The 57,671-nt window shown below is 70.2% G+C and carries 46 protein-coding genes and 1 pseudogene (1 of these 47 running past the window's edge); 20 read left to right on the top strand and 27 right to left on the bottom strand.

Features of this window, described 5'->3' with window-relative positions; all coding sequences use genetic code 11:
• Positions 1-41: 41 nt before the first annotated feature.
• Positions 42-1,817: a carbohydrate-binding module family 20 domain-containing protein gene (locus AB0D32_RS18960; RefSeq protein WP_357091392.1), complete on the bottom strand. Its 1,776-nt coding sequence runs from the start codon at positions 1,815-1,817 to the stop codon at positions 42-44.
• Between the two features lie 523 nt (positions 1,818-2,340).
• On the opposite strand from AB0D32_RS18960, the gene AB0D32_RS18965 reads away from it, so the two are divergent.
• The 7 genes and pseudogenes from AB0D32_RS18965 (at position 2,341) to AB0D32_RS18995 (ending at position 13,875) form a co-directional block, all read left to right on the top strand.
• On the top strand, positions 2,341-4,761 hold the full coding sequence (locus AB0D32_RS18965) for a carbohydrate-binding module family 20 domain-containing protein (protein ID WP_357091394.1): 2,421 nt from the start codon (positions 2,341-2,343) through the stop codon (positions 4,759-4,761).
• Between the two features lie 121 nt (positions 4,762-4,882).
• Positions 4,883-5,168 (top strand): annotated as a pseudogene (locus tag AB0D32_RS18970) (FAD-linked oxidase C-terminal domain-containing protein); the annotation flags it as partial.
• A gap of 1,076 nt (positions 5,169-6,244) precedes the next feature.
• Positions 6,245-9,859 (top strand): amino acid adenylation domain-containing protein, encoded by a 3,615-nt coding sequence (locus tag AB0D32_RS18975; RefSeq protein ID WP_357091396.1) that lies wholly within the window; start codon positions 6,245-6,247, stop codon positions 9,857-9,859.
• A gap of 223 nt (positions 9,860-10,082) precedes the next feature.
• The gene (locus tag AB0D32_RS18980) at positions 10,083-10,568 is read left to right on the top strand and encodes a cobalamin-dependent protein (RefSeq protein ID WP_357091398.1); all 486 of its coding nucleotides are present in this window, start codon (positions 10,083-10,085) and stop codon (positions 10,566-10,568) included.
• Positions 10,555-11,967, top strand: coding sequence for a methylaspartate mutase (locus AB0D32_RS18985; RefSeq protein ID WP_357091400.1), 1,413 nt, complete (start codon positions 10,555-10,557; stop codon positions 11,965-11,967). The genes AB0D32_RS18980 and AB0D32_RS18985 overlap by 14 nt, the downstream gene beginning before the upstream one ends.
• Positions 11,957-13,480 (top strand): AMP-binding protein, encoded by a 1,524-nt coding sequence (locus AB0D32_RS18990; RefSeq protein WP_357091402.1) that lies wholly within the window; start codon positions 11,957-11,959, stop codon positions 13,478-13,480. The genes AB0D32_RS18985 and AB0D32_RS18990 overlap by 11 nt, the downstream gene beginning before the upstream one ends.
• A gap of 125 nt (positions 13,481-13,605) precedes the next feature.
• A complete protein-coding gene (locus AB0D32_RS18995; RefSeq protein WP_357091404.1) occupies positions 13,606-13,875 on the top strand; it encodes a phosphopantetheine-binding protein in 270 nt (89 codons plus the stop codon).
• A gap of 219 nt (positions 13,876-14,094) precedes the next feature.
• Here AB0D32_RS18995 and AB0D32_RS19000 read toward each other — a convergent pair whose 3' ends face one another.
• The 3 genes from AB0D32_RS19000 to AB0D32_RS19010 form a co-directional block, all read right to left on the bottom strand.
• Positions 14,095-15,492, bottom strand: a complete 1,398-nt coding sequence (locus tag AB0D32_RS19000) for a hypothetical protein (protein WP_357091406.1) — start codon at positions 15,490-15,492, stop codon at positions 14,095-14,097.
• A 675-nt stretch (positions 15,493-16,167) separates the two neighbouring features.
• Entirely contained in the window at positions 16,168-17,454 is a 1,287-nt protein-coding gene (locus AB0D32_RS19005; protein ID WP_357091408.1) for a hypothetical protein, read from the bottom strand.
• A gap of 256 nt (positions 17,455-17,710) precedes the next feature.
• On the bottom strand, positions 17,711-18,412 hold the full coding sequence (locus AB0D32_RS19010) for a Crp/Fnr family transcriptional regulator (protein ID WP_357091410.1): 702 nt from the start codon (positions 18,410-18,412) through the stop codon (positions 17,711-17,713).
• A gap of 229 nt (positions 18,413-18,641) precedes the next feature.
• Here AB0D32_RS19010 and AB0D32_RS19015 point away from each other — a divergent pair, with 229 nt between their 5' ends.
• The gene (locus tag AB0D32_RS19015; RefSeq protein ID WP_357091413.1) at positions 18,642-19,682 is read left to right on the top strand and encodes an LLM class F420-dependent oxidoreductase; all 1,041 of its coding nucleotides are present in this window, start codon (positions 18,642-18,644) and stop codon (positions 19,680-19,682) included.
• A gap of 59 nt (positions 19,683-19,741) precedes the next feature.
• Here AB0D32_RS19015 and AB0D32_RS19020 read toward each other — a convergent pair whose 3' ends face one another.
• The 20 genes from AB0D32_RS19020 to AB0D32_RS19115 form a co-directional block, all read right to left on the bottom strand.
• Positions 19,742-20,338 (bottom strand): DUF4188 domain-containing protein, encoded by a 597-nt coding sequence (locus AB0D32_RS19020; RefSeq protein ID WP_357091415.1) that lies wholly within the window; start codon positions 20,336-20,338, stop codon positions 19,742-19,744.
• 119 nt (positions 20,339-20,457) lie between these two features.
• Positions 20,458-21,786: an NtaA/DmoA family FMN-dependent monooxygenase gene (locus tag AB0D32_RS19025; protein ID WP_357091417.1), complete on the bottom strand. Its 1,329-nt coding sequence runs from the start codon at positions 21,784-21,786 to the stop codon at positions 20,458-20,460.
• Between the two features lie 67 nt (positions 21,787-21,853).
• Entirely contained in the window at positions 21,854-22,534 is a 681-nt protein-coding gene (locus AB0D32_RS19030; RefSeq protein ID WP_357091419.1) for a peroxiredoxin-like family protein, read from the bottom strand.
• Positions 22,535-22,567: 33 nt separating this feature from the next.
• The gene (locus AB0D32_RS19035; RefSeq protein WP_357091421.1) at positions 22,568-23,797 is read right to left on the bottom strand and encodes a cytochrome P450; all 1,230 of its coding nucleotides are present in this window, start codon (positions 23,795-23,797) and stop codon (positions 22,568-22,570) included.
• A gap of 32 nt (positions 23,798-23,829) precedes the next feature.
• On the bottom strand, positions 23,830-25,392 hold the full coding sequence (locus AB0D32_RS19040) for an AMP-binding protein (protein WP_357091423.1): 1,563 nt from the start codon (positions 25,390-25,392) through the stop codon (positions 23,830-23,832).
• The gene (locus AB0D32_RS19045) at positions 25,392-26,126 is read right to left on the bottom strand and encodes a class II aldolase/adducin family protein (RefSeq protein ID WP_357091659.1); all 735 of its coding nucleotides are present in this window, start codon (positions 26,124-26,126) and stop codon (positions 25,392-25,394) included. Before AB0D32_RS19045 ends, AB0D32_RS19040 begins: the two co-directional genes overlap by 1 nt.
• Positions 26,126-26,863, bottom strand: coding sequence for a DsbA family protein (locus AB0D32_RS19050; RefSeq protein WP_357091425.1), 738 nt, complete (start codon positions 26,861-26,863; stop codon positions 26,126-26,128). Before AB0D32_RS19050 ends, AB0D32_RS19045 begins: the two co-directional genes overlap by 1 nt.
• On the bottom strand, positions 26,860-27,798 hold the full coding sequence (locus AB0D32_RS19055; RefSeq protein ID WP_357091428.1) for a thioesterase family protein: 939 nt from the start codon (positions 27,796-27,798) through the stop codon (positions 26,860-26,862). Before AB0D32_RS19055 ends, AB0D32_RS19050 begins: the two co-directional genes overlap by 4 nt.
• Positions 27,795-28,592 carry an alpha/beta hydrolase gene (locus tag AB0D32_RS19060; protein WP_357091430.1) on the bottom strand — a complete coding sequence of 266 codons (798 nt, stop codon included), beginning with the start codon at positions 28,590-28,592 and terminating at the stop codon, positions 27,795-27,797. Before AB0D32_RS19060 ends, AB0D32_RS19055 begins: the two co-directional genes overlap by 4 nt.
• Positions 28,589-29,602 (bottom strand): beta-ketoacyl synthase N-terminal-like domain-containing protein, encoded by a 1,014-nt coding sequence (locus AB0D32_RS19065; protein ID WP_357091432.1) that lies wholly within the window; start codon positions 29,600-29,602, stop codon positions 28,589-28,591. The genes AB0D32_RS19060 and AB0D32_RS19065 overlap by 4 nt, the downstream gene beginning before the upstream one ends.
• Positions 29,599-30,717 (bottom strand): beta-ketoacyl synthase N-terminal-like domain-containing protein, encoded by a 1,119-nt coding sequence (locus tag AB0D32_RS19070; protein ID WP_357091434.1) that lies wholly within the window; start codon positions 30,715-30,717, stop codon positions 29,599-29,601. The genes AB0D32_RS19065 and AB0D32_RS19070 overlap by 4 nt, the downstream gene beginning before the upstream one ends.
• 3 nt (positions 30,718-30,720) lie before the next feature.
• Entirely contained in the window at positions 30,721-31,788 is a 1,068-nt protein-coding gene (locus AB0D32_RS19075) for a beta-ketoacyl synthase N-terminal-like domain-containing protein (RefSeq protein WP_357091436.1), read from the bottom strand.
• Complete coding sequence (locus tag AB0D32_RS19080) at positions 31,785-32,990, bottom strand: beta-ketoacyl-[acyl-carrier-protein] synthase family protein (RefSeq protein ID WP_357091438.1); 1,206 nt, start codon at positions 32,988-32,990, stop codon at positions 31,785-31,787. Before AB0D32_RS19080 ends, AB0D32_RS19075 begins: the two co-directional genes overlap by 4 nt.
• A 4-nt stretch (positions 32,991-32,994) precedes the next feature.
• Positions 32,995-33,249 (bottom strand): acyl carrier protein, encoded by a 255-nt coding sequence (locus AB0D32_RS19085; RefSeq protein WP_357091440.1) that lies wholly within the window; start codon positions 33,247-33,249, stop codon positions 32,995-32,997.
• Positions 33,239-33,790, bottom strand: coding sequence for a beta-hydroxyacyl-ACP dehydratase (locus tag AB0D32_RS19090; protein WP_357091442.1), 552 nt, complete (start codon positions 33,788-33,790; stop codon positions 33,239-33,241). The genes AB0D32_RS19085 and AB0D32_RS19090 overlap by 11 nt, the downstream gene beginning before the upstream one ends.
• Positions 33,787-34,227 (bottom strand): hypothetical protein, encoded by a 441-nt coding sequence (locus AB0D32_RS19095; protein ID WP_357091444.1) that lies wholly within the window; start codon positions 34,225-34,227, stop codon positions 33,787-33,789. The genes AB0D32_RS19090 and AB0D32_RS19095 overlap by 4 nt, the downstream gene beginning before the upstream one ends.
• Positions 34,224-34,964 (bottom strand): 3-oxoacyl-[acyl-carrier-protein] reductase, encoded by a 741-nt coding sequence (fabG, locus tag AB0D32_RS19100; protein ID WP_357091446.1) that lies wholly within the window; start codon positions 34,962-34,964, stop codon positions 34,224-34,226. Before fabG ends, AB0D32_RS19095 begins: the two co-directional genes overlap by 4 nt.
• 162 nt (positions 34,965-35,126) lie before the next feature.
• Complete coding sequence (locus AB0D32_RS19105) at positions 35,127-36,320, bottom strand: CoA transferase (RefSeq protein WP_357091448.1); 1,194 nt, start codon at positions 36,318-36,320, stop codon at positions 35,127-35,129.
• Position 36,321: 1 nt separating this feature from the next.
• Positions 36,322-37,500 carry a steroid 3-ketoacyl-CoA thiolase gene (locus AB0D32_RS19110; RefSeq protein ID WP_357091450.1) on the bottom strand — a complete coding sequence of 393 codons (1,179 nt, stop codon included), beginning with the start codon at positions 37,498-37,500 and terminating at the stop codon, positions 36,322-36,324.
• Entirely contained in the window at positions 37,497-37,691 is a 195-nt protein-coding gene (locus AB0D32_RS19115; protein ID WP_357091662.1) for a ferredoxin, read from the bottom strand. The genes AB0D32_RS19110 and AB0D32_RS19115 overlap by 4 nt, the downstream gene beginning before the upstream one ends.
• Before the next feature lie 175 nt (positions 37,692-37,866).
• Here AB0D32_RS19115 and AB0D32_RS19120 point away from each other — a divergent pair, with 175 nt between their 5' ends.
• Genes AB0D32_RS19120 through AB0D32_RS19140 form a run of 5 tightly spaced genes read left to right on the top strand, consistent with a single transcriptional unit; the run spans position 37,867 to position 44,078 of the window.
• Positions 37,867-39,504 carry an AMP-binding protein gene (locus AB0D32_RS19120; RefSeq protein WP_357091452.1) on the top strand — a complete coding sequence of 546 codons (1,638 nt, stop codon included), beginning with the start codon at positions 37,867-37,869 and terminating at the stop codon, positions 39,502-39,504.
• A gap of 12 nt (positions 39,505-39,516) precedes the next feature.
• On the top strand, positions 39,517-40,902 hold the full coding sequence (locus AB0D32_RS19125; RefSeq protein ID WP_357091455.1) for an FAD-dependent oxidoreductase: 1,386 nt from the start codon (positions 39,517-39,519) through the stop codon (positions 40,900-40,902).
• Between the two features lie 22 nt (positions 40,903-40,924).
• On the top strand, positions 40,925-41,416 hold the full coding sequence (locus tag AB0D32_RS19130; RefSeq protein WP_357091458.1) for a VOC family protein: 492 nt from the start codon (positions 40,925-40,927) through the stop codon (positions 41,414-41,416).
• Entirely contained in the window at positions 41,413-42,621 is a 1,209-nt protein-coding gene (locus AB0D32_RS19135; RefSeq protein ID WP_357091461.1) for a cytochrome P450, read from the top strand. The genes AB0D32_RS19130 and AB0D32_RS19135 overlap by 4 nt, the downstream gene beginning before the upstream one ends.
• A 47-nt stretch (positions 42,622-42,668) precedes the next feature.
• Positions 42,669-44,078, top strand: a complete 1,410-nt coding sequence (locus AB0D32_RS19140; RefSeq protein ID WP_357091464.1) for an FAD-binding oxidoreductase — start codon at positions 42,669-42,671, stop codon at positions 44,076-44,078.
• A gap of 94 nt (positions 44,079-44,172) precedes the next feature.
• On the opposite strand, the gene AB0D32_RS19145 is transcribed toward AB0D32_RS19140, so the two are convergent.
• The gene (locus AB0D32_RS19145; protein ID WP_357091467.1) at positions 44,173-45,063 is read right to left on the bottom strand and encodes an MBL fold metallo-hydrolase; all 891 of its coding nucleotides are present in this window, start codon (positions 45,061-45,063) and stop codon (positions 44,173-44,175) included.
• Positions 45,064-45,358: 295 nt separating this feature from the next.
• Here AB0D32_RS19145 and AB0D32_RS19150 point away from each other — a divergent pair, with 295 nt between their 5' ends.
• The 3 genes from AB0D32_RS19150 to AB0D32_RS19160 all read left to right on the top strand — a co-directional run bounded on the left by AB0D32_RS19150 (position 45,359) and on the right by AB0D32_RS19160 (position 51,269).
• Complete coding sequence (locus AB0D32_RS19150; protein ID WP_357091665.1) at positions 45,359-46,852, top strand: aldehyde dehydrogenase family protein; 1,494 nt, start codon at positions 45,359-45,361, stop codon at positions 46,850-46,852.
• A gap of 44 nt (positions 46,853-46,896) precedes the next feature.
• The gene (locus tag AB0D32_RS19155; protein WP_357091470.1) at positions 46,897-47,130 is read left to right on the top strand and encodes an acyl carrier protein; all 234 of its coding nucleotides are present in this window, start codon (positions 46,897-46,899) and stop codon (positions 47,128-47,130) included.
• A gap of 224 nt (positions 47,131-47,354) precedes the next feature.
• The gene (locus AB0D32_RS19160; protein WP_357091473.1) at positions 47,355-51,269 is read left to right on the top strand and encodes an amino acid adenylation domain-containing protein; all 3,915 of its coding nucleotides are present in this window, start codon (positions 47,355-47,357) and stop codon (positions 51,267-51,269) included.
• 85 nt (positions 51,270-51,354) lie between these two features.
• Here the strand turns inward: AB0D32_RS19160 and AB0D32_RS19165 are convergent, their stop codons facing one another.
• The gene (locus AB0D32_RS19165) at positions 51,355-52,380 is read right to left on the bottom strand and encodes an acyl-CoA dehydrogenase family protein (RefSeq protein WP_357091476.1); all 1,026 of its coding nucleotides are present in this window, start codon (positions 52,378-52,380) and stop codon (positions 51,355-51,357) included.
• Between the two features lie 204 nt (positions 52,381-52,584).
• Between AB0D32_RS19165 and AB0D32_RS19170 the strand changes: the two genes are divergently transcribed.
• Positions 52,585-52,938 (top strand): VOC family protein, encoded by a 354-nt coding sequence (locus AB0D32_RS19170; RefSeq protein ID WP_357004618.1) that lies wholly within the window; start codon positions 52,585-52,587, stop codon positions 52,936-52,938.
• Positions 52,939-53,075: 137 nt separating this feature from the next.
• Here AB0D32_RS19170 and AB0D32_RS19175 read toward each other — a convergent pair whose 3' ends face one another.
• The gene (locus AB0D32_RS19175) at positions 53,076-54,329 is read right to left on the bottom strand and encodes a condensation domain-containing protein (RefSeq protein ID WP_357091479.1); all 1,254 of its coding nucleotides are present in this window, start codon (positions 54,327-54,329) and stop codon (positions 53,076-53,078) included.
• A gap of 178 nt (positions 54,330-54,507) precedes the next feature.
• On the opposite strand from AB0D32_RS19175, the gene AB0D32_RS19180 reads away from it, so the two are divergent.
• The 3 genes in view from AB0D32_RS19180 to AB0D32_RS19190 are tightly spaced (at most 52 nt apart) and all read left to right on the top strand, a layout consistent with a single transcriptional unit that may run on beyond the window.
• A complete protein-coding gene (locus AB0D32_RS19180) occupies positions 54,508-55,707 on the top strand; it encodes a cytochrome P450 (RefSeq protein ID WP_357091482.1) in 1,200 nt (399 codons plus the stop codon).
• Positions 55,708-55,759: 52 nt separating this feature from the next.
• Positions 55,760-56,917: an acyl-CoA dehydrogenase family protein gene (locus tag AB0D32_RS19185; RefSeq protein ID WP_357091485.1), complete on the top strand. Its 1,158-nt coding sequence runs from the start codon at positions 55,760-55,762 to the stop codon at positions 56,915-56,917.
• A 30-nt stretch (positions 56,918-56,947) separates the two neighbouring features.
• On the top strand, positions 56,948-57,671 hold the 5' portion of the coding sequence (locus AB0D32_RS19190; RefSeq protein ID WP_357091489.1) for an acyl-CoA dehydrogenase family protein. 380 nt of this gene lie beyond the right edge of the window; only the first 724 of its 1,104 coding nucleotides appear in the window; its start codon is at positions 56,948-56,950; the stop codon falls past the right edge of the window.

Here is a 57,671-nt window from a genome sequence, read left to right on the forward strand (position 1 = left end):
GCCCGCCGAGTTCGCTCGGCGGGCCACAGCTGCGGGATGGGTCAGTTGCGCCACGTATCGTTCAGGGGGGTGGTCCCACCGTTGCCAACGGTGACGGTGCGGTTGCCGCCACTTTCCCAGGTGACGTTGCCGTTGGCGTCTTTGCGGATGTACTTGTAGCTGATGCTCGTTCCGGCGGGTAGGGCCACCGTGAGTCGCCAGACGGGGTAGCTGGCCGAGGAGAGCAGCGGCGCCTGGGCGGGATCCCAACCACCGAGGGCAGGATGGTCACCAGCGACGTGGATGTTCTGGCCCCAACTGGTGGTGGCGTTGACACCGAAGCTCACTCCGGCCTCAGACGGCGGGTTGCTGGTGGGGGGTGTGGTCGGCTGCGAACCGGACCCGCCGACGTGCAGGGCGATCGCGTCGTTGGGGCCGACGCTGGCGGTGAACTGGCCGGAGCCGTTGACGGTGTGGGTGGGTCCGGTGCAGCCGCCACCGGTGAGGTCTCCGTGCTGGACGTCGCAGTACGTGCCGGCCGGCAGCGAGGTCTGGAACGTGCGGGTGAGGGTGCCGCCGGTGCGGTTGATCGCGACGTAGGCCTTGTTGCCGCGGCCGAACGCGATCTGGTCGTCGCCGTCGGTCCACCAGTTGGTGACCCCGGTGCCGGCGGCGGCGTTACGGAAGCCGACCATGTTGGCCAGTTGCCGCCAGGCGTGCTGGCACTTCCAGCCGTCCGAGTAGCAGGAGTTCACATGTCCGCCGTTGGGTGGGCCGGCGTCACGGTCGCTGAACTCGTAGCCGGAGTGCACGTGCGGGGCGCCGTAGGGCCAGGCGAGCATGAACACGCCGGCGAGGGTGTACTCGGCGCCGTTCTTGTAGGAGAGGGTGTCGCCACCGCGTTCGGTGTCGTGGTTGTCGACAAAGACGCCGGCCTTGTTACTGGGTAGGTAGCCCCAGCGTTCGCCGAAATCGCTCAGGTAGGCGAGTTTCTCGTTCTGGAACACTCGCTTGAGATCTCGGGCGTACCGGAACTCCTGCACGTCGCCGGTACCGAGGTACTCGCCGGGCTGTACCGCCTCGCCGGCACCGTAGATCGCCTCCTGGATCCAGTAGGCGTTCGGGTTGCTCAGCCGTGACTTGATTGCCGAGAGGTCACCGGCGGCCATGTGCTTGGCGGCGTCGATGCGGAACCCATCGACCCCGAGGGAGAGCAGATCGTTGAGGTACCCGGCGATCCGCCCGCGCACGTAGTCGCTGGAGGTGTTCAGGTCAGACAGTGAGACCAGTTCGCATTCCTGTACGTCGTAGCGGTTGCCGTAGTCCCGGATGTCGGTGCGGCAGGAGTGGAAGTCCTGCACCTGGTAGAAGCCGGGGTAGTTGTACTTGCTGTAGTTCGTCCCGCCGGTGCCGGTGCCGGAACCGGCGCTCATGTGGTTGATGACCGCGTCGACGATGACCTTGACTCCGACGTTGTGGCAGGTGGACACCATGTTCGCGAAGGAGTTCCGGTCTCCGAGCCGGCTGGCGATGTTGTAGCTGACGGGTTGGTACGAGGTCCACCACTGGCCGCCCTGGATGTGCTCCTGAGGCGGGGAGACCTGGACGAAGCCGTAGCCCTTCGGGCCGAGGGTGTCGCGGCATTCACGTGCGATCGAGTCGAAGCGCCACTCGAACAGGACGGCGGTGACGTCTCTTCCGCCGGGCGGGCTGGCGGTGGCTGCGGGTGACGATCCGACGGCGGTAGCGATAGCTGCTCCGGCAGTGAGCGCCAGCGCGGCACTGGCGAGCAGGCTGACTGTCCTGGCTGGTCGGCGGGATCGATGGGTGATGGACACGGCGCTCTCCTGGGGATGGACGGACGCGGTGCGGGGTTCCGGCTCGACGTTGGACCGGGCGGCGGCATGGAGCCCGAAGAAGTCTTGCAAGAACTTCAGTAAACTTGCTGAAACTTGCTGGAAACTTCTGCATCACAAGCTAAGACCGACCACAGCTCGCGTCAAGGATTCAGCCCGGTGGATGCGCGGGCACGCTGCTGGCCGACGTCTGCCACCTGCGACAGGCGTCGCAGATCAAGCCGGAGATGCGGCACAGCGGATTGGGCCAGGAAGCTGCCGACAGGATCGCCTCCACTTCGACCGCATGGCGGCGCACATCCCGCCCGAACGGCCGGCCACAGTGACGACGGCCCACACCTGTCTCACATCGTGGTCGCTGCCGTCGCGCAGCGGCAAGATTGCGGGCGGATTTCTGGAATGTTGCCGCAAGGTCTTGCATGCATTGCAGACATAGAGCATCCTCGTCGTCATTCGGATGGCCATCCACCCCCACACTCCTTCCCCCACGGAGGTAGGTCCGTCCATGCATACCCTGAGATCGTCGGCTAGCGGCCGCGTCGGTCGCCTGCTGACTGCCGCCGCGCTAGCCGTGTCCGCCGCCACTCCGGCGGTCCTGGCGACTGCGGCCCCCGCGCAGGCAGCCGTCACCCTGAACAACAGCGAGGTAACCGCGAACCTCTGGGAGTGGAACTGGCCGTCGGTCGCCGCGGCCTGCACCAACCACCTTGGCCCGGCCGGGTACGGCGCGGTCCAGGTCGCTCCGCCGCAGGAGTCGGTCAGCCTTCCGAACAGCAGCGACGGCGTGCACCCGTGGTACGAGGTCTACCAGCCGGTCTCCTACAAGCTGGAGAGCCGGTTCGGCAACCGGCAGCAGTTCGCCGCCATGGTCAGCGCCTGCCACGCCGCCGGGGTGCGGGTGTACGTGGACGCCGTGGTCAACCACATGGCCGGCACGAACAACCCGGCGGGCACCGTCGGGTACGCCGGAACCCAGTTCTCCGGTTACAGCTACCCCGCTGTGCCCTACGGCAACGGCGACTTCCACCGCCCGGGCGACAACTGCCCGACCAACGGGGCGATCAACGACTGGAACAACGAGGCCCAGGTCACCAGCTGTGAGCTGCTCTCCCTCTCCGACCTGTACACGGAGAAGGAAAGCGTCCGCAACAAGATCGCCGCCTACCTCAACGACCTGATCGGCCTCGGCGTCGACGGCTTCCGGGTGGACGCGGTCAAGCACGTCAAGAAGGACGACTTCGCGGCCATCCTGGGCAAGCTCAACAACACGGTCGCGGAGAACCGGCGTCCATACGTGGCCCAGGAGATCTTCGACGGCGCCAGCAACGACGCGCTCAAGGCGCGGGCGTTCATCGGCAACGGGGACGTCCTCGACTTCGCGTACGCCAAGGGGATCCGGTCCGCCTTCCAGGGCTCGGTGTCCGCGCTGGCGAACATCCCCAACTGGAACCTGGACGCGCCGAGCGCGAACGTCTTCGCCATGGTCACCAACCACGACCTGGAACGCGACGGGGTCGTCCTGTCCTACAAGAACGGCACCGACTACGTCCTGGCCAACTATTTCGCGCTGGCCTACCCGCACGGCAAGCCGTCGGTCTACGACAGCTTCTCCTGGAACAACCGCAACCAGTCCCCACCGCACAACGGCAACGGGTACGTCACCGACACCGTCTGCGGCAGCGCCTGGAACTGCCTGACCCAGAGCACCGGGATCAAGGGCATGGTCGGCTGGGCCAACGCGGCACGATCGGTCAAGACCGTCTCCGACTTCACCACCGTCAACAACAACGTCATCGGCTTCCACCGGGGTGACCGCGCCTGGATCGGCATCAACGACTCCGGCGCCGCCACCAGCGCGCAGTTCGTCACCGGTCTCGCCGACGGCGAGTACTGCGACGTCATCTCCGGCGGGGTCGGTGGCTCCGGCTGCACCGGCACCCGGGTCACCGTCTCCGGTGGACGGGCCACCGTGAACATCCCGGCCAACAACGCGGTCGCGATCCACGTCAACGCCCGGCCCACCCCGGGGGTCACCGTCAACACAACGTTCACCGCCACCGCCACCCTCGATGCCGGACAGACCCTGCACCTGGTCGGCAACACCGCCGCGCTCGGCGGCGGCAACACCGCCAACTCCGTCGCCCTGAGCGGCAGCGGCAGCGCCTGGACCACCACCGCCGCCCTGCCGGCCAGCACCGGAATCTCCTACCGCTACCTGGTCAAGAGCGGGTCCACCGTGGTCGGGCAGGAGGCGACCGACCGCAGCTTCACCACCCCGGCCAGCGGCACCGCCGCCCGGACCGACACCTACGTCCCCGGACCGGTCGGCGACACCGTCGAGGCCACCTTCACCGTCGCCGCCTCCACCACCGGCGGCCAGAGCGTCTACGTGGTGGGCAGCGTCCCCGCGCTCGGCTCGTGGGCCCCGGCCTCGGCGGTCGAACTGACCGCACAGGGCGGCGTCTTCCGAGGCGTGGTGCAACTACCGAAGTCCAGCACGGTGGAGTACAAGTTCATCAAGAAGACCACCTCCGGCACGGTCACCTGGGAGTCCGGCGCCAACCGGAGCCTGGTCACCCCGGCGGCCGGCGGCGTCACGGTCAACGAGACGTTCCGGGGGGACAACCCCACCTCGACGGTCGCCGCCTCCTTCCAGGCCACCGCCACCACCACCTGGGGCCAGAACGTCTACGTGGTCGGCAACGTCGCGGCCCTGGGCTCGTGGAACCCCGCGAACGCGGTCCCGCTCTCCTCGGCCAGCTACCCCGTCTGGGCAGCCACGGTGAACCTCCCACCGAACACCGCGGTGGAGTACAAGTACCTCAAGAAGAACCCCGACGGCGCGGTGACCTGGGAGAGCGGCGACAACCGCAGCTTCACCACCTCGTCCGGCGGCACCATCACCCGCACCGACACCTGGAGGTAGACCCAGCTTGATGGTGGTTGGCCCCGCACAGTACGGGGCCAACCACCATGCCACTTCTGCTCGACGCGGTCTCTCGTCTGGGCCGCCGTCGGGGTACGACCAACTTGACCGCGACGTTGGCGCGGCCGGACGGGCGGTCGCCAGTATCGCCGGAAGTGGACTTACGCCCAGTCTGTTGGAATTGATCGATCGTACGTACCTTGCGGGCGGTCGAGACGGACCGGCCGACGAGCCTGCGTACTGACGTCGAGGCGCTGCTGCTGGCCTCGGCGGACACCGGGTCCCAGGCCGCCGAGGACTTGGCGCGGTTGGCTGAGGTGCGTGCGGCGTCGGGTGCCGACGAGGTCTACGCGGCCACGGACGCGGTGGAGGTGGCGGCCCTGTTGCAGGCCCGCCGGCTGGGGCACGCGGCCGGCTGACACTCTGACCGCGCCGACAGGGGCCTTTTAGAAGAAAGGGTGATCAACGCAATCAATGCGGTCATGCCGTCGTCCACCACCGCCCACCGACCTCTGAGTGAAGATCGAGGGTGTTGCTTTGATCCACTGGCTGTGCGTAGGATCCCCCACCAGGAGGGCGATACATGACAGAGCGGCATCCGACTGCTAAAACATGGACGGTCGGATGTGGCAGGCACTTTTGGTGAGCTTTTTTTGAGGTTGTTTGCTCCGATCACATGAACGCTCGCCTGCCCGCAGCGAAAGCCGTCGGGTCAGCCTACCTTTCCCCGGAGATTATTCCAATCGGAGGCTGGAGTCATTCATGCAGTTATCCGTCTTCAGGCGGAAGGGATCGAGGGGCGGGCCGCAGATGCGTGGCCGCTCGATCCGTTCCGCAACAGTATCACTGAATCGCTGTCCACGCGCTGTCGCCAAGGAGCCGAAGCATGCTTCGACGTCTTACCTTCGGCCGTCCGCGGAGTGCCGGACGGGGTATGACCACTCTAGACCATCCTGACGGCGGACGCCTCGCCCCAGACGGTCAGCACGGGTGGTTTCAGCTGATGCCTACAGACTTGGCTGGCGTCTAGGACGGGCTGCCGGGCACATGCACTCACTCTCCCTCCTCGCGGCTCACGTCCCCGCCCTTGCCCACTCTTCGTCATCCCTCCTCCTGCTGGTCGATCACCCTCCTTCTCCGACGGAGGAGAGAACGCAATCCCATCTCTGCCACAGGAGCGGCCGTGACTGAGCAATCGCCTGAGTTGGCCGATCGGATTCCAGGAGACGAATCGCTCCTTGAACTGCCTACCGATCGACCGCGTACCCGTGCTTGTGGTAGCCGCAGGGCGGACGAGCCATTCGCCATCACCGGGGCCATGGCCGAGCGGGTTGACGCGTTGGCGAGTCGGGTCGGGACCGACAGGTGGGTGGTTCTCCAGACCGCGTGGCGGCTGCTGCTGCATCGCTACAGCGGGCAGAAACGATTCGTCATGGGTGTCATGTGTGTGCCCGTCAGGCCAGCCAGAGCGCACCATCGCGCAATGGAGCCGGGCACCGTCGTCGAGTGTGGCGATCCCGGGTCACTAGGGTTCGACGCGTTGGCCAGAGCAAACGGCACCGAACTCATGCGCCTCCTTGACAACCCGGCAGAACAACCGGGCGACGGCGAACGCCGATCCGAACCTCGGATCCAGGCGGTACGCGCGGCGTTTGCCTGGCACGGCAAGGAGACAGCGGTCCACGGCGAGCCGTCGGATCCTCCCGTGGCCGATGGGAGCACCTCCCTGGCGGAGATCAGACTGACGATGACTGCGACCCCCGCCGGTCTCGATGGTCAGCTCAGCTACGAACCCGAATTGTTCGACCGCGACACCGTCCGTCGCATGATCGCTCACCTGATGACTCTCCTGGGCAGCGCATACGCTGACCCGCACACTCCTGCTCGGCTTCTCACCCTCCTGACGCCCGACGAGACCACGACGATCACCCGGCGGTGGGGACGGGGCAGGGCAGCCAGCACACCCGATCTCTGCCTTCACGAACTGTTCGAGAGACAGGCGGACCGGGTGCCGGACTCCGTCGCGGTCTCGTGTGGCGACTCCACGCTCACCTATGGAGAGCTGGAGCGACAGGCCAACCAACTGGCTCGGCTACTCCGTCAGCGCGGGGTCGGGCCGGAGTGCCGGGTGGGCATTCTCCTGAGGCGGGAGCCGGGGGTGATCGTCGCGATCCTGGCGATCCTCAAGGCTGGCGCAGCCTACGTACCGCAGGACCGCGATCAGCCCCTGGAGCGGACGGCGAGCGCTCTGGCGGCCGCCGGTGTCAGCCTGGCCATCACGGATGCCGGCACCGCTGACCTTCTGGCGCCGACCGGTCTTCCCGTTCTGGACGTCGATCGGCATGTCGCCGAGCTGCGGGCACAACCGAGCGACCGACCGGAGTCCCTCGCCGCCCCGAACAATCTGGCGTACGTGATCTTCACCTCCGGCTCCACCGGCACGCCGAAAGGCTCGATGATCGAGCACCGAAGTGCCGTGAACTACCTGCTGTGGGCTGATTCCGTGCTGCCCACGGGCCATCGGCAGGGCACCCTGGTTCATACTCGGCTGAGCTTCGACTTCACAGTTCCGTGCATCTTCGTTCCCCTCATGAGGGGCGCGGAGATGGTGTTGCTACCCGACGGCGCGAGGATCGACAAGGTAGTCGACGTGCTCACCGGCGACGCCGACTTCGATTTTGTCCGGCTCACCCCATCGCACCTCGAAGTCCTCGAAGGGCAGCTCCGGCTGCGGGGCGGAAGACTGGCCACCAAGACGCTGTTCGTCGGCGGTGAACCGCTGCGCCTGGAGGTCGTCAGGTCCCTTGCGGCCCGGGCAGCGGGGCTGACGGTGCTGAGCCAGTACGGCGCCACGGAGGTCACCGTGGGCGGTTGCTGCGTGGATGCGACTGCCGTTGCTGCCGCAGGCGGTCGAGGTACCACACCCCTGGGGCGCCCCAACCCCAACATCGAGGTCTACGTGCTCGATGAGGATCTTCAACCGGTCCCGTACGGGGTCGTCGGCGAAATGGTGTTCGGTGGTTCCGGGGTCGGCCGTGGCTATGTCGGGTCACCGGGTCTCACGGCTGAGCGTTTCGTGCCCGACCACCTTGGCGGCCGCCCTGGCGCCCGCCTGTACCGGACGGGGGACCTCGGACGATACCGAGCGGACGGAACGCTGGAGATCGTCGGACGCCGGGACCGTCAGGTGAAGGTGAACGGGCATCGGATCGAACTCGGTGAGGTGGAGAACGTACTGCATACCCACCCGGGGGTGGAGCGGGCCGTCGTAGGCGTCGTCGGTCGTCCAGACGAACGACGTCGCTTGGTGGCCTACGTGCAGCCTCGCCCGCGGCTGGAACCGTTCACCACTCGACAGCTCCAAGAGATGTGTGCCGCCGCACTGCCGTCGTACATGGTGCCGGCCAACATCATCATCGTGGAGAAGATGCGGCTCACGCCTAATGGCAAGATCGACGTACAGGCGGTTTCCGATCACGCCGACCGGATCAGCGACGAGCCCTCTCTTCTCAGTCCTGACGAGCAGCGGATTGCGCGGGCGTGGCAGACGGTGCTCGGGGTCGACGTGGTGGGACCCGAAGACGACTTCTTCGGACTTGGTGGCGATTCCCTCGCGGCGATGCGTGTGGTCCACCTTCTGGAATCAGCGGAGCAGGTCCGGATCGGGCTGGATGACATCTTTGCCCATTCCACCCTTTCAGCGCTGGCGGAAAGGGCGAGGAAGGTGGAAAGTCCCGCCCAGATGGCCGTTGCCGCCGAAGATGTGGCAGGCCAGCAAGCCAGCGCCCTGTCCCCGACTCAACGCGGTCAGTGGCTCCTACACCAGGTGTACCCTGAGCTACCGATATACAACGTCCCCTTGGCGTATGAGATCACGGGGCAGATCGACGTGGCCGCGCTGAACCAGGCGTTGAACCTCCTGGTGAGCCGGCACGAGGTGTTGCGTACGTCCTTCCCGGACAGTCGTGGCGTCCCCACCCTTCGGGTGCATCCCCACGTGAGTGTCAGTCTCGACGAGGTCGATGCGACGGGGAACGACCCGGCCGCCCTGGAGGTGCAGATGCGCCTCGTGGCGCGGACCCCTTTCGACCTCGAACGCGCACCCCTACTACGCGCCAGCCTGGTTCGGCTTCTCCCCGACAGGCATGTTCTGCTTCTCTGTCTGCACCACATCATCTGCGACGACTGGTCGATCGGTGTCATCACCAACGAGTTGAGCGAGCTCTACGACAGCATCGTGGGATCGCGGCCGGCACGCCTGCCGACACTGGACGTCACGTACTCCACGTTTGCGGCGTGGTACGAGCAATGGCTCAGCGGAGAACGGCTCACGCGCCAGGTGGACTACTGGCGTTCCGCCCTCGCCGGCTATGTCCCCTTCGACCTTCCCGCCGACAAGCCGCGGCCGAACCACCGACCGGTAAGCGGCGACCGGGTCGAGATCGATCTGCCTGGTCCCCTCATGAGCCAGCTCCGCGCCACGGCTGAGGATCATGGCTGCACGCTCTTCATGGCGCTCGCCGCAGCGTTTCAGGAACTGCTGGCACGGTACGCCGAACAGGACGATGTGGCGATGATCGTGCCAGTCGCGGGCCGCCATCATCCCGGTACGGAGTCTCTCGTGGGACTTCTGATCAACACGGTCGTCCTGCGCGTCCACACCGGCGGCGCGCCGACGTTCGTAGAGATGATGCAACGCGTGAGGCAGTCGGCGCTCGGCGCGTTCAGCAACTCGGATATTCCTTTCGCTCGGCTCGTGCAGGAGCTCAGTCCTCCCCGCGACCGAAGCCGCCAGCCCTTCGCTCAGGTCGCCTTCGCACTTCAATCGGTCACTCCTTCCCCCGTAACTTTCGCAGGCACGGATGTCCGACAACTGTCCATTCACAACAAGACTGCCAAGCTTGATCTGATGGTCGAGGTGATCCCCGTTTCGCCGACACGATGGTCGCTACGCGCCGAATACGCCACCGAGATATTCGACCGCGACTCGATACAGGCCATGGTTCTACATTTCCGTCAGCTACTCACCGCCGGAGCGCAGGATTCGAAAGCGCAGCTCTCGGCCGTGCAGCTGGTTGAAGAGCGCCACCCGTCGTAGGCGGCCCTCGAGCCTGGGTGCTGCCGCCCAGCGCCGACCTCTTCAACTGATGAGAGCGTCACTGTCCGCATGAACAATACGCGAGAAACCGTCAGCACAGACCAGGCGTCGTTGCGACTTCCGGGAGACTTCAGGCATGGATATCACCGATGATGGATGCCTGTGCCCCGCTTGCCGCACCGGATGCAGCGGTCAACCCTCGATACGTAGAAAACGGTCAGGAATGAGAAGCGATTACCGCCCCGGCAGGCGAACCGTCATCCTGTGCGTCGCGGCCAGTGATTCCCATGTGGTCGCAAACCACCTCATAGCCCATCTGCTCAGATCGCACGGCTTCAACGTGGTGAACCTTGGCGCCTGCACGACGGTATCCGATATTTGCGATGCCCTCCTTCGGTGGCCCGAAGCGGAGGCGGTGCTCGTCGGCAGCCTTAATGGACATGCGCGACAGGATCTTGCCGACCTGCCAGAGGCAAAGGATCGCGGTGCGATCACCTGCCCGGTGATCGTCGGGGGAAACCTGTCGGTGGCCGTGGCCGACGACATCAGCAAAGACGCGGCCCTCTACGCTCTGGGGGTAGACCACATCCTTCGCGACCCGTCCACGATCCCCACGCTACTCGATCGGCTCCGAGGGCAACCCGACGGCGATCTGACCGGCTTCTCGGGCTCGCCGCCCATTGAGGAGCCAGTCGATGCACCTCGATGAATTTCCATCGACTGCCGACTCGGTCGACTTCGTGAAGGCACTGAAGAAGCCCACTGTTCCTGATGTTCTCGGGGCGGCGCAGGCCCAGGGCCTTGTGGCGATTCAGCCACGATGTGGCGTCGGCGGTCATGAGCAGATGCGCGCCCTGTTGCTCGCCCTCGAAGAAGGTGCCCACCCCGACATCCTGAGTCTGACAATCGACTCCTACACGCGGCTCAACCAGTTCGACAGGGCTCTGTCATCGTTACGCAACGCCCCTGAAGAACTGAACGGCTACCCGTTGGTGACGCATGGTTGGCGGCGCGGACGCGACCTGAACCAGGCGGTCTCCGTCCCGCTCGAGGTGCGCCATGGCTCTCCGTTGCCGCGCCGGTTGTTCGAAACCACAATCGCGTCAGGAGTAACGTCCTTCGAGGGCGGCGGAATCTCCTACAATCTCCCATACTGCAAAGATGTCCCGCTCGCGGACTCGTTGAATGCATATGCGGAGATTGATGCAAGGTGCGGCGAGTTGGCTCAAGCGGGTGTGGTTGTCGACCGTGAACTGTTCGGCAGCCTCACCGGCGTCCTCGTGCCACCGTCGGTCAGTCTCGCGATCAGCGTGTTGGAAGCGGTCATGGCCACCCGCGCCGGAGTGACCTGCATATCGATTGCATATCCGCAGGCCGGGAGTCTGGTACAGGATGTCGCTGCGCTCCGCGCGATTCGGTCTCTTGCAAGTCGCTACTTACCATCGTCAGTCAACGTCTATCCAGTGCTCCATGAGTTCATGGGAGTCTTTCCGAAGAGCCGTGCCCGCGCTGAGCAACTCATATTCGCGGGAGCCCTGACCGCGAGGCTGGGCGGCGCCGCGAAGGTGGTCACAAAGACGATCCAGGAAGGCTATGGCATCCCGGACGCCTCGGCGAACATTCATGGGATACGCCTTGCGCGGATCGCGAACGCCCCATTCATCCATGCCATCCGACTCGACGAGGACGCCCTGGAGGAAGAGCAGCACTGGATCGAGCGGGAGGTGGATGAGATCGTTGGGCCACTACTCGGCGCCGGCAGTCTTCCACTGGCGATCTCCTCGGCATTCAAACGCGGCTCCCTGGACGTTCCCTTCAGCGCAAGCAGGCACGCGAGGTCACGCGTGATGCCGTGTCGCGATCGCGCCGGCGCAATACGCTACCTGGACGCGGGAGGCCTGCCTTTTTCTGAAGATGTCCTGCGTCGAAACCGCTGCCTGCTCGATGATCGGTGGCTTACGGCCACTGATCATGACCGAATGCAACTACTGATGGCAGACATCAACTACTTCCTTGAGCCGCCAGGGGAACAGGATTTCGACTTTGTGCCGACTGTGGTTGGTTCGGCAACCCAGGGAGCTGATCCGGAGGAAACGTATGCTGCATGACTGGTTCATCCGGAGCGTCGAGAAGTATCCAGACGAGCCTGCCCTGATCGTCAACGGCCGGCAGTTGAGCTACGCCGAGCTCGACGGGATCTCCCGCGTCATCGGCCACCGCCTGCTCGCCGAGGGTGTCGGCCGGCCACGAGTCGGCTTACTCTCCACGCGGACCGTCGAGACCTACGCGGCCTACATCGCGAGCCTGCGGATCGGCGGTGTCGTCGTGCCGCTCGACCCTTCTCATCCCGCGGATCGCCTGGCCGTGGTCGCCCGCTCGGCCGGCCTGGACTTCATCGTCGCCGATGACACTGCAGACGCAGCACTTCTGGACACACTCCCGGCCCGTGTCGTACGCATCGGGTCGCCCGCGGCATCGGATATCGCTGCCGGATCGGCGTTGCGGGACAGCTTGCCTGACTGGACGGGCAATCCTGACGACCTCGCCTATTTGCTGTTTACCTCAGGCTCGACAGGCCAGCCCAAGGGCGTGCCGATCAGGCACGGCAACGTAGACCCGTTCATCGATCTCAACGTCGTCCGCTACGGGATGGAACCAGGCTGCCGACACTCGCAGATGTTCAGCCTGACGTTCGACCTGTCGGTCTTCGACATGTTCGTCACCTGGGGCTCCGGAGCCGCTCTGGTGGTGCCGTCGGCCGACGACCTCTACGATCCGGTCGAGTTCGTCAACAAGCATCGGTTGACGCACTGGTTCTGCGTACCCTCTCTGGTTTCCATGGCTACCCGAGCGCGGCTGCTGTCTCCGGGATGCATGCCGTCGCTGCGCTGGAGCCTGTTCTGCGGGGAGCAACTCACGCTCAACCAAGCGCAGGCATGGGCCGAGGCTGCACCGAACAGCACGTTGGAAAATCTCTACGGACCCACCGAGCTCACGGTGGCGATGACGTCATATCGCCTACCGAAGGAACGCGACGCCTGGCCGGCGACATCCAACGGAACCGTGCCGATCGGCGCGGTGTATCCGCATCTGGACTTTCAGATCGATCCAGAGTTCGGCGAGCTGCAGGTGCGGGGCTCCCAACGGTTCTACGGCTATCACGACGCCAAGGACAATGCGGGGCGGTTCATCGAACCCACACCTCCTCGGCCCAGGTCCGATCGCCCCGAACCAGGGCCTGAGGCGTGGTACCGCACCGGCGATCGAGTCGCCCTCGAAAACGGGATCCTCGTTCACCTGGGCCGCCTGGACCACCAGGTCAAGATTCGCGGCTACCGGATTGAGATACCTGAGATAGAGAGCGCCATGCGGATGTGGGGAGGGGCCGATGAGGCGATCGTGCACGCGGTCGCGCATCTCGACGGGCAACTCGAACTCGCCGCCATCTGCACCGGTGACGTCCCGTCAGCGAGTGAGCTACGCAAACGACTTCGCCCGCACCTGCCCGACTACATGATGCCCACCCGCGTCGCGACCCTGGCCGGCCTCCCGGTGAACGACCGCGGCAAGATCGACCGAACGGCCTGCGCGGAACTGCTGCAAAAGAGGTTCGCGCGCTGAGTCTGGGCGTCCGGAGAATGGCGAGCGGGAAGGCGATGACTTTAACGCTCTCGTGAGCCAGTTTCAGCGGAGATCAGCCGAGCAGATCTGAGTTTCGTCCCTGTTACTTCTTGTTGGAGAACCTAATGCCCATTGATCGACTTGCGCGTAAGTCGCTGGAGGCGTCGATGTGCGACCTGTTCGCCGAGTGTCTCGACATCGAGACCGTTTCGGTGACGGACGATTTTTTCGACGTCGGTGGCCACTCGTTGCTCGCGGCTGAGGTCGTGGCGAGGATCAGTATCGAATTCGAGGTTAACCTGAGGCTTCGTGACTTCTTCCGCAATCCGACTGTCGCGCATGTCTGTGAACTCATCGCCGAACAGGAAGGCGTCGTCTCGGGCGAGCGCTCGTGAGGACGCCCATCACTCCAGTGGACCCGTCCGGCTACATGTTCTACGCGGACGATCCTCGACCAACTGCGCAAGCTTGCGGCTGAGCCTGCCGGTGGCCGCGCAGGCGGACGTCACCGCTGCCCTCGCCTGGCATCTCGCGAGAGATGTCCACCACAACCGACCGATGTGACGTCGTAGCCGAACCGGTTGCTGGTCAGGGCGGCCCCGAGATGGCGAAAGTCAGCGTTCGACGGTGGCCATCCCATGGCGATCATCGCTCGACGATGGAGAGCCGGAGCTGACGAACACCGGTGCGAGCAGGGTGCCTCGTTCGGTGGTGCCGCGGATGACGGTGCTCGATTCTCTGACCAGTCGGGAGGTAAGACCGGTGAGCCCGGCCGGTCCGTAGTGCAGCCCCCACACCGCGTGCCAGTCCCGCACCGCGCCGCCCTGCTCGTCGTAGCCCGGCTCGATCCGGGGCACGACCCGCCGCTGCACGATGTACCGGCCGTCCCTGGCCGCCCTGGTGAGCGCCTCGCGCCAGGTCGTGTCGTCGACCGTCCAGCCGGCCACCGTGCCCTCACCCCGGGCCAACGTGGTCGGTTTGAGGATGCTGTCGGACCGGTCGCGGATCATGCCGGTCAGGTCGTGCGAGCCGTCGATGCGGGTCGCCCGGGGCAGGATGCGGCGCAACGCGGCGCGTTTGGCCTCGGTCAGCGCGTCCTGCACTGCGGGCAGCTGCACCAGGGCGAGGCAGGACTTGCTGTTGAACACGTCATGCGCCGGTACGGTGACCACCGGCGGAGTGGCGCTGTCCACTGACGGGTGCAGCCGCCGCCAGGCGATCACCGGGTCCGGCTCGGCGGCGATTTCCTCCAGATTGAACAGCCGCAGGATCGCGCTGACTCCGGCGACACCGTCGGCGATGGTCCCATCGGGTTTCGACAGGTCGGCGATCTCTGCCAGCCGAGTCTGGAAGGGGCGCGTCTCGATCCGCTCGGCCATCGGCTGCCATGCGGCTGCCCACTCCCCGAGTGCCCCGGTCGCCTCGACCATCAGCACCTTCCTGAGGCCGCCAGGCGTTCCGGTCTCATGCTCCGGTGCCGCCGCGTCCAGCAGGTCGACCAAGCCGGTGACGGAATCGAGGTGACGTAGTCCGTGTCGCTCGGCGAAGTGGCCGAATCGTGGGTCGGCCAGGATCGCGGCAGTCAGCGGTGCCCGCGCGACCCCGCCGACCGCGGTGCTCAGGCCCAGCTCGATCACCTTGAAGCCGGTGCCGTCGTGGATCAGGTCGGCGCGGCCGTACCGGACGAGGCGTGGCATGTCGGTGTCGACGAGCATCGGGCGGATCGCCGCCGGCGCGTCGGTCAGCGCGCCGAACGCGGCCAGGCTGCCGCCCGCGAGCAGATCGGGCAGCCTGCCGACGACATCGAGCAGCACCTCGAAGTCGGCGTAGAACGAAGCGATCTCACGCTCCGCGACGAACATCGGGCGCGGGAAGGTCCGCGCCGCGAGTTCTGGCCCCAGCACCGTGACGGCGTGATCGGCTGGCAGGTCGGCCGGCAGCTTGCCGGCCCCGACCGCCCTCAGATAGTCCGCGGCCGGGTCGGGGAGGAAAACCGCGCTGGTGGAGTCCATCAGGCGACCCCTGCCCTGGTCGCGACGCGACGGTGGTGCGACGTGGCGTGGCAGGAGCGGGTCGGCGTCGGCCGTTCAGGCTGACAGGAGCAGGGCATGGTCTGCCTCCAACTGGCGCAGCAAGCGGTGATCGGCGTGCAGGAGTTGACAGCGACCTGCACAGCGACGTCGACCTCCTCACGAGCACGTGCGAAGTCAAGCGTGGCGGTCACCGATTCCTCCTTGGCTCCGACATCGTGAGCTCGAGCCCGAGGGCTGGAAGGAGCCGCTGTCAGCGTTCGACGAGTGATCGAGGCCATGATCAACCATATTTACCTGTTTCGCAACGAGAGAGTTGCCGGTCCCAGGATTCCCGCACTGGGATTGCTACGTATCAGCTCGCTGCCGTCACCAGCACGACCGAGTCCGGCGCATGCGGGCAACCCGGTGCCCTCGACCGGTGTCGCCGGCCGCTCCGGCAGTCCTCTGCCGATCGCATGCGCCGGAGCCGGCGATGCCAGGCGGCGGGATCGATCGGCTGTGCGGCCGGTCTCGAGGTCGGTCGCGGTGACCTTGTCACCGTCATTGGTGATCACGGGCGCGTCGGCGCAGGACGAGACGTCCTCGTCGTAGCCGCTGCCCGCAGCCGACGCCGAAACGCCGGGCCCCGCGTGGGGCCCGGCGTCCGTCGGACGATCAGCTGGCAGCTGCGGCCTGCCGGGCGAGCGTCCGCGCGTCCTCCGCCCGCCGGCGGCGCCCGCCGCGCCACAGGTTGCGGCCCCACATCGCCAGGCCGCCACCGTTGATCAGCGCGGCCAGCACCGCGACCGTGGCGAAGTCGGCCGACGAGAACCGCGTCGGCTCGCCCATCGCAAGCAGCACGAACTGCTCCACATAGACCCACAGCACCGGCAGGATCGTGAACACCAGGGCGACCAGCCCGAAGACCCGGCCGAACACCCACACCGCCGCGTACCCCCGCACCTTGCGCATCTCGCCGCGCGGGATGCCGGCCTGCGAGATCACCTTGTGCCGTCGGAAGGTCAGCCGCTTGATCCCGTTGGACAGGAACCTCTCGGTGTCGGACATCAGGTTGCGACAGTTCAGGGCGGTCGCGATCACGTAGTACATGTCGGTCCGCAGGTAGAAGAAGAACTGGAACCCGATGCGCACCATGAAGGTGAGCAGAGCCGCGCTGGCCAGCAGAGTCGCCCAGTTTGGCACGTCGAGGATGTTGCGCCGGGCGGCGAACAGGAACGCGACCAGCAGGGAGCCGAAGAACGCGTCGACGAAGAATCCGGCGAGGAAGGCCTTGTACCGCGCACGCTTGGAGGCCATCCAGATACCGCTGATGTCCGTCTGGGCGACCAGGACGTACATGAGGTTGCTGATGCCGAGGGTCGCCGACACACCCACCGAGCGAGCCGCCAGCGCGTGCGCGAGTTCGTGCAGCGACAGCCCGATCATCGCCAGCGTTACGCTGATCACGGTGAGAACCGCGAAGTTCCCGCCTTCGAACAGCAGCGCCCGTGGGCCGGGCACCAGGCCCGGATCGGTGATCGCCATCGCCACGCCGGCGAGGATGACCGCGAGGCCGGGCAGGATCACAGCGGGACCGGTGAGTCGGCGCGCGGTGGCCGGCGAGATCCAGTCGAAGCTCCACCGCTTGATCGTGTTATGCGCGTGCTGGTGAGCCGGCTCGGTGGCGGCGTCCGGCTCGCCGCCGCGGGTGACGAAGCCCTCGTCGGCCAGCACGGCGACAAAGTCCTCGACGTCCACGCTCTCGCCGTGCTTGCGCTCGTAGATGCGGGCGGTCTCGGCGATGGTCCGACCCTCGGCGAGCGCGTGCAGAATGTCCAGCCCCTCGGCCGGAATGGCGAGATAGACCTTGCGGTCGGTGTCGCCGATGATGACGTCCGCACCGTCAGTGGTCGAGACGAACGGGCGGACGGTGACGACGGACTCAGCCGTATTGACGGCCATGGGGCAATTCCTTCCACTTCCGCGGTGCAGATGGCGCTCGGCGGGGACCGGAGCGATCATTCACGCCGGTCCCCGCCGATCATGAACCGTTCGTCAGGCGGCCGAGGCGGCGGGCACGCAGTCCGCGTTGGCGCTGGTCTTGATCGGCTCCAGCTTGCGAACGACAAGCTTCTTCATACTGACCTCCCTGAGAGTGGGTTTCCTGGGAGGCATCCTCTACCGTTGACCGCTCGGCGGTCTGCTCACTAATGAGCAGTCAGTGTGTTGCGGTGGAGATCCACGAGGAAAGGCGCTCCTCGTGCACGGTCAGGTGCGACCGAGGGGTGAAATCCACCATTCCCAGTTCACGGAATCGCTTGAGGAACTGGCCGATGCGGGTCCGCGTGGTGCCGACCATCTCGGACAGATCTTCCTGGGTGAAGGCGATGTCCACCCGGGTGCCACCCGGGCCGCGCTGGCCGAAGCGCTCGGCCAGGTCCAGCAGGCGGACCGCGAGGCGCAGCTCGCTCGGCAACGTCACCATGTCCGCCACCACCTGCTGCTGATGCCGCAGACGGATGCTGAGGTGACGCGCGAGCACGTCACCGGAGCCTTCAGCGGCCAGCACGGCGGCGGCCCGCGCCGCCGGGACCCGCAGCAGCACGGTCCGGGTCAGTGCGATCGCGGACTCCAGTCGCTCCAGACCGAGCAGAGCGATCTCGCCGAACAGGTCACCCATCACGTACACCGAGAGCAGGCAGCGTTTGCCGCTCGCGGCCACCATCTGCGTCTTCACCTGACCACGCTCTACGACGTAGACGTGGTCGTCGCGTGTTCCGCCCCGATAGACGTGGTTGTTGCGGGAGACCTCGATCAGCGAGGTCCCGGCCACCCGTCCCGCCAGCGCCCGGAAATCCGAGATGTCAAGCCTCGGCGGGGACTTGGCTTGTGTCACGTCGGCCCACCTTCCGCCCGGCACCGCACAGCACCCACAGAGGAAACCACATCCTCACCTGCAGACACTAGGCAAGACTCATAAATACCCGTAAAGACGAGGTCGCAGTCGTCCGGACGTCGTGGCCACCCCAGCACCTGCGCAGGCTCGGCCGGCCCCAGCCGGGGTGGGCTGGTCGAGCCTTGTGGGAACCTTGTAGATGACGTAAGAAGGCTTGCACATACGAACACATACGATCTCGGGAGCGTCGCCGATGCGGCTGGGTATGCCTCTCAACTATCGCGCCGGCATCACCGACATCGCCGACGAGCTGGTCGACTTCGAGCAGGCGGGCCTGGACCTGGTGCTGGTGGCCGAGCTGTACACGTTCGACGCCGTCAGCCAGCTGGGATTCATCGCCGGGCGAACCCGGCGGCTGGGGATCGCCTCAGGGGTGATGCAGTTGTACACGCGTACCCCGACTCTGATCGCCACCACCGCCGCCGGGCTCGACCACGTCTCATCGGGCCGGTTCACTCTCGGCCTGGGCGCCTCCGGCCCGCAGGTCATCGAGGGGTTCCACGGCGTGCCGTTCGACGCGCCGCTCGCCCGTACCCGCGAGGTGATCGACGTCTGCCGGCGGGTCTGGCGCCGGGAGAAGCTGGTCCACCAGGGCACCCACTACCGCATCCCGCTCCCCGTCGAGCAGGGCACCGGCCTGGGCCGACCGCTCAAGCTGATCAACAAGCCGTTCCGGGAACGGATCCCGATCACCCTCGCCGCGATCGGGCCGCGCAACGTCGAGCTGGCCGCGGAGTTGGCGGAGGGCTGGCAGCCGGCCTTCTTCTACCCCGAGCGGTCCGCCGCCGTGTGGGGCGAGAGCCTGGCCCGTGGCGCCCAGCGGCGCGACGCGTCACTCGGGCCGCTCGACGTGAACGTCAACGCCCTGCTGGCGATCGGCGACGACGTCACCGGACTGCGCCGGCTGGCCCGGCAGGAGCTGGCGCTCTATCTCGGTGGCATGGGCGCGGTGGGCGCGAACTTCTACAACACCCTCGCGCAGCGGTACGGGTTCGGCGAGGCGGCGCGCACCGTGCAGGAGTTGTACCTGGCCGGGCGACGGGACGCCGCGGCTGAGGCGGTGCCGGAGGAACTGGTGGAGGGCACCAGCCTGATCGGTCCCGCCTCCTGGATCGCCGAGCGGCTGGCCGCGTACCGGCAGGCGGGAGTGACCACCCTCAACGTGACCCCGCTGGCCCGCGCGCACCGGGACCGGCTGCGACTCGTCGAGCGGCTGCGCGACCTGCTCGGCTGAGCGGCCACGCGGCCGGCCTGCGGTCGGTCCGGCCGGGCACGCCGGCCGGACCGGGATCGTCAGGCGACGCTGCGGTCGGCGGCGCCTCGCGGGAAGACTTCGTCCACGACCGGTGCCAACGGATCCACGTCGCTACCTGACGCGGCAGCCGCCTCGGCCGCGGCGCGCGCCCCGGTGGCCCGGCGGGCGGACGCGCTGTTGCCCCGGCGGCTCACCGGCACGCACTCCCCGGCCGCGGCGAGGCCCGTCGCCACCGGCATGTGGTTGTAGACGGCCTCGTACTCGCCGTTGCGGACCACGTAGGACTCGTGCCAGATGCCGACGACGGAGTTGTCCTTCATCCGCCGGAAGTAGTCCTGCAGAGCCTTGGAGTGCGCCAGCTCTCGGTTGTTGGCGAACCGTTCGAGGTGCTCGATGCTGCGGAAGTAGGCGATCATGACCGCACCCCGATTGCCCCAGTACGCGTGCGCGTGCAGGGCACCGGTCGCCTCCTGATCGGCGAACATGGCCTTCAACACGCCACCCATCGACCAGAAGGTCGGCAGCCAGCGGTTGACCTTGAAGAAGTTGTTGACCCGCATCCCCGTCATGAAGACGGCGAAGTCGCCCTCGATCTCGGCGGCCATCCTCGGGCCCACGACTGGCTTCCTGCCCATGCCCGGACATCCTTTCAGCGACGGCTCGAATACTTCGGAACACTAGCAATGACACTCGCCACCAAACAAGACACTTCAACATACGAGAAGAGCCTCGGTGGGTCGTCCGGCGCGGACGATCAGGCGTCCGGTCCGAAGTAGCGCTGCCGCAGCGTCTCGCCCTCGCGGTATGCGGTGCGGAACATGCCGCGCCGTTGCAACTCCGGGATGAGCAGGTCGCAGATGTCGCCGATACCGTCCGAGGGACTGCACGGAATCAGGTTGAAACCGTCGACGTCGGCGACCTCCAGCCACTGCTCCATCCGGTCGGCGATCTCCTCGGCCGTGCCGAACAGGGTCATCGGCGCGTCGCGGCGGGCCCGCCGGGGGCGGGACACCAGGTACCGCACGTCACCGATGGTCCACGACCGCTCGGGGCTCAGCCCGCGCAGGAAGCCCAGAAAGGACTGGCTGCCCTGATTCTTGACCTCGTCGACGGGGGTCTCATCCGGGTACGCGGCCAGATCGACGTCCATCCAGCCGCACCACTTCGCCAGTTGCCCCTCGGGGCTCCAAAGCTCGTGGTACTGCGCGGCCTTGCGCTTCGCGGCGGCGCGGTCCGCGCCGACCATCACCATGGTGCCCTGGAGAGCACGCACGCCCTGCGGGTCGCGTCCCGACTCGGCCACCCGCTGGCGCAGTCGCCGGACCGTCTCGGCCCCGCTCTGCGGGTCGGCCATGGTCAGGAAGATCACCTCCGCGTGCCGGGCGGCGAACGCCATGCCCCGGCCCGACGCGCCCGCCTGGTACAGCACCGGTGTGCGCTGCGGCGACGGCTCGCACTGGTGCGGGCCGCGCACGGTGAACCAGTCGCCCCGGTGGTCGATGGCGCGCACCCGGGACGGGTCGGTGAAGACGTCGCCGTCGATGTCGCGGACCACCGCGCCGTCGTCCCAACTGCGCTCCCAGAGGGCGCGGACCACGTCGAGGTACTCGTCGGCCCGGTCGTAGCGCAGGTCGTGGTCCAGATATTCACCGAGCCCGTTGTCGGTTGCCGAGCGCAGGTACGAGGTGACGATGTTCCAGCCGATCCGGCCCCGGGTGAGGTGGTCGAGCGTGGAGAACAGCCGGGCGCACTCGTACGGCTGGTGGTAGGTGGTGGAGTAGGTGACCGCGAAGCCGAGGTCGGTGGTCGCCATCGCCGCCGCGGCGACGACCGGCACCGGGTCGATCGAGGGAATCTGCACGGCGTGCCGGACCGCGGTCGCCCACGACCCCTGGTACACGTCGTAGGTGCCGTGGATGTCGGCGAAGAACAGGGCGTCGACGCAGGCCGCCTCCAGCCGCCGGGCGAACGCGGCCCAGTAGTCCAGCGACCGGTAGCCGGTGCCGGTCACGTCGCCGGGCGCTCGCCACATTCCGACGAACTGGGGCGACGGCGAGCATTCGGTGAAGACGTTCAGGTGCATGTTTCCCCCTCCACGAGGGTCGCGCCGCCACCCGACGTTCAGGTGGCGACGCGACCGTTGACGCCGGTCAGGACCGGGCCGAGCGATCCAGGCTCAGGCGTTCGATGGCCGCGAGCAGGTCGGCCGGCTCCGTCCGCTCCCAGTGGCGCGCGTACGCCGAGGCGAAGCGCAGCACGCCGTCGCTGTCGGCGAGGAACACCCCGGGCATCGTCATGCTGTTGCTGTCGTCGCCGTTGATCTGCGAGAAGTCCATGCCGAAGCTGCCCCACACGTCGAGCAGGTCCTGGTTCATCGTGTAGGTCAGGTTGAACCTCGCGGCGTAGGCGTTGCCCCGGTCGCTGAGGATCCGGTACGAGAGCTTGTTGCGGCGGATGGCCGCGCGCAGGTGCGGCATGGTGACGGGCGAGACGGCCACCAGGTCGGCGCCGAATTCCCGGATCTGCGGGTAGACCTCCTCCAGCGCCTCCAGTTCGAAGTTGCAGTAGTCACACCAGACGCCCCGGTAGAAGACGACCGCGAGCGGCCCCCGGGTCAACAGGTCGGCGGAGGAGACGAGTTCGCCGTTCTCGTCGGACAGCTCGAAGGAGGGGAACGGATCTCCCGCTCTCAGCACCCGGTCCTCGGCGCCCGAGGCGGCCAGGGCGTGCGCCTCCCGGTAGATCACCTCGAGATGGGCCGGCGTGATCGGTGGCACCTCGCCCGCCTCCTGACGGACCTTGTACTCCCGCAGCCGTTCGTTGAGGGACATCGACCTCTCCTTTCTGACGGCCTGGCCTGGGTCTCAGGTCCAGCCCACAGGCATCGACTTGATGCCGTTGACGAAGTTGGACTCCAGTCGGACGACCGGGCCCGTGGAGGCGAGTCGGGAAAGGTGCGGGGCGACGGCGTCGAGCAACGCGGCCATCTCCATCCGCGCCAGGTGGGCGCCCAGGCAGAAGTGCGGGCCCACACCGAAGCTGAGGTGCGGGTTGGGCGCCCGCTCCAGGTCCACTCGATGGGGGTCGGCGAAGACCGCGGCGTCACGGTTGGCAGAGACGTAGAACATGACGACCTTGTCGCCCTCGGCGATTCTCGTGCCGGCCAGGGTCGTGTCCTGGGTGGCGGTCCGGCGGAACTGCATGATCGGGGTGACCACCCGGAGGAACTCGTCGGCGGCGGTGGCGGTGGGCAGCGGCCCGCCGAGCCAGCGCCGACGTAGCGCTTCGTCGTGCAACAGCAGGTGCAGGGCACCGGAGATCAGATGACGGGTCGTCTCGTTGCCGGCGACCACCAGCAGCAGCCAGAACTGGCAGAACTCCCGGTCGGTCATCCGCCGCCCGTCGACCTCCGCGGAGGCGAGCAGGCTGATCAGGTCGTCGCGGGGCGCGGCCCGCCGCCGTACGGCCACGGCCAGCGCGTACTGGAACGCCTCCGTGAACGTCTGCCGGTAGACCTCGACGTCCCCGCCGCCGTATTCCGGGTCGTCGAAGCCGACCAGGTTGTTGCTCCAGCGGTACAGCAGATGCCGGTCGCCGCGGGGCAGGCCCAGCAGGTCGGCGAGCACCAGCAGGGGCAGTTCCGCCGCCAGGTCGGTGACCGCGTCGAACGTGTCCCGCTGACGTACCGCCTCGACGAGGTCCTGGGCGTGCCGGGTGACGGTGTCGGCGAGCGCGCGGACGGCGCGTGGGGTGAACACCGAGCTGACGATGCGGCGGATCCGCACGTGCTGCGGGGCGTCCATGTTCACCAGCAACTGCCGCATGAAGTCCAGGTCCGCCGGGGTGCGTGGGTCGTGCAGGAACGCCCCGCGCAGCGCGGAGGAGAACACCTGGGGCTGCCGGGACACCTCCACGACCGCCTCGTGGGTCGTCACCGCCCAGAACCCGGAGCCCTGCTGCTGCATCCGGCCGGCCGAGCTGTGCCGCCACAACGCCGGCTCCGGCACCCACCCGACCGGCTCCTCGTGGCGACGTCGGTCGAACTCGGCGTGCGGCACGCCGAGGGCGTAGGTCGCCGGGTGGGCAATGTCCACCGTGGATGTCGATCGCGTCGCTGGCATCCCGCTCATCGCTCCCATCTGTCGTCTCCGCAGAGCGTGCGCAACTGGTCGAGGCGGACCTTGCCGGTCGGCTCGCGGGGGACGACGTCGACCGACCGCCAGCAGCGCGGCACCTTGAACCCGGCGAGGTGACGCCGGCAGTGTGCGTCGAGCGCCGACCAGGACGGCTGCCTGCCGGGCTCCCACTCGACGACAGCCGCCACCCGCTCGCCGTACTCCTCGTCAGGCACGCCGAGCACGACGGCGTCGCGCACGTCCGGGTGCCGCAGCAGCACCTGCTCGATCTCGGCCGGGTAGACGTTCACGCCCCCTGAAACGATCATGTTCTGGGCACGGCCGGTGAGGTACAGGTAGCCGGCGTCGTCCAGGTGCCCCACCTCGCCGTACGTGAACACGCCCGGCGCGAGGTGCGCGGCGCGGGTCTTCTCCGCGGCGTTGTGGTAGCGGAAGCCGCGGCCGGGCCGGCGGATGAAGATCCGGCCCCGCTGGTGGGGGCCGAGCTCACGGCCGTCGTCGTCGACAACGAGGATCTGGTTCGGCGGCACGGCCCGGCCGACACTCCCGGGGTGGGCGAGCCAGTCGGCCGAGTCGATGAGAGTGACCACTCCCCCCTCCGTGGCCGCGTAGTACTCGACCAGGACCGGGCCCCACCACTCGATCATGCGGCGCTTGGCGTCCGGCGTGCAGGCGCCGCCGCCGTGCCAGATTCGGCGCAGGGTGCTTCCCGAGAACGCGGCTCGGGTGGCCGGGTCGAGGCGCAGCAGGCGCACGAACTGGGTCGGCACGAGATGGCACTCGGTGATCCGCTCCGCGTCGATGGTGGCCAGCGTCCCGGCGGGGTCGAACCGCTCCCGGACAACCAGGGTCGCGCCGTTGAGCAGGGGCAGCAGCGCGAAGAACAGCTGAGCGGAGTGGTACCACGGACCGACCAGCAGCACCCGCCCGTCGGCGGGCACGCCGAGCGCCCCGGTGGCGTAGTCGAGCAGGCGGGTGGCCCGGGCGAACGGCGCTCCGGTGACGAACAGACCGTTGAGCACACCCTTGGGTCGACCGGTCGTGCCCGACGTGTAGATCATCAGCTGCCCGCACTCCTGCTCGGTGGGGGCGGCGTGCGGGTCGGTCGCGGCGAGCAGGGGCTCTGCCGGCGGGAGGCCGTACGCGGCCCGGTCGCCGGTGACCACCGCAGAGACCGTGCCCGCCTCGGCCGCCGCCTTGGCACCCACCTCGGCGCGCGGCGGATCGACGACGAGCAGCCGGGCGTCGGCGTCGGCCAGCAGGTAGGCGACCTCCGGCGCGGTGAGGTGCCAGTTCACCGGCACCGCGCTGACGCCGGCGTGCAGGCAGGCCAGCAGCGCCTCCAGCGCCTCCCTGCGGTTACCGAGCATCAGCGCCACCGCGTCGCCGGAGGTGACGCCGGCACCGGCGAGCAGACCCCGCCACCGGTGCACCCGCTCCCCCAGCTGCGCCCAGGTGAGGACACCGTCCTCGTCGGCGAGCGCCGGCGCGTCCGGGGTCGCGGTGATCCGGGCGGCGAGCAGAGCGGGCAGGTCGTGAGGACGCGGCATCATCAGTCCAGCAGGTCCGGGTGGCGGCGCAGGACACCTTCGTAGAGCGGCTTGAAGTTGTACCGGCCGATGCCGGGCGAGCCGATCACGTCGCTCGTCCGTTCGGCCTCCTCGTGATCGATGAGCACCGGCTTGCCGGCCGCCTCGGCGGCGAGCTGCACCTGGCAGGACCGTTCCATGGCGACGAACCACCAGGCCGCCTCCGCCACCGACCCGCCGACGGTCAACAGACCGTGGTTGCGGAGGATGGCGGCCTTGCCGGAGCCCAGCGCGGCGGCGATCCGCTTGCCCTCGTCCGAGTCGAGCACCACGCCGCTGTAGTCGTCGAAGAGGGCGTGGTCGCCGTAGAACGCGCAGGCGTCCTGCGTGATCGGGTCGAGGAGCCGGCCCAGGGTGGAGAACGCCCGGCCGTACACGGAGTGAGTGTGCACGGCGCAGATGACGTCGGGGCGGGCGGCGTGCACCGCCGAGTGGATGACGAAGCCGGCGGGGTTGATCCGGCCCTTGCCGCCCAGCACCTGCCCGTTGGCGCCGACCAGCAGCAGGTCGCTGACCCGGACATGGCCGAAGTACATGCCGAACGGGTTGATCCAGAAGCAGTCGGGCCGCTCGGGATCACGGACGGTGATGTGCCCGCCCGCGCCCTCGTCGTAGCCGAGTTCCGCGAACAACCGCAGCGTGGCGGCCAGTTGCTGCATGCGACGCTGCCGGAGAGCCGGTGTGTCAGGAGGGAACATCATCCGCATCCACCCGTCGTGTCGGTGTCGTATCCACCGGAGGCCACGATCGCCTCCGCCCGGTCGGGCAGCCCCACCAGGGCCGGGGCGGCAGCCAGGACGGGGACCGCGGCGGCGGCGTCCGGCCGCCACAGCCCCAGAAAGCTGTCGAGCCGGTCCAGTCCCCAGAACCGGTGCCGGCCCCACTTCAGGTACGGGATCCCGAAGATGTCGTCGAGGTAGGCGCGTTCGAGGCAGTCCGCGCCCTCGGCCCGCAGCTGCGGATCATCGACCGCGCCGGTGACCAGGGCCGGATCCAGGCCGGCCCGCTCCGCGCACCCGGCCAGCACCTCGGGGTCGCAGATGTTCTCGCCCCGTTCCCAACGGGCGGCGACCACCTCGTCGTAGAACGGCTCCGCACGACCGGCACGGCGGGCGGCCAGCCAGCCCAGGTGCGGCACCTCCCAGTGCGGGTCGACGTCGATCGGCCACGCCATCGGCACGCCTTCACGCTGCACCAGTCGTTTGGTGTCCATCAGCAGGTAGAGGTGCTTGGCCCGGCTCATCTGCACGTAGTGGAACTCCGCGCCGCGTGCGGCGAGCGCCGCGGAGGTCTGCGCGTCCGGATCCCAGTAGGGGAACCAGTCCAGCTCCGCGAACGCCGTCGGCAGCGCGGCGCGCAGCCGCCGAATCGTCAGCCAGCTGTACGGGCTGCGGAAGGAGAAGAACAGTCGGGGTCGGGCGGGCGCGCGGGTCACGGCCGGCCTCCGGTGAGGATCGCGCACACCTCGGGATCGAGCCGGGCGAGCTGACCGGCGTCCGGTCCCCGGCTGATCGCGTAGCCGTGCAGGATGGTCGCCGAGGCGACCAGCCTCAGCTGGTCACCCCGGTGGACCCAGCAGTCCATCCGGCCGCTGAACATCATCTCCCGCAGCACGTCGTCGACCTGGAAGACGGTGTGCACCGTCTCCTCCATGTGGGCCGGTTCGGCCAGGCGTACCCGGGCCCGGGAGACCACCGGGATCCACGCGCGTTCGGCCAGCATGCGCCCCACGGAGATGCCCCGGTCGGCGAGGAACCGGTCGACGACCTCCTCCAGGGCGCGCACGAATCCGGAGTGCTGCACCCGGTCGGAGAAGTGGCAGTAGAAGTACGGCGCCCGCCAGGACCACAGGAAGGCCCCCGAGCCGGCTGGCATCAACACGGACGCGGGGTCGGCGCCGGCCGGCAGCGCAAGCTCCGAGCGCAGGCCGGTCGCCGCGTCGAGTCCGGGTGCCTCCCAGGTCGCGAGGGCCGCCGGGGCGGGCCGGTGCACCGGCCCGTCGGTCTCGGGCAGCAGGGCGACCGTGACGTGTCCCCGCAGCACCACGACGTCCTGGCCGCCACGGTTCACCGACATCTGCACCCGCAGCCGCTTCCCGGTGCCGGCGACCACCTCCGCGCGGACCTCGTCGTCCACCTCCAGCACGGCGGGCAGTTGCACCGAGCAGTCGATGATCTCGGTGCCGAGGCCGTGCCGGTGGAAGAGCGCGTGGGCGCCGTGGCCCTGGTCGCGCAGCCACTTCAGGACGGCCTCCTCCACCAGGTACATGAAGTGCTTGAACCCGATCCAGGTGCGGATGTTGGCGCCTTCGTAGCGCGGCCGGCTGACCAGGACGCTCGGGGTGGGCGCGGGCGGGGCGAGGATGGTCACGTGGCTACTCCTTCGGGATGACCGCTGACGATGGGTGCCACGTCGACGAAGGCCCACAGGCGGGACGCGACGTCCTCCGGCTGGCGGGCGTAGCAGAAGTGGTCGTAGCTGTCGCCGACCGACAGCACCGCGTGCGGCATGCCGTCGGCGAGGGTCCGCGCGGCTTCCGGGGACAGGGTCGGATCGGACCCTCCGGCGAGCACCAGCACCCGGGCCGTCACCTGGTCCAGCCGCAGTGACGCGCTGGCGCAGAACTGGTCGAACACGGTCAGGAATCCGGAGGGGCCGACCCGGTCGACCGCCTTGGCGATCATTCGCTCCACCACGTCGGCGTCCATGGCCCGCAACCGCGCGCCGAGTCGGCTGCGCAGCGAGTCGTGGATGTGCTGTTCGAAGGAGCGCCGCGCGCGTTCGAACACCCGCCAGGTCACGGCGACGGCCGGCGGCCGGTACAGCGGGCAGATCAGCATGACGGTGTCCGGCAACCGCTGGTCGCGGGCGCAGAGCAGTTCGAGCAGGGCGTTGGCGCCGAACGAGTGGGCCACGACGAGGTCGGGGCGCCGGCCCAACTGGTCGAGGCCGTCGGCCAGCCATCGCGGCGAGGGGCGGCGACGCCACTGGTAGTCGTTTCCGGGCCGCCACGGCAGGTCGAGGGCGACCGGGGACCACTCGGGCGGCAGCACGTTGCTCAACGGCAGCCAACTCTCCCAGGAGTCCTCCAGCCCGTGGACGAAGGCCACGATCGGGCCGCCCGGCGTGGGCGGACGCAACTGGCGTACGGTCGGCGTCGTCACGGCTGCCTCCCGTTCGTGGTGGCCGGGGTGAGCAGTGCGGTACGCCAGCCGTCTTCGTCGCCGCCGCAGAGCACCGCGACGCTGCCCGCGCCCTCGGCGACAAGCCGCGCGGCGAGCGCGGTCTGGAGCACTCCCTGGGCGCCGTAACAGTCGCCCCAGGCCGACGCGGGGTCGAGGTGGCCGGGGCCGACCACGACCCGGGCAGGCCACGGGGGTACGTCTTCGCGTCGGCGCACGGTCGACCCGACCGTCACGGTGGCCAGCGGGGTGGCGGCCCGGGCGACGGGTTCCAGGACCACACAGGCGGCCCCGGCACGCATCGGCGGTGCGGCGTCGGCGGCGGCGGGGCCACGGCGAACCGCGACCGCGGTCTCGTCGTCGGGTTCCGCGCCGACGACCAGCACCCGGTCCGCCCGGCGGGCACGCAGAAGCAGGGCGCCCAGGGCGAGCGCGTCCAGACCGGCGGTCTCGCCGGAGCAGACCATCAGGTTCGGGCCGCCGAGCCGGAACCACAACGCGATGCTGCTGGCGATGACGTTGCTGGACGCGTTCGGTGCCGCCATCGGGCTGACCCCCCGGCTGCCCTCGCGGACGACGGCGCGGGTCACGTCGACGACCGTGGCGACGTTGCCGAGGTTGCTGGCGGCCACGATCGCGGTGCCGGGATCGAGGGTGGTGTCGGGGCGGGCGCCGTCGGGCAGGCCCAGGGCGCGGTGCACGGCGCACAGCGCGAGCCGGGTGGCCGGTTCCTTGTACAGCAGTCCCTTGCGGCCGAGCAGGGTGTGCGCGCGGTCGGACGGGCAGGCAGGGTCCACGGGCGGCAGGTCGGCGGCAGCCGCGCCGAAGCGGCCGTCGGCGGGCAGGTGGATGCTGTAGGAGGTGACGGCCACGGCGATGGCCGGGGCGGTCGCGCCGTCGAGCTTCTCGCGGACCTGCCGGCCAGGCACGCCGCGGGAATCGTGAGCGTCCGACGCCGCGTCGGCGGCCGGTGGGGCCTGCGTGCCGGTCACAGCGCCTCCACCAGGGTCACCGCGTTCACGCCGCCGAAGCCGAAGGCGTTGACCTGGGCCAGGGTGATACCCCGTCGGGCGCGGGCGTCCCGGACGAAGGTGAGCCCGTCGCCCTCGGACAGGGGGTTCACCAGCCCGACGACCGGCGGCACCACGCCACTGGCCAGGCATCGCAGCGCCACGTCGAGGTTGGCCAACGCGGCGGCGCCCGACAGGTGACCGACAGCGCCCTTGACAGCGGTGACCAGGGGCGCTCCGGGTCGGGGCAGGCACCGCAGCAACGCGGCGCACTCCGTGGGGTCGTTCAATGCCGTGCCGGTGCCGTGGGCCACCACCAGGTCCACCTCTTCTGGGCTACGACCGGCCCGCGACCAGGCGTCGCGCATCGCCCGGCTGATCCCGTCCACATCGGGTGCGGTCTCGTGCACGGCATCGCAGGACAGCCCGGTGGCGAGCAGCCGGCCGACGGCCGGCCCGGTCCGGTCCTCGCCGACCACAACGAGCGCGGCGGCGCCCTCGCCGAGCAGCACCCCGGTGCGGTCGCGGTCGAACGGGCGGATCCGGGTGGTGGGCGTCGGGGTGACCTTGCCGATCATCGCGAGCATGGAAGCGGTCATCGTGTCGGCAGCGCCGACGACGACCGCGTCGGCCTCGCCGGTTTCGATCAGGTCCTGGGCGAGCGCGAGGGCGTGCCCGCCCGCGCTGCACGCGTTGGCGATGGTCACCACCTCGGCCAGGCCGGGCGCGGCGTCCCGGACGGCGGGCCCGAAGTGCAGGCGCGACAGGGTGGTGGCGGTACCGGTGAGTGCCAGTTCCTCCACCGCGGCGAGTTCCCGCAGCCCGGTGCCGACGAGCGCCACGACCCGGCTCCGCGCAGGGTCGATGGCGGCCCGCGTCAGCGCCTCGTCGACGCACTCCCGCAGCCAGGTGCCGGCGCGCAGCGTGGCCCCCGGGGCGGGCTCGTCGATCTGGTAGCCGGCCGTCACGTTGAGCTGGCCGGTCAGCGGGTGCCGCAGCGCGCCCACCCCGCTACGTCCGTCCAGCAGCGCGGCGAAGGTGCGCGCGCCGTCACCGAAACACGTGCGCAGGCTGCTCGCCGCGATCACCGTCGCCATGGGCTACCGCCGGACCAGGGCGGCGCCGACGCCGCCGTCGGTGCCGTGGGCCGTGAGCAGGGTCAGACCGGACCGGTCGCCGTGGTCGGGCAGGCGCAGCGCGGCCACCAGGGCCAGGGCCGGGGTGGCAGCCCCGCAGTCCCCCGCCGCCCGGCTGACGACAAGCTCGGCCGGTACGTGTCCGCCGAGCGCCCGCAGAGCGGCGGCGTGCTGCGGGCGGGGGCCGGAGGTGGTGGTTTCGCTGGTAGCCAGGAGCGTGACGTCGGTCGGGGCGGCTCCGGCGACGTGCAGGGCCCGGGCCACGCAGTCGGTGAGGGCCTGCTCCGCTGTGCCGTCGGGGCCGTACCCGGTGGTCACGGCGCAGATCGCAGCGCGCCCGGCGGGGTCGGCGGAGCCACCGATCACGAACACCGCGGCACCCTCGCCCGTGAGGACCTCGCCGCCTGCCGGCCCCAGCGCGGATGCCCAGGCCCGGTGCGCCGAGAACTCCTCCACCGCGCCGACGAGCATGGTGTCGACGTAGCCGCGGCGGATGGCGTTGCCGGCGTACCGCAGCGCGTTGAAGAAGGCCAGAGGTCCGCCGGTGACCGTGGCGTTGATCCCCTTGAGCCCGTGTCGGATGGCCGCCTGGCCGGCTGCGCAGTTCATCACGGTGTTGGGAAACAGCATCGGGTTGACCAGGTACGGCTTCTCCTGAACCAGGGTCTCGCGGGTGTAGTCGCTGGTGGACTTCAGGCTGCCGACGGTCGTGCCCAGCACCACGCCGACCCGGGCCCGGTTGGTGTCGTCCACCGTCAGCCCGCTGTCGTCGAGGGCGTCGCCGCAGGCCACCACGGCCAGGGCGGTGGCCCGGTCGTAGAAGCTCGTGCCGCGCCGGCCGAGCCGGGCCCGTACGTCGAAGTCCAGGAGGGCGTGGCCCTCGGCGCGCGGCAGCGCTTCGGTGACGATCCCGCCGACGGGTACACCCGGATGACACTCCCCGGCGAGGGCGGTGACGCGTTCCGCGAGCGCCTCCGGCCGGTCACCGGCGGCGCTCAGCGCCGCGAGGCCGTTGATGGTCAGTGGGGTCATCGGGCGGCTCCAAGCAGCACGATCGCGTTGTTTCCGCCGAAGGCGAACCCGTTGTTCTGCACGAGCCGGACGGTGGCCGGCCTGGCCTCGTTCGGCACGGGATCGATGCCGGCCAACTGTGGGTCCGGGTGCGACCAGTTGACGGTGGGTGGCAGGAAGCCCTGCTCGATCGCCAGGGCGGAGGCGATCGCGCCGAATCCGCTGGCGGCGCCCATGGTGTGCCCGATCATCGACTTGATCGAGCTGATGGGCGGCGGATTCGGCCCGAACACCTCCAGTACGGCCTGCGCCTCGACCAGGTCGTTGGCCGGGGTGCCGGTGCCGTGGGCGCAGATGTAGTCGACCTGGTCCGGGGTGATGCCGGCGTTGCGGTGGGCGATACGGATGCACTCGGCGATGCTGTCCCGGTCCGGGGCCACCGGATGCTTGGCGTCGCAGTTGAGGCCGTAGCCGAGCACCTCCGCGTAGATGTGCGCGCCGCGCGCCTCGGCGTGCTCCCCCGTCTCCAACGCCAGCACCGCGCTGCCCTCGCCGGTAAGGATGCCTGAGCGGTCCCGGTCGAACGGCGCGCAGGCGCTCTCGGTGAGGGCACCCAGCCGGTAGAACCCCGCGTGCGCCCAACGGCAGACCGAATCGGCGCCGCCGGCGAACACCACGTCTGATTCGCCGGTGACGAGCAGGTCGTAGGCGTACCCGATGGCGTAGTTGCTGGCGGAGCAGGCGGTGGCGAGGGTCAGCGAGTCGCCGCGCAGGCCCAACTCCTCGCTGACCGCGTGCGCCAGCCGCCCTGCGGGCAGTTGCTCGACGAGCTGCGGCGGCACCGCGTCGAAACCCGCCTCGACCAGACGCGCCGTGAGCGCCTCCAGGACGACGGATTCACCGCTGGTCGTGCCGATCACGGCATGCGCCCGGGTACGGTCCACCGTGTCGAGGTCCAGTTTGGCGTCGTCCGCCGCGAGCCGTGCGGCGGCGGCCGCGAACTGACTGGACCGGCCCCACCGCGCGGGCGGCAGCCGGCGCAGCCAGGCGGCGGGGTCGAAGTCGCGGACCTCACCGCCGTTGCGGTACGGGAACCCGGTCGGGTCGAAGCTGGTGATCTGGGAGATGCCGGAGCGGCCCGCCCGCAGGGCCGCACCGAACGCCGTCACCCCCGTTCCGATGCTCGACACCGGGCCGAGGCCGGTCACGACCACACGCCGCACGGTTTCAGTCCTGCCAGCCGGCGTGCCGGGCGACGGCCTCGTAGGTGGCCTTGAGGTTACGCAGCTCGGGCATCTCCGACTGCGGGATCTCCACCTTGAACTCCTTGTCGATGCGGGCCAGGATCTCGATGGCGCGCAGTGAGTCCGCCTGGTACTCCTCGGCGAAGTCCCCGGTGTCGGTCAGCTCGTCGGTCTCGATCTCCAACACCTCGGCGATGATCTCCCGGAGCTGCTCGTACCGCTCGTTTTCACCGGACATGTCGGCCTCCTTGGGCACTGGTGTTAGCGGGGATGGTGCGGTCGACGCCTGAGCCGTTCGGGCCGGCTGCCGGTTCGGCGACTGCGGCACGGGGACGGCGGGCGGCCATGAGCGAGCCGACGGTGCCGATGCGCCGCTGGCCGACCCAGCTCTCGCCGGTGGCGAAGGCGGTGTCGGCGACGACGCGTTCCAGGCGTACGACGTGGCGGACGACGTCGCCCGGGTAGGCCCGGCCCTCGACGGTGTACTCCCGGGCGCCCACGAAGAGCAGCAGGGAGTCGTCGGTGACCCGGTCCGACGGGGTGGCGCCGGCCAGCCACAGCAGCGCGGCGCTCTGCCCGAACGACTCGATGAGCAGCGAGGCCGGGTAGGCGTAGTCCTCGGCGGTGGCGTCGTCGCCGAGGTGGGCGTAGCACGGCTCAGTGGCGGTGATCGCCTTGACCGTCTCGATGACGTCACCGGGCTCCATGCTGGTCACCCGGTCGACCAGCAGCAGCGGGTAGCGCTGGGGCAGGACGGCCCGGATCTCGGCGGCGTTCACGCGCCGGCTCCGGCGTCGAAGACGGCGCGCAGCTGGGCGGTGACCGTGCCGTCGTTGCGCCGAGCGGTGCCGCGTACCGCCCAGCCGGGCGACGTCGAGGCCATCGGCTTCACGTCGAGGGTGAGTTCCATCTCGTCGCCGCCGAGCAGCGCCGCGAGGAACCGGATCGAGGTGACCGCGCGCAGCCGGGGTGCGCCGGGAACGGCCTGGGCCATCGCCTGGCACAGGGTCTCGACCACGAACACGCCCGGGTAGATGGGTTGGCCGGGGAAGTGCCCGGCGAGGTTCGGGGATTCCGGATCGACCGCGACCCGGGCGGTGATCGTCCAGCCGCCGTCGCGGGGGTCCACCCGGAGCTGGTCGACGGCCGGCAGCGGGGCGGCGTACGGAACGGGGGCAGCGGGCCGCCAGGCCGGCGCTGCCGTCGCCGCGGTCACAGGGTCATCCCTCCGTCCACCTGGAACACCTGGCCGGTGACGTAGTCGGCCTGGTCGGAGAGGAGGAAGTCCACCATCGCCGCGACGTCCTCGGGACGGCCGAACCGGCGTAGACCGATCATGCCCAGTGCCCGGTCCCGGGCCTTCGCATCCAGCGCGTCGGTCATGTCGGTCTCGATGAACCCGGGGGCGACCACGTTGACCCGTACGCCGTAGGGGGCGAGTTCCTTGGCCAGCGAACGGCTCAGCCCGATGATGCCCGCCTTACTGGCCGCGTAGGCGGTCTGGCCGACGTTGCCGTGGATGCCGGCGATCGAGGAGAGGTTGACGATGGCCCCGGCGCGGCGCTTCATGAATCGGAAGGCCATGGCTCGGCAGAAGTTCCAGGTGCCGCCGAGGTTGATGTCGAGGACCGCCTCCCAGTCGGGGCGGCGGGCCAGCACCAGCGGGCTGTCCCGGGTGATGCCGGCGTTGTTGACCAACCGGTCGATCGGGCCCAGCCGCCGCTCGGCTTCGGCGATGAACGCGTCCACCGCCGCGTCGTCGGCGACGTCGCAGGGGGCGAAGTAACTCGGCACCCCGGTCGCGGTGACCTGTGCCTCGGTCTTCTCGGCGGCTTCGCTCGGCTTGCTGTAGCAGCAGGCGAGCCCGTACCCCTGCTCGGCGAGCCGGACGGCCACCGCGCGGCCGATGCCCCGCGAGGCGCCGGTCACCAGTGCCAGCGGTCGCTCGCTCACAGACGCCTCCTTTGCCCGTCGCACCCACGCCGGGTGCCCCCGATCGGCGACGGGAACTCGTATCTCGAACTCCTATGTTGAAGCATCTTGGGCCCGACATCAATAGAAGCAGCAGGACACACGCAGAACGCACGTAGATACTATGCAGACGCTTGCCGGACCCTATGACTCGTCCGGGCGCGGGGCGGCGTCCCCCAGCACGTCACGGCTGTCCGCGCCGGCGGCCGGCGCACCCCGGCGGATCCGCGTCGGTGTGCGGGAGAACTTCACCGCCGGACCGGTGAGCGGCGCGACGGCACCGTTGTGCAGCACCGTCGGCTGAAGCATGTCCCGCTCCGACACCTGCGGATCGGCCGCCACCTCGGTCAGCGTGCGCACCCGCTCGGCCACCAGGCGTGCGGCGCGGAACGCCGCCATGACCTCGCCGACCGTGCGGGTCTCGCACCAGCCGGACACGAGGCCGTCGACCACGTCGCGGTTCTGCCGGCGCTGCGCACCGCGCCCGTAGCCGGGCGCGCGAGCCAGTTCCGGGCGGCCGATCGTCTCCGCCAGCGCCCGCCAGTGCTTGTCGAGGGCGACGGACAGGTAGATCTCGCCGTCGAGGCAGCGGTAGACGTTCGACGGGACCGCGAAGTCGGTCTGGTTGCCCCACCGTGTCGGCGGCGCGCCGGTCGCGGCCAGCGTCAACAGACCACAGCTGCTGGCGAGCAGGCTGTCGAGCATGGCCACGTCGATGTGCTGGCCCTCGCCGGTGCGGTCGCGGTGCGCCAGGGCGGCCAGCGCGCCGACGGCCGCGTGCAGGCCGGCCAGTTCGTCGGCCAGGAAGGTCGGCGACCGGACCGGGCGGCCCGCCGGGTCACCGTTGAGCGACATCCAGCCGCTCGCGGCCTGCACCACCGGGTCGTACGCCGGCCGGTCGATGTCCGGGCCGTACTGCCCCCAGCCGGTGATGGAGACGAACACGATGTCCGGCCGGACCCGGCAGCAGTCGGTGTAGCCGACACCCCAGTCGTCCAGCGTGCCGGGCTTGTAGTTCTCCACCACGAGGTCCGCCTCGCGTACCAGCCCCAGGAACGCCTCCCGGCCGGCGGGCTGCCGCAGGTCCAGCCCCACGCTGCGCTTGTTCCGGTTCACCGTCTCGCGGAACCACGACAGGCCCGTGCCGGGAATCTCCGGTGGCACCTCACCGTCGCGGCCGTACGGCAGCTCGACCCGGACGACGTCGGCGCCCATGTCGGCGAGCAGGCTCGTGGTCAGCGGGCCGGACCATACCTTGGTCACGTCCAGCACGGACAGGCCGTGCAGGGGTCCGTCAAGGTCGTCGCGGGCCTCTCGGTAGAACTCCTCGCGCCGCACGTCACACCCGAGCCAGGATCGTCGCGGTTCCCAGCGATCCCCCGCAGCACATCGTGACCAGCGCCGTCTGCGCGTCCCGGCGCTCCAGCTCGTGCAGCGCGGTGACCAGCAGTCGGGTGCCGCTGGAGCCGAGGGGGTGGCCCAACGCGATCGCCCCGCCGTTGACGTTGACCCGCTCCAGGTCGGTGTCGTGCTGCTGCGCCCAGTTGAGCACCACGCCCGCGAACGCCTCGTTGACCTCGACCAGGTCGAGGTCGGCCAGCGTCATCCCGGCGCGTTCCAGCGCCCGGCCGGTCGCCGCCACCGGCCCGTCGAGCAGGTAGTACGGATCCGCTCCGGTGATCACCTGGGCGACCATCCTCGCCCGGGGCCGCAGCCCCAACGCCCGGGCCCGGGCGCGGGACATCCACAGGATCGCCGCCGCGCCGTCGGAGACCTGCGAGGTGGTGCCGGCGGTGTGCACCCCGTCGGGCACGTTCGGCGCGAGCTTGGCCAGGCCCTCCAGGCTGGTCTCGCGCAGCCCCTCGTCCCGGTCGATCCGGCGGTACCCGGCGTGGTCGTCGTCGTTGCCCGGCACCGGCGCGTCGAGGCCGACCACCTCCCGGTCGAAGTGGCCAGCCGCCCAGGCCGCGGCGGCGCGCTCCTGGGAGAGCACCCCGTACGCGTCGACGTCGGCGCGGGTGAGGCCCTGTCGGGCGGCGATCCGCTCGGCACCGCCGAACTGCGCCCGCGGCGGGTCGTCCCACGGGTAGTCCGCGGTCTTGTAGTGACCCGGTCCGTTGTAGAGGTTGACACCGATCGGGACCCGGCTCATGGACTCCACCCCGCAGGCGATGCCCACGCTGATCGCACCGCTACCGATCAGCGCGGCGACGAGGTGGTTGGCCTGCTGGGCGGAGCCGCACGAGACGTCCACCGTCGTGCAGCCGACCGCGGGGTCCCATCCGGTGCTCAGCCACGCGTTGCGGGTGACGTTCAGGCTCTGCTCGCCCGCCTGGGTGACGCACCCGCCCACCACCTGCTCCACGGCGTCGGGCGTGACGCCCGCGGCGTCGATGACCGCACCCAGCACGTGCCGGAGCAGCTCGACACCCTTGCGCCCGGCCAGCGCACCGCCCCGCTTGCCGATGGGGGTGCGGACCGCCGCTACGACGACCGGCTCGCGGTCCTGCGCCGTCACTGGTCCTCCAGTGTGATGGCGAGTTTGGGACAGGCGTTTGCGGCCTGCGTCACCTCGGGCCACAGCTCCTGCGGCGGGTTCTCCTGAAGCACGTAGAGGTAGTCGTCGTCCCGCACTTCGAAGACCGTCGGCGCGGCGAGCGCACAGAGGCCGTTGCTGTCGCACCTGTCAAAGTCCACATTTATCCGCATCGCGGCCGTCCTCTCTCGGTCCCGGCACTCGTGTTCCACGGTAGTGGAGTACTCGTATCTGGGAAATACAAGCATCGTCTTTGCACAGACCCTTGTGTGCCTTCTGGACCGTCGATACCGTGCGTACGGATACCCATGGCCGGCTCCAGCCGGTGATCGCCGTACGGGAGGCCCCGTGGCTGTTCGTGAAGGCTTCACCCCCTGGCCGGCGGAGCTCGCCGCCCGATACCGCAACGCCGGTTACTGGCGCGGCGAGGTGCTCGGCGACCTGCTCCGCCCCTGGGCCGACTGGGACGCCGAGGCTCGCGACCCCGGGCGCACCGCCGTCGTCACCCGACACGGCCGGCACACGTACGGCGAGCTCGACGCACGTGCCGACGAGCTGGCCGCAGGCCTGGTCGAGCTGGGCGTACGCCCCGGCGACGGGGTGGTTCTCCAACTGCCCAACACTGTCGAGTTCCTGGTCACCTGCGTGGCGCTGTTCCGCGTGGGCGCGCTGCCCGTGCTGGCCCTGCCGGCCCACCGGCGCGCCGAGCTGACCTACCTGACGCAGTACGTCGGGGCCGTCGCCCTCGTGACCAGCGACCGGACGCCCGGAGTGGACCACCGCGTGGTAGCGCAGGAGGTGCGCGACGCCTGCCCCACGCTGCGGCACGTGGTGGTGGTCGGTGACCCTGGGCCGTTCCTGGCCTGGTCGGACGTGCGCGCCCCGGCCCGGGAGCTGCCCCGGCCCGACCCGCAGGACGTGGCGTTCTTCCTGCTCTCCGGCGGGACGACCGGGCTGCCGAAGCTCATCCCCCGCACCCACGACGACTACGCCTTCCAACTGCGCGCCACCGCCGAGGCGATGTCGTTCGACCACCGGCACGCCTACCTCGCTGCGGTGCCGGTCGCGCACAACGCCGCCCTCGGTTGCCCCGGCGTGCTCGGGGCGCTGCGGGTCGGCGGCCGGGCGGTGCTGTCGTCCAGCCCCAGCCCGGACGAGGTCTTCCCGCTGATGGCCCAGGAGCGGGTCACCCTCACCACCGTCATGCCGGCCGTGCTGTCGCTGTGGGTCGAGACCGCCGCCATGTTCGACGTGGACCTGTCCGAGCTGGTCATCGAGGTCGGCGGGGCCGTGCTGCATCCCGACCTCGCCCGCGCGGTCCGCCCGGCCCTGGGCGCCACGCTCACCCACTGGTTCGGCATGGCCGAGGGCGTGCTCTGCTTCACCCGCCCCGGCGACGGGGACGAGGCCGCGGCGACCACTCAGGGCACCCCGATGTGCGTCGACGACGAACTGCTCGTCGTCGACGAGGCGGGCGAGCCCGGCGAGGTCGGCGAGGTCGGCGAGCTACTGGCGCGCGGGCCGTGCGTGCTGCGTGGCTACTACGCCGTACCCGAGCACAACCGGACGGTCTTCACCCCCGAGGGCTTCCTGCGCACCGGTGACCTGGCCCGGATCGACCCCGAGGGCCGCCTGGTCATTTCCGGGCGGATCAAGGACGTCATCAATCGGGGCGGGGAGAAGGTGATGGCCGACGAGGTCGAGGGGCACCTGCTCACCCACGAGCGGGTCCGGATGGCGGCGGTCGTCCCGTTCCCCGACCGGCGGCTCGGCGAGAAGACCTGCGCGGTCGTCGTCGCCGACGACCCGGCACCCAGCCTGGTGGAGCTACGCAGGCTGCTGAGGGACAGGGGCCTGGCCGACTACAAGCTGCCGGACCGGCTCGAGGTCGTCGAGGCGCTGCCACTGACCAACGTCGGCAAGGTCGACAAGCGGGCCCTGGCCGCGGCGGTCCTCGGCGACCTGACCGCCACCGCCAGCCGGTAGCGGCGGCGCGGCATGACGGCCTCCCCCGACCGGCACCGGCGACCGGCGAGCCTGTGGCTGGACACGCTGCCCGCGTCCCTGCGGACGCTGCGGCCGGCCCTGTCCGGCGACGTACAGACCGACGTGGTCGTGATCGGCGCCGGATTCACCGGCCTGTGGACCGCCTACTACCTGACGGAGTTGGCGCCACAGATTTCCGTGCTGGTGGTCGAGGCGGAGCACGTGGCGTACGGGGCCAGCGGACGCAACGGCGGCTGGTGCACCACGGAGATGCCTGCCCTGCTGGCCAACCTCGTGCAGCGCTACGGCCCGATGGACGCCATGCGCTTCTACCGGGCGGGCCAACGCACGCTCGCCGAGATCGAGCGGGTCCTCGCCGCCGAGGACGTCGACTGCGGGTGGCGGCGCGACGGCTCGCTCTACGTCGCCCGTACCCCGCCGCAGGTCGCGCGGCTGCGTGCCTGGCAGGAGATGCGCCTCAAGCTCGGCATCACCGACATGACGCTGCTGTCGGCGGCCGAGACCACCGAGCGGGTCGGCATCGCCGGGGCGCTGCTGAGCGGCTTCACGCCGCAGTGCGCGGCGGTGCAGCCCGCGACCATCGCCGCCGGGCTGGCGCAGGCCGTGGAGCGGCGCGGGGTGACCGTCGTCGAGGGCACCCGCGCGATCGGGCTCCGGCCCGGCGTCGTGGTCACCGACCGGGGCACGATCCGCGCCCGCAGCGTGCTGTGCACCACGGAGGCGTACACGGCCGGCCTTGCCGGGCACACCCGCCGGGTGCTGCCGGTGATCTCCCGGGTGCTGGCCACCGAACCGCTGCCGGAGCGGCGCTGGCACGAGGCCGGCTGGCGGGACCGGATCACCGTCGCCGACTCCCGCCACCAGTTCGCCTACTTCCAGCGCACCGCCGACGACCGGCTGCTGGTGGGCGGTCGGGGGGCCGGCTACCGCACCGGTTCGCGGCCGGACCCGGCCGCCCGCTCCGGCGACCGGGTCTTCGCCCGGCTGCGCGAGTCCCTGGCCGAGAGCTTCCCCGCCCTGGCCGACGCGCCCGTGAGTCACCGCTGGAGCGGGGCGTACGGGATGCACCGTGACGGCGAGCCGGCCGTGGTGTACGACCGCGACAGCGGTGTCGGTCACGCCGGCGGCTACGGCGGCGAGGGCATCGCGCTGAGCAACCTCGCCGGCCGCACGCTGGCCGCGCTGGTGGCCGGGGTGAAGCGGCCCGAGACCCGGCTGTTCTGGACCGGGCACCGGTCGCGCCGCTGGGAGCCGGAACCGTTGCGGACCATCGGCGTACGCGCGGTCAGCGCGCTGGCCACCGCCGCGGACCGGTACGAGGACCGGCTCCGGCGTACGGCGCCGTTGGCGGGAGCCGTCATGCGAACCGTCCTGTGACCGTCTTTTCGAGAGGAACTCCGTGGCCAACGATTCCGCACCCCCGCTCAACGGTGGCACCCACATCAACCTGACGGTCCGGGATCTCGACCGCAGCACCGAGTGGTACTGCCGTGCGCTGGGCTTCACCGTGGTCCGCGACGCCAGGCCGGTCGAGTCGGGGTTCACCTTCCGGACGCTGTTGCACTCCCGGGCCCTGACCTCCATCGTCCTCGGACAGGCCGACCGGCCGGTCGAGGAGCCGTTCGACGAGCACCGGGTGGGGCTGCACCATCTGGCGTTCCACGTCCCCGAACGGGAGGACCTGCACACCTGGGTGGCCCACCTGGACTCGGTGGGCGTCGAACACGGCGGGGTGCAGGAACTGTTCCTGGAGGCCGGGCACGGCGTGTGGCTGCGCGATCCGGACAACATCTGGCTGGAGCTGTACTGGCTCAACGCCGACTACTTCATGCAGCGGATGCGGGAGCACCACCGGGCACGGCGGGCCGAGCGCGTCGGCGGGCAGCAGTGACGCTTCCCGACGCCGTCGCCCGGCCCCGGATCGCCGCGGTCGACCTGGCCAGCGCCGAGGACCCCTATCCGAAGTACGAGCGGCTGCGCGCGCAGGGCCCGGTCGTGCGGGGCGAGTTCGGGCAGTGGCTGGTGGTCGACCACGCCGCGGTCAGCGCCCTGCTCCGCGACGGCCGGTTGGCCAGCCACTTCCCCCGGGAGTTCATCCGGCTGACCCTGGGCGACGGTCCCGCCGCCGAGTTCCCCTCCCGCATCGTGCTCACCCAGGACCCGCCGGAGCACACCCACGCCCGTCGGTTCCTCGGGCAGGCGTTCGGCACGTCCCGGGTCCGGGCGATGACCCCGGCGGTGGCCGCGCTGGTCGAGGACCTGCTCGCCCCGGCGCGCGACGCCGGCCGCCTCGATCTCGTGGCGGAACTGGCCGTGCCGCTGCCGGTCACGGTGATCTGCCGGCTGATCGGCATTCCCGACGCCGACCGCGAGGAGGTGCTGCCCCGGGTGGTCGACCTGGCCCGGGTGTTCGATGCGGCGAACCTCCAGCCCGACGAGCGGGACGGCGTGGACGTCGCCGTGACCTGGCTACGCGAGTACGTCACCACCCTGCTGCGGGACGCGCCCGCCGGCCATTCCACCCTGGCCGGCATGTTCGCGGCGGCCCCGCCCGAGGAGCGTGGCGACGTCGCCGCGATCGTCGACAACCTGCTGTTCCTGTTCCACGCCGGGTTCGAGACGACCATGGGGCTGGTCTCCAACGGGTGCGTGGCGCTGCTGAAGCACCCCGACCAGTTGGACCGGCTGCGCCGGGACCCGACCCTGGTCCGGTCGGCGGTCGACGAGTTCCTCCGGTTCGACTCGCCGATCCAGAACGCGATCCGGGTGGCCCGCGAGCCGATCGAGATCGGCGGTCACAAGATCAGGACGGGCCGGTCGGTGATGCTGCTGCTCGGCGCGGCCAACCGCGACCCGGCGGTCTTCGACCGCCCGGCGGAGCTGGACCTGTCCCGTGCCCCGAACCCGCACCTGGGCTTCGGCGGCGGTCTGCACCACTGCCTGGGCACCGCGCTGGCCCGGCTGATGGGCGAGCTGACGTTCACCGCGCTCGCCACCGGGTTCCGTGACATCGCGGCCGACGGCGACGCACTGCGCCGCCGCCACGGGAGCCTGCGCTCCTTCGAGCGTCTCCCGCTTGCCGTCCGCCCCGCGTGATGCCGTCACCTGCCCGCCCCCGCGACAGCCGTTAAGGAGAGACCCGCATGGCGCAGTTGTCCACAGAGATGTACTGGCACTCCACAGAACCGACCGACGTCGGCCCGCCGCTGGACGGCGACGCCTCCTGCGACGTGTGCATCGTCGGCGCGGGCTACACCGGGCTGTGGGCGGCGCACTTCCTCAAGCAGGCCGAACCGGGCATGTCGGTGCGGGTGGTGGAGGCGAAGTTCGCCGGCGACGGCGCGTCCGGAATGAACGCCGGGTTCGTGCAGATGACCGCTGGCAAGGTGCTGCGCCGGATGCTCTGGTACTACGGGGCGGAGAAGGCGGGTGGGGTGTACCGGGCGGTCGCCCGGTCGATCCTGGAGATCGGTCGGTTCTGCCGGCAGAACGGCGTCGACGCCCAGTACGAGAACACCGGCATCCTCCAGGTAGCTACCGACACCAAGCAGCTCGCGCGGCTGGAGTTGCAGATCAAGCGGGCCCAGCGGGCCGGGGTGACCTCGTTCCGCCTGCTCGACCGGGCGCAGGCGCAGGAGCGGATCGGCTCGCCGACCGTCCTCGGGGCGCTGAAGGTCAGCGGCGCGCTGCTCAACCCGTACCGGCTGGTGCGCGGGCTGGCCCGGGTGGTGCAGGAGCAGGGCGTGGTGCTGCACGAGCAGACGCCGGCGCAGACGATCGAGAAGGTCGACGGGAAGTGGCGGATCACCACCCCGCACGGCACGATCACCGCTGACGAGGTGATCGTGGCCACCGAGGCCATGCAGGGCGCGTTCCCCGAGCTGTACGCGCGCCAGATGCCGGTGTGGAACTATCAGCTGGTCACCGAGCCGCTGACGGACGAACAGTTGGGCCGGGTGGCCTGGCCGGGGCGGGAAGGGGTGGCGAACTCGCTGTCGTTCTCCACCGCGGCGCGGCTGACGGCCGACAACCGGGTGCTCTGGGCGGGCGGCCTGTGGTACATGTTCGGCAACAGGGACACCGATCCCCGCCACCGCCGCAACGACGAGGCGTTCGACAAACTGGGCGAATCGTTCCGCGAGTTCTTCCCACAGTGGCGGGACGTGCGGTTCAGCCACGGCAACGGCGGGCTCATCAGCTGGAGCCACAGCTTCATTCCGCAGTTCGGCCGGACCGACTCGGGCATGGTCTACGGCCACGGGTACACCGGCAGCGGGATCGCGGCGAGCCACACCGGCGGGAAGATCCTGCGCGACCTCGTGCTGCGTCGCAAGACGGAGTTCACGGAGCTGGCGTTCGTGACGGTCAACCAGCCCAAGTTCCTGCCCGCCCCGTTCGGCGACAAGGGCGGCGAGTTCTTCATCTGGCGGCAACGGGTGGGCGACCGGCTGCCGCTGCTGCTGCCGTACCGGGCGGCGCTGGCACCGAACCGGTTCTTCGCGCGCCGTACGGCCTCTCCCGACCGGGCTACCGCGAGCCGCGGCAGCGACTGACCCGCGGCCGCGACACCGACCGCCCGCCGCGTCGCCGCCGGGCGGTCGGTGTCGCGGGCGGTCGGTGTCGCGGGCGGTCCGCGTCGGGCGCAGGTCAGTCGGCGGCCGGCGCGGTCGCCGCGCGGTGCAGGATACGGCTCTCGCCCACCGCCAGGTCCCACAGGTCCTCGGCGGCCCGCCCGCTGGCCTGCCACGCCTGCCGGGCCTGCTTCAGCGGCTCCAACGGCGCCTCGGCGGAAAGCGCGAAGGCTCCCCAGTGCATGGTGGCCATCCGCTGGGCACCCAGGTCACCGCAGGCGCGTACGGCCTCCGCCGGGTTCATGTGCAGCGGCTTCATGAACCAGCGGGGAAGATAGGCGCCGACCGGCATCAGGGCGAGGTCCACCGGGCCGCAGCGGCGCCCGATCTCCGCGAAGTAGGGCCCGTAGGCGGAGTCCCCGGCGAAGAAGACACGCCTGGACGGGACGCCGCCGGCGGGGTCGGCGTCGGCCTCCAGCATCCAGCCACCCCACAGGCTCCGACAGCCGTCGAAGAGTGTCCGGCGGCTCCAGTGGTGCACCGGAACGAACTGGAACTCGACCGCGCCGAGGCGGGCGCTCTCCCACCAGTCCAGCTCCGTGACGGCCGTGAACCCCAGCCGGCGGAACCACCAGCCCAGCCCGCCCGGCACGAGCATCAGGACGTGGCGCGGCAGCCGGCGGATCGTGGGCGCGTCGAGGTGGTCGAAGTGGTTGTGGCTGATGACCACGGCGTCGACCGGGGGCAGGGCCTCCCAGCTCAGGCCTGGTGGGGTGAAGCGGGGCCGTACCCCGGGGATGCGCCGTGACCACACCGGGTCGGTGAGCACCACGAGCCCGCCGATCTGGAGCACGAACGAGGCGTGACCGACCCAGGTGGCCACCACCTCGCCCGCGCCGGCGGGCGGCAGTCGGTCGGCGGCGGAGTGGACGGGAATCTGGTCGACCTGGCTCAGGTCGGGCCTCATCCCACCCTCGGCCATCAGCTTGCGGACCGCCCGGGAGCCGGGCACCGGATGGGTCAGCCGATCGGCAAAGCTGGCCGGCCAACTACGCCCGCCATGCTTTTTGGCATGCATCCTGTCAAAGACGCGATAAACACTCCGCGGACATCTCATCACGTACCCCGATGTTCTCGCCAGAAAGCCCGAGTCTGGCTGCCGTTTTGCGCCGTTAGCTAGGCCCGATCGAGGGTATGCCGAGGCTGATATTTACGCTAGCGTCTCTCGCATGTCGGCGACCACACACACCGACAGGCTATCTATGTCCTGTCTGGACGATCTGCCCCGAGGGCTGTTCATCGGAGGCAGATGGTCGCCCGCCGACGACCATCGCCAATTGACGTGTCTGCGTCCGTCCACAGAGGAGACGCTGACGACGGTCGCGCACGCTGGTGCCACCGATGTGGCGAGGTCCGTCGCCGCGGCGAGCGCAGCCGGTCGGCCCGGGTCCCGATGGCACCGGATGTCTCCCGCTGCCCGGTCCCGGCTGTTGCACCGGGTCGGCGACCTGATCCTCCAGCATGCCGACCGGCTGGCTCTGCTCGACTGCCTCGACAACGGCAAGCCGCTGCGGGTGGCCCGGGCCGGCGACGTCCCGGCCGCCGCTGCGGTGTTCCACTACATGGCCGGCTGGCCCGGCCGGTTGAACGGCGAGAACGCCTCGATCTACACCGGCAGCCCGGAGCGGCACATCGCCCTGACCGTGCCCGAGCCGGTGGGCGTGGTGGCGGCCATCATCCCGTGGAACTTCCCGCTCTACATGGCCGCGGCGAAGGTGGCGCCCGCACTGGCGGCGGGCTGCACCATCGTGCTGAAGCCCGCCGAGCAGACGCCGCTGTCCGCGCTGCTGCTCGCACAACTGACGCAGGAGGCCGGCCTGCCGCCGGGCGTGCTGAACGTCGTCACCGGCGACGCCGCCACCGGCGCGGCGCTCGCCGCGCACCCGGACGTCGACAAGGTCACCTTCACCGGGTCGACGGAGGTCGGACGCAGCATCGTGCGGGCCGCGGCCGTCGACTTCCGGCGGGTGACCCTGGAACTGGGCGGCAAGTCACCGAGCATCGTGTTCAGCGACGCCGACCTGTCTCGGGCGATGGACGGCGCGGCCCACGCGATCTTCTACAACCAGGGTGAGACCTGCGTGGCCGGTTCTCGTCTGTACGTGCAGCGGCCGGTCTTCGACGAGGTCGTCGCGGGAATCCGGGAGCGGGCCGCGGCGATCAGGCTCGGCGACGGTCTGGACCGGGACACGGACATGGGGCCGCTGATCTCCGCGGAGCACCGGGCGCGGGTGCTGTCCTACCTGCGCTCGGCCCGCGACGGCGGCGCGCGGGTCACCGGCGGCCACGCGTTGGACTCGCCGGGCTTCTTCTGCACTCCGGCCGTGGTGACCGACGCCGACCCGCAGGCGCCGGTGGTCCGCGAGGAGATCTTCGGCCCGGTGCTGGTGGCACAGCCCTTCGACACGGTGCAGGAGGCGGTGGCACTGGCCAACGACAGCCCGTACGGGCTCGCCGCCGGCGTCTTCACCCGCGACCTGGGCCTGGCGCACCAGGTTGGCCGCCGGCTGCACGCCGGCACCGTGTGGATCAACAGTTGGCACGTGCTCGATCCGGCGCTGCCTTTCGGCGGAATGCGGGGCTCGGGTTGGGGACGGGAGATGGGCAGGGCAGGCGTCGACGCCTTTCTCGAGACAAAAACACTGATAAATGACCTCGGCATCCGTCCGTGGGGGCCGGCACCTGCTTCGAGGTGAGCACCGGCCGCGCTCGGCGACCGGGCACGTCGTGGGGAGGCATCGTGACAAGCGAACAGCAGATGCTCGACATCTGGAAGAACATATTCGGCCGCCAGGTGGAGTCGGACACCGACTTCTTCGACGATCTCGAGGGCGACTCGATGGCGGCGGCGGCCATCGTGCACTGGGTGAACATCGTCTTCGGCGTACAACTGCCGATGATCGAGGTCTTCGACCGGCCCACCCCCGCAGAACTGACCGGGGCGGTGAACGACCTGCGGGCCACCGCACGGTAGCCCGCCGTACGGCCCGTGCTGATCCCTCGCCCGGTCGCCAAAGGTCCTCGGCCAACCGCATCCCGAGAGACCGCCCGAGCGCACCTCCGGCAGGGCATTCGTACCACCTTCTTGTCGACCGGCCACCCCGAGGGAACGTCATGGACATCGCGAGATCGGAGCACCACCCATCATCAGCCGGCCTCCCACAGGCCCCGCCGCCGGCACCGTCCCGCTCGGCGCCGTTGAGTGACCTGCAGTACGCGTATCTGCTCGGCGAACTGGGCGACTTTCAGCTCGGTGGTCCCGCCCTCTTCTTCGAGGAGTACGCCTGCCAGGAGCTGGACATCCGCACGTTCAGCGCGGCCCTGCAGCAGCTCATGAACCGGCACGAGATGCTCCGGGCGTCGTTCGACGAGACGGGCCTGCTGCACGTGCAGGACGAACTGCCGGTACCGCTGACCTACCGGTCGCTGCGCGGCCAGCCGGAACATGTCTGCCGGCGGCTTCTCACCCGCAATCGGGAGCGCTGTTACGACGAGGGGCCACCGCGCGACGGGCACGCTCCGTTCGAGGTCTTCGTCTTCGCCCTGGACACCCACGTCGTGGTGCAGGTGTGCGCGCGGCTGCTGGCCATCGACGGGTTCTCGGGTGAGATCTTCGCCCAGGAGCTGCGGGCCCTGCTGGACGGTGAGTCGCTGCCCCCGCTGCGGTACACCTTCCGGGAGTACCGTAACGAGTTCGAGCGACGCAAGGACAGCGCCGAGCACGAGCGGGCCCGCCGTTACTGGCTCGACCGGCTGGACCGCCTGCCCGCGGCGCCGGAGCTGCCCCGCCGCCGGATGACCGGCGATCCCAGCCCGCGCCTGGTGCGCCGGGTCTTCAAGCTCACTGCCGAGCAGTGGACCAGCCTGGCCGCACGCATCAGGAAGAATCGGCTCACCGGCACGATGGTGCTCGGCGCGGCGTTCTGCGAGGTGTTGCGGCACTGGTCGAAGAACGCCGACTTCACCATCAACATCATGTACGGCGACCGGCTGCCGTTCCACCCGGAGGCCGACAAGATCATCGGCAACTTCAGCAGCACCCTGCTGATGGAGTGCCGCCCGGGTGACCCGGGCGACACCTTCCTCGACCGGGCCCGCGCCTGGCGTCGGCAACTGCTTCAGGACATGGAGCACTCCTCCTTCGGCGGAGTCTCCGTCATCCGACAGCTCAACCAGCGGACGGGCAACGCCCGTAACGCACTGATGCCGGTGGTGTTCACCAGCATGCTCGGCGTCGGGGAGCCGGACAGCGGCGTCTTCCTGGAACACCTCGGCTGGCAGCGGCTGGAGGGCAAGGTCCGCACGCCGCAGGTCGCGTTGGACCACCAGGTGTTCGTGGCCGGCAACGCCCTCGTCACCACCTGGGACAGCGCGGACGACCTCTACCCGGCGGGCCTGATCGACGACATGTTCGCCGCCTACCGGTCCCTGCTGGTCCGGCTGGCCACCGAGGACGAGGCGTGGGGGATGGAATCGTTCGATCTCACCCCGGCGGCCCAGCTGAAGATCCGCGAGCAGGTCAACGACACCGCCGCACCGGCCCGGGTGGCCACCATGCATCAGCTCTTCGAGGAGCAGGCCGAGCGGCAGCCGGGCCGGCTCGCGGTGATCGCCGACGGCCGGGAGATCACCTACGCCCAGCTGCGCGACCAGGCCAACGCCCTCGCGGCGGAGCTCGTCGCGGCGGGGGTACGGCCGGGCGAGGTGGTCGGCGTGCAGGCGCTGCGCGGGGCGCACCAGATCATCGCGTTGCTCGGGGTGCTGATGGCCGGGGCCGCGTACGTGCCGGTCTCGCCGCAGTGGCCCCGCCGCCGCCGCGAGCAGGTGGCCGAGATCTGTGGACTGCGGGTGCTGCTGGCCGACCGCAGCATCCAGGGCGAGGAGCCGTACGCAGGTGGGCGGACCATCGACATCGCCACCGCCGTCGCCCGGCAGGACGGCGCGGCGCGGCCGGCGGTCGACGTCAGCCCGGAGTCGCTGGCGTACGTCATCTTCACCTCCGGTACCTCCGGCACGCCGAAGGGAGTGATGATCTCGCACGGCAGCGTCGTCAACACGCTTGTCGACATCAACGAGCGGTTCGGGCTCAGCCCCCGCGACCGGGTGCTCGCCGTCTCCGACTACACGTTCGACCTGTCGGTGTGGGACGTGTTCGGGATGCTCGCCGCCGGCGGGGTGGTGGTCGTACCGGCCGCCGGGCAGGAGCGCGAGGTCACCCACCTCTACGAACTGTCCCAGGTCACCGGAGTCACGGTGTGGAACAGCGTCCCGGCCTACCTGGCGATGTTCGTGGAGTTCGTACGCACCAGCGGCCGGCACCCGCTCACCGAGCTGCGGCTGGCCATGGTCAGCGGCGACTGGGTACCGATCAACCTCGGCGCGGAGCTGGCGGAGATCGCTCCGCACGCCGCCTGCGTCAGCCTCGGTGGCGCGACGGAGGCCTCCATCTGGTCCAACTACCACCCGGTGCCGGTACGGATACCCCCGCACTGGATCTCGATCCCGTACGGTCACCCGCTGCGCAACCAGCGTTTCCAGGTGCTCGACGCCCGCCTGAGAGACCGTCCCGACTGGGTGCCGGGCGAGCTGTTCATCGGCGGGCGCGGCCTCGCCCTGGGCTACCTGGGCGACGGGGAACTGACCGCCGCGTCGTTCCTCGTGCACCCGCGGCAGCAGGAACGGATCTACCGTACGGGCGACTGGGCCCGCTACTGGCCCGACGGCACGCTGGAGTTTCTCGGCCGGGAGGACCCGCAGGTCAAGGTCAACGGTTTTCGGGTGGAGCTCGGCGAGATCGAGGCGGCACTGCTGGCCCACCCGGCGGTCACCGACGCCGCCGTGGTCACCCGCACCGACGGAAGGGCCGTGTCGCTGGTCGCCTTCGTGGCCTCGCAGACCCCGGCCGAGCAGTTGGTCACGCAACTGAAGGACCACCTCGCGTCCCGGTTGCCGGACTACATGGTGCCGCGCAGCATCGACGTGCGGTCGCGGCTGCCGCTGACCGCCAACGGCAAGGTCGACCGGCGGCAGCTGGCCGAGCGGGCGGTCGATGTAGGGGCCACCCGGCATGTCGACGACGCGCCCCGAACCGGCACCGAGCGGGCCCTGGCCACGCTGTGGCAGGAGCTGTTGGAGGTGCCGGAGGTCGCCCGCTCCGTCGACTTCTTCGCCTACGGCGGCAGTTCGCTCCTGGCGGCGCGACTGATGAACCGCATCGAGCAGCAGTTCGGGCGGCGGCTGCCGCTGGCCACACTCTACACCTCGGGCACCATCGCGGAGATAGCCGCACTGCTCGACGCCGCCTGCCGCACGGGGCCGTCGCGCAGCCTGGTCACGCTGTCCGACAACGGGCACCGCCCGCTGGTCCTGGTGCACCCGGTCGGCGGCGACCTGCTGTGCTACCGCCCGCTGCTGGCCGAGCTGGGCGAGCGGCACCGGGTGCTCGGCCTGGCCGCACCGTCGCCGGCGCAGCCGGGCGTGACCATCGAGGAGTTGGCCACCGGTTACCTGGCGGAACTCGCGCCGGTCCTGGCGAGCGAGCCGCCCGACCGGGCAATCCGGCTGGCCGGCTGGTCGCTGGGCGGCGTGGTGGCGTACGAGATGGCCCGGCAGCTGCGGCGGCAGGGACGGGAGTGCGCGGTGCTGCTCATCGACCCGTGGATCGGCTGCGGCACCAACCCCACGGTCGACGACGCCTCCCTCGTGAAGGCGTTCCTGCACAACCTCGCCGGCACGCCGGTGGAGGTGACGAGCGACCCGTGCAACCCGAACGCCGCACAGGAGACGCTACGCCGGACGTGGGCCGCGCCCCCACCGCAGCTCAAGGAGCTGAAATCGCTGACGTACGCCGAGTTGCAGACGGTGTACGGGGTCTTCGAGGCCAACACCCGGGCGCTGCTCAGGTACTCGTTCGTCGCCGAAGAGGGCCTGGAGCTGGACGTGGTGGAGGCGTCGCGGGGTCTGATCGGTCCGGCGGCGGGCTACCTGTCGCCGCTGCGGCACGCCGCGGCCACGCTCCCGGCCCGCTTCCACATGCTGGAGGCCGACCACTTCACGGTGGTCGACCGCGAGCAGGCGCAGGCTGTGGCTCGGATGGTCGACGGGATGCGATAGGCCGGTACACGGGGCCCGCGACGCCGGTCGTACGCGTCGCGGGCCCCGTGCCGGTGCGGTGCCCGGCGGCACCGCCGCGGCACTGTCAGGCGACGCCCGTGGATGTGGTGAACGCGGTGTGCAGGGCATCGCGGATGCCCGGGCGGGAGCCGAAGACCAGCAGGAAGGTCGCCTCCCGCACCAGCCGCTGGGCGTGCTGGTCGAGCAGGACCGCGCGGCTGCCGGCGGCCACGGCGAGGTTCGCGCCGGCCCGCAACGCCAGCTCCGAGGCGGCGGCCCGGGCAGCGGGCATGGTCTCCGGGTCTGCCGCGTCGAGGCGGTCACGGACGGCGTCGAGCTGCGGGCGCAACCGCGGCTCGTCCGCCAGCTCGATCGCCCGGTCAGCCACCCCGAGCGCGAGGGAACCGTTGAAGCGCAGCGTCGCCGGGTCCCGCTGCTGCCACGCCTGGAGCGGCATCTGGTTGGCGACCCGGTCGGCAGGCACGAAGTGGTTGTCGAAGGTGACCGTCACGGTGCTGCTGGCGTTCACCGCCGACATCCGCAGCGGCTCGACGGTCAGCGTGTCACTCGTCGCGGCGTCGACCAGGGCGAAGACCAGCGTGTCGTCGGCGAGCCGGGCGGCCACGTAGATCGTGTCGACCAGGCCCCAGCCGCTCACCCACGGCGCGGCGCCGGAGAACAGGAACCCACCGACGGCCGGCGTCGCCGACAGGGCCGCCGGACCGGGCCGCACCGCCGCGCCGATCGCCAGCCCCGCCCGGCGTTGCCCCGCGGCCAGCGGCTCCAGCCAGGCCGCCCGTAGCTGGGCGTTGCTGGTGTTGGCCGCCGCCATCACCGCATTGTGGTGCTGGGCCCACAGGAACGTGGTGGTGAGGCAGCCGCTGGCGAGGGTCTCGATGACCCGGCACACCGCCGGGAAGCCCGGCAGGTCGAGGCGGTTGAACTCCGGGGGCGCGGCCAGTCCGTAGAAGCCCTGCTCGGCGAGCAGGTCCAGGTGGGAGATGGGGACGCGGTCGGCGCCGTCGACCGCCAGCGCGGCGGGGAAGAACACCTCGTCGGCGATCTCGCGCGCCTGTCGCAGGCTCATGGACTCGTCGATGGAGACAGTCACAGCGGTGCCCTCCGTTCACGGGGCCCCGGGGGGCCGATGGTGCGGGCCGATGGGCCCGGTGGCCGCGTCGGCTGCCGCGGTGGCTGACCCGCCAACCACCAGAACTCGTCTTTACAAGCGTCCTTGTGTGTCTGCCAAAGACGAGCCAATGCCCGTTATGATGCTAGGACATCTCCCCCGACAGATCACGCACCGGAGGGCGCCGTGGCAGGAGAACCTTCGTTCATCGAGTTTGCAGTTCCGGTTCCCGAACGCACCCGGGACTTCTACGAGGCGCTGTTCGGCTGGAAGTTCACGATGCTCACCCACGGGTCGTACATCGAGATGCCGGGCGCGGCCCCGGGCCTGGAGGCCGGCTCCCACCCGGACACCGACCCTCCGCACATCATCGTCTACTTCGCGGTGGACGACCTGGCAGCGGCCGTCGAACGGGTCAAGGAGCTGGGCGGCGAGGTGGGCCCGTTGCGGCCCCCGAGCCCGCAGTACGGCGCGTTCGCCGAGTGCCGCGACAGCCAGGGCGTCGCCTTCGGCCTGCGGGAGCTACCCAAGGCCGGGTGACCGCCCTTCCGGATGCGACGGGGGCGGTCGGCGGGGTGCCGCCGGCCGCCCCCGCTCTGCCTGTCGCGCCGTCGCCTGTCGTTGCGCCGCCGTTGGACCTACGGCAACGCCGCAGGGCTCCACCGCATGGCGGCTTCTCAGGACGGCGTGCCCAGCAGGCGGTGCGGATCCGTCACCACCGCCGCAGCCAGCTCCACGTAGTCCTTGACGAGCTGCCGCGCCCAGTCCGGGGTGAACCGGTCGCGGTCGCACATGAGGACGGCGGTGAGCGCGTCATCCTGCGGTACGACGACGAACTCCAGCGCGAACCGGCTGCGCTCGAGCTGCGCCTCAAGGTCGTCCAGCTCGTCGCCGCTCATGTCGGCCCTCGGCACGAACGACCCGAGCAGCTGGAACATGACGTCGTCGGTGCGGCCCTCGCCCGTGACCGTCCCGGGCGGCAGCAGCTGCGCCGGCAACTCCTGGTGGCGCAGGCCCTCCATCACCACGTTGCGTACCTGACGCAGCAGGTCGGTGAACGGTTCGGCGGCGACCACCCGGCCGCGCAGCAGCACCATGGACACGAAGAAGCCGACCGTGTCGCGGACCTCCGGCCGGCTGCGGTTGGCGAACAGCGACGCCACCGTCAGGTCCGACTGGCCGGTGGCCCGGTGCAGCACCAGGTAGAACAGGGAGAGCATCACCGGGAAGAGGGTGGTGCGTTGCCGGCGGGCAAGCTGGTGCAGCCCCTGCGTGACGTGCGGGTCGATGGCCAGCTCCACCGACACCCAGGCCGGCTCGTCGGGGCCTCGGAGGACCTCGGCGCGCTCGGGCAGGCCTACCAGCCGCGCTCCGTCGAGCTGCCCACGCCAGTGGTCGAACAGCGCCCCCGAGTCCGGCCCGGAGATCCGCTCCCGCTGCCAGGCCGCCCACGTGGCGTACTGCCAGCCGACCTCCGGCAGCTCCTCGCCCTGGTAGAGCGCGCGGATGTCGCGTGACAGCAGCGCGTTGGACCAGTCGTCGCTGACGTAGTGGTGCATGGTCAGCACGAAGACGTGGTGCTCGGGGCCGACGGTGATCAGCGTGGGCCGGGTGGGCCACACGTCGATGTCCACGGCGACGGACAGCTCGGTTGCGATGTGTTCGCGGGCGGCCCGCCGGGGATCGGCGTGCCCGGAGACGTCCGCCCGAAGCAGCTCGACCGGGCGCGGCGGATTGATCACCTGGACGAGCTGGCGCCGCCGGGCGACGAATGTCGTCCGCAGCGACTCGTGCCGCTCGTGCAACAGGTCCACGGCGCGGCGCAGGGCGGCGACGTCGCAGTCCCCGCGCAGGTGCCACACCACCTGCTCGTTGAGTGAGTGCTGCTGCCCTCGATAGTGGTCCATCAGCCACAGGAGGCGTTGACCCACCGAAGCCGGTTCCTCTCGCATACCGGCGACGCTACCGCAGCGAGCGCGTGGTTACGAGTGTCCTGAAGATACTCCCACAGTCTCCGCAAACACTCCTTGACACGAGTTTCGGAGAGCCCGAATAATCGGCGGCGGACGCGGGGCGTGCACGCCGTACCGGTCCCGTCGGGAGGCCCCAATGACAGCCGTTCGCGCGCCACGGGTCAGCTTCGACGTCTCAGACCCGCGGCTGCTGGCCGACCCCTTCCCCACGTACGAGCAGCTGCGCCGTACCGGCGCCGTGCTGAGCAACGGGCCGGGACAGTGGGTGGTCCCCGGCTACCGCGAGGTGGCCGCCCTGCTCAAGGACCAGCGGCTGACCAAGACCCTGCCCGAGCAGTACTACCGCTTCACCGTCGGGGACCCGGAGCTGAGCGGCTTCCTGTCCGGGCAGAACCTCGGCCAGCGCAACCGGCTCGCCAGCCGGGTCCTGGTCAGCTCGTTCAGCCCCGGCCTGGTCCGGCGGCTCGGCGAACGCATGACCTCCCTCGTGGACGAGCTGCTCGAACCCGTTCTGGCGACCGGCCGGATGGACCTGGTCGCCGACCTCGCGCTGCCCTTTCCGCTGATGGTCATCTGCGATCTGCTCGGGGTGCCGGCAGCCGACCGTGCCCTACTGTGGCCGCACGCGGCACAGCTGGTCAGAGCCTTCAGCGACGTGGCGTTCGGCAACGACCATGACGTCGACGAGGCGGTCCGGTCGCTGCGCTGGCTGCGCGCGTACCTCGGTGACCTCGTCGAGGACGGTCCCGGCGGCGACAACCTGCTGACCCGGATGGCCACGACCGAGTCGGACGGGCAGCGACTGCGCCGCGAGGAGATCGTCGACAACGCCATCACGGTCTTCTACGCCGGCTTCGAGACGTCGATGGGCATGATCTCCAACGGCATGGTCGCCCTGCTGGAGCACCCCGACCAGCTTGCCCGGCTACGGGCGGGGGCCGCCGGCACCGCCACCGCCATCGAGGAGATGCTGCGCTACGAGGCGCCGATCCAGGTGACCATGCGCAGCCCGGTCGAACCGGTGGAGGTCGCCGGCCGGGTCATCCGCCCCGGCCGCGTCCTCTACCTGCTGGTCGGATCGGCCAACCGGGACCCGGAGCAGTTCGACGAGCCGGACCGCTTCGACGTCGGCCGCCGGCCCAACCAGCACCTCAGCTTCGGAGCCGGCGTGTACCACTGCCTGGGCGCCGCCCTGGCCCGCGCCGAAGGCCTCGCCGTGTTCGACCGGCTGCTGAGTCGTACCAGTGCCATCGAGTTCGACGGCGAGCCGGTGCGTCGGCCGCGCTTCAACTTCCGCACGTACGACCGGGTGCCGCTCGCGGTGCGCCTGGCGTGACAGTGACCAGCCTGAGGCGCCCGGACCCGGCCGCCAGGAAGCGAGGACGGCGTTGAACCTGCACGACGACCCGGCCGAGGCCGCGTTCCGCGCCGGGCTGCGCGACTGGCTCCGGTCCCGCCTGCCGGACGACGACCCTTCCCGTACGTGGAGCACCGCGCAGCTGCGCGAGTGGAGCCGCGACCTGTCCGAGGCCGGCTACGCCGGTATCACCTGGCCGAAGGAGTACGGCGGCCGCGGGCTGAGCGCCGCCTACCAGGCCATCTTTGTCGAGGAGACCGCCCGCGCCGGCGCGCCGGACCACATCAACATCATCGGAATGAACATGGTCGGCCCGACGCTCATCGCGCACGGCACCGACGAGCAGAAGGCGCGCTACCTGCCCGGCATCCTGTCCGGTCGTACCCTGTTCTGCCAGGGTTTCTCGGAGCCGGAGGCCGGCTCCGACCTGGCGGCGGTGCGCACCTCGGCCCGGCGGGCGGAGCCGGACGGCTATCTGCTCGACGGCGAGAAGGTCTGGTCCTCCTACGCCCACCTGGCCGACCACTGCCTGCTGCTGGCCCGCACCGGCCCCGCCGAACCAAAGCACCAGGGCCTGACGTGCTTCCTGTTGGACATGCGGGCGCCGGGGGTGAAGGTGTCGCCCCTGCGGCAGCTCAACGGCGACACCGACTTCAACCAGATCATCCTGACCGAGACGCCGGTCGGCGACGCGGACGTCGTGGGCGAGGTCGGCAGGGGCTGGTCGGTGGCGCTGTCCACGTTGGCCCACGAGCGGGGCACGTTCGGGATCACCCTCACCGCCCGGTTGGTCGCGCAGTTCGACCGGTTGCTGCGGCTGGTGCGCGAGGTCGGCGCCGAGGGCGACCCCGCCGTCCGCCGCGAGCTGGCCACGTTGCACGCCCGGTTGCAGGGGCTGCGGTACACCGGCTACCGGTCGCTGGCCGCGCTGCGCCGGTCCGGCGAGCCCGGCGCGGAGGCGTCCATCCTCAAGCTCGAATGGTCGCTGCTGCACCAGCGGGTCTGCGCCCTCGCGCTGCGCATCCAGGGCCCAGCGGCGCTGCTCGACGGCGACGACGCCGCCTGGCACGGGTACTGGCAGCGGCAACGGCTACGCAGCCGGGCGAACACGATCGAGGGCGGCACCTCCGAGATCCTTCGCGGGATCGTCGCCGAGCGCGTGCTGGGCCTGCCCAGATCCCGCCAGTGACCACCGGCCCGCGACGACACGGAGAAGACCATGGACTTTGCCCTCACCGATGAGCAGCGCGACATCCGTCGGGCCGCCCGTGACCACCTGGAGCGGCACTTCCCGGCGATGCGGGTGTGTGCCCTGGCGGAGGGCCCCGGCGGGAGCGAGGCGGGTACCTGGCCCGAGCTGATCCGGCAGGGCTGGTTGGACGACGACCTCGACATGGTCGAGCTGACGCTGTTGGCCGAGGAGAGCGGGCGGTGCCTGCACCCGACGCCGTGGTGGACGACGGTTGCCCTGGCCGCACCGTACGCCCGGGCCGCCGGGGAGCCCCTGACCGTGCCGGCGACATTCGCCGACGGCGCCCCGGACGGCGCTGCGCACCCCGGTGCCGGGACGGTGCGGGCAACCCGCTCGCCGCAGGGCTGGACGCTCACCGGGCACGTGCCGGCGGTGCCGCAGGCGGGCGCAGTGCGCTGCGTCGTGGTACGCGCCCACACCGAGCAGGGACCCGCCGTGTTCGCCTGCGACACCGGCGCCCCCGGGCTGGCCGTCGAGGAGCTGTCGACACTGGACACGCTGCGCCGGATGGCCCGGGTCCGGTGGGACGGCACGCCGGCGCGGCTGCTCGTCGAGCCGACCGACACCCCGGAGGCGGCGCGCCGGGCCCAGCTGTGCGTCGGCGTGCTGTTGGCCGCCGAAGCGGTCGGCGTCGCGGCAGGCGCGCTGGACATGGCCGTCGCCCACGCCCGCCAGCGGGAGCAGTTCGGGC

The organism is Micromonospora sp. NPDC048170, assembly GCF_040652795.1.
Lineage (GTDB): Bacteria > Actinomycetota > Actinomycetes > Mycobacteriales > Micromonosporaceae > Micromonospora.

Coding starts and splice junctions, on each gene's coding strand:
- AB0D32_RS19040 (WP_357091423.1), bottom strand. CDS start 25,392: ATGATGCCGCGTCCTCACGACCTGCCCGCTCTGCTCGCCGCCCGGATC.
- AB0D32_RS19005 (WP_357091408.1), bottom strand. CDS start 17,454: ATGGCCGTCAATACGGCTGAGTCCGTCGTCACCGTCCGCCCGTTCGTC.
- AB0D32_RS18980 (WP_357091398.1), top strand. CDS start 10,083: ATGAGAAGCGATTACCGCCCCGGCAGGCGAACCGTCATCCTGTGCGTC.
- AB0D32_RS19000 (WP_357091406.1), bottom strand. CDS start 15,492: ATGGACTCCACCAGCGCGGTTTTCCTCCCCGACCCGGCCGCGGACTAT.
- AB0D32_RS19150 (WP_357091665.1), top strand. CDS start 45,359: ATGTCCTGTCTGGACGATCTGCCCCGAGGGCTGTTCATCGGAGGCAGA.
- AB0D32_RS19085 (WP_357091440.1), bottom strand. CDS start 33,249: ATGTCCGGTGAAAACGAGCGGTACGAGCAGCTCCGGGAGATCATCGCC.
- AB0D32_RS18990 (WP_357091402.1), top strand. CDS start 11,957: ATGCTGCATGACTGGTTCATCCGGAGCGTCGAGAAGTATCCAGACGAG.
- AB0D32_RS19145 (WP_357091467.1), bottom strand. CDS start 45,063: ATGAGGCCCGACCTGAGCCAGGTCGACCAGATTCCCGTCCACTCCGCC.
- AB0D32_RS19020 (WP_357091415.1), bottom strand. CDS start 20,338: ATGGGCAGGAAGCCAGTCGTGGGCCCGAGGATGGCCGCCGAGATCGAG.
- AB0D32_RS19015 (WP_357091413.1), top strand. CDS start 18,642: ATGCGGCTGGGTATGCCTCTCAACTATCGCGCCGGCATCACCGACATC.
- AB0D32_RS18985 (WP_357091400.1), top strand. CDS start 10,555: ATGCACCTCGATGAATTTCCATCGACTGCCGACTCGGTCGACTTCGTG.
- AB0D32_RS19180 (WP_357091482.1), top strand. CDS start 54,508: ATGACAGCCGTTCGCGCGCCACGGGTCAGCTTCGACGTCTCAGACCCG.
- AB0D32_RS18965 (WP_357091394.1), top strand. CDS start 2,341: ATGCATACCCTGAGATCGTCGGCTAGCGGCCGCGTCGGTCGCCTGCTG.
- AB0D32_RS18975 (WP_357091396.1), top strand. CDS start 6,245: ATGGAGCCGGGCACCGTCGTCGAGTGTGGCGATCCCGGGTCACTAGGG.
- AB0D32_RS19115 (WP_357091662.1), bottom strand. CDS start 37,691: ATGCGGATAAATGTGGACTTTGACAGGTGCGACAGCAACGGCCTCTGT.
- AB0D32_RS18995 (WP_357091404.1), top strand. CDS start 13,606: ATGCCCATTGATCGACTTGCGCGTAAGTCGCTGGAGGCGTCGATGTGC.
- AB0D32_RS19140 (WP_357091464.1), top strand. CDS start 42,669: ATGGCGCAGTTGTCCACAGAGATGTACTGGCACTCCACAGAACCGACC.
- AB0D32_RS19025 (WP_357091417.1), bottom strand. CDS start 21,786: ATGCACCTGAACGTCTTCACCGAATGCTCGCCGTCGCCCCAGTTCGTC.
- AB0D32_RS19125 (WP_357091455.1), top strand. CDS start 39,517: ATGACGGCCTCCCCCGACCGGCACCGGCGACCGGCGAGCCTGTGGCTG.
- AB0D32_RS19045 (WP_357091659.1), bottom strand. CDS start 26,126: ATGTTCCCTCCTGACACACCGGCTCTCCGGCAGCGTCGCATGCAGCAA.
- AB0D32_RS19070 (WP_357091434.1), bottom strand. CDS start 30,717: ATGGCGACGGTGATCGCGGCGAGCAGCCTGCGCACGTGTTTCGGTGAC.
- AB0D32_RS19030 (WP_357091419.1), bottom strand. CDS start 22,534: ATGTCCCTCAACGAACGGCTGCGGGAGTACAAGGTCCGTCAGGAGGCG.
- AB0D32_RS19075 (WP_357091436.1), bottom strand. CDS start 31,788: ATGACCCCACTGACCATCAACGGCCTCGCGGCGCTGAGCGCCGCCGGT.